Genomic DNA, 54,607 nt, shown 5'->3' on the forward strand with positions numbered 1-54,607 from the left:
CTCTCCGTCGGGCCGCAGGCTCGTTCCGCTTCGCGGCCCGAACCGGCCGGGCGCAGCGCGCCGGGCGTTCGCCAAGGCGCGCGGCAGTGCCGCGCAAGCCGCCTTGGCTCACCCATGGCCTGCTCTCCGCACCCCCCAGCCCGCCGGCCGTCGCCTTTGGGCAGATGACAAATCGCGACTTCGGGAGGCCATTCTTCGAGCGCCGGTCAGATGTCCAGAAGCCGGTGGTCAGGGTATTGCGGGACCGTCCGCGGCATGGATGCCGTGGAAGAGCCTGCATGGGTGAGGCAAGCGCTTGCGAAGCACGGCTTCGCGCGCAGCCGAACGCCCGCCATCTGCGATGGTGGGCCGGCCCCGCATCGCGGGCATTTACGGCGTGCCTCGCACTGCCCTGGCCACCGGCTTCCACATCGACGTTCCCGGCACGAGGGAGAAGAACCAAAAAAGTCGCTTATTCGATTTGATCCGGTCTTATCCGTGTCAAAAAACGCTTCCCGCCCCGACGCTACGGAACCAGATCCACCCAGACCAGATGATGGTCGCTGCCGTCGGCGATGGCCGCGTCCGGGTGGTCGGCGGCCGGCCAGAACACGCCACTGCCCTGCAGGGAAAAGCCGGTGGACGGCAGCACGTAATCCAGCCGCATCGCGCCTGCCTTGGGGCCGAAATCGCCGGTGACGTGCTCCGGGGCGCCGCGCCTGGCGATGCCTTTTTCCGCATAGGCGCGAGCGGTTTGCGCGCCACCCTCGCTGCGCGGAGTGGCCATCCGCATCACCCGCGGGTGCTCCAGCAGTTCGATGATGGCCTCATGGCGGCCGTCGCCATCGACCGGATCGTTGTTCAGATCGCCGGCGATCACGAAGCGCGCCTGGGAGGGCAGACCGCCGCAGCGTCCCTGGTCGTCGCATAGCCAGCTTTGGTCGCCGGGAGATAGGTATTCGTGCCACAGGCGGATTTCATCGGCATTGCGGCGACCGTTGCGGTCCTCCGGGCCATCGAACACCGGCGGGGTCGGGTGCGAGACCAGAAAGTGCACCGTGCCATGCGGCGTGCGCACCGGTACGTCCCAGTGCGACTTGGAAGACAGCCGCAGCTGTTTCCAGACCTCATCCGGATAGAAGGCCCCGCGCGAGGCCGGATCGATGGGATTCTGGGCACCGGGCAGCGCGCTCCAGCGCAACAACTGGAAGGTGCGCACGTCCGCTTCATCGATGGGATACCGCGACAGCACCAGCATGCCGTACTGGCCAGGGTGCAGGCCGTAGCCCCAGGCATCGTTGCCCCGGTCGCGGCCGCTGCCGCCGGCCGTGCCGTTGCGGTCCAGGTCCAGTCCGCTCTGCACGCCGGTGTTGACCGGAGCAAGATAACGGTAGCGGTAGCGCAGCGGTTCTCCGCCACCGGGCTGCGCGACTTCAAGGTAGCGTTGCTGGAACAGATCGGCGGCATGGTGCGCGTGGTCGTAGTCGAATTCATTGAGCAACAGCAGATCCGGCCGCGTTTTCTGCAATACCGCGGCAATCTTGCGCGCATGTCCGCTGTCGCCCTGCAACTGGCGAATCAGTCCGCCGGCTTCATCCGAATACAGCGAGGCGTTGTAGGTGGCGACGCGCAGCGGGCGCTCGCCGGCATGGGCGGCGGGATCGCCGTGCACATTGACGTTCACGCAGGCGGAAAGGGCAGGCAGCATCAGCAGGGCGTACAGGAGTCGGCGCATGCGCGGATTCTGCCATGCGTACGAGCGTCGACGATGACAAAAGGCGTACCGATTTCCCGGCGGATCGCCTTCGGGGCGCAACGGCGGGGCAGGGGCCGCGGCAGACGCGAGGCGCGCCCATGCCGACCGGAGCAGGGATTGCCCCGGCATCCTGCTGCCAGGCACACGATGGTCTCAATAATCCCGGCCAGGACCGCTCAGAAAAGCCTGGCCATCTTGCAGATTGCGCCAATGCTTGCCATCGAACGCCTGCAGCGGCCGGAACCGGCGCTTGTAGTCCATCTTGAGGTGCCCGTCGATCCAGTAGCCCAGATACAGATGCCTGCGCGATTCGCGCCGCGCCCATTCCAGTTGCCGCAATACCGCCAGCGTGCCCAGGCTGCGCGCTTCCAGTTCCGGCTCGTAGAACGTGTAGACCGCCGACAGCGCTTCCGGGACCACGTCGGTGACCGCCACCGCCAGCAGCCGTCCATGCTCGCGCAATTCCAGGAACCGCCCCTGCGACCAACTGCCGATCAGGAACTGGTCGAACTCGCTGGCGCCGTGATCGTCCATGCCGCCCTGGGGGTGGCGGGCGCTGAGGTAGCGCTGGTACAGCGCCAGATGCTCCGGCGTGCGTTCGGCGGCCACGATGCGCGACTCCACCTGCATGTTGCGCGCCGCACAGCGGCGCTGGCTGCGGTCGGGCCGGAAATCCTGCACCGGAATCCGCACCGCCACGCAGGCGCGGCAATGCAGGCAGTGCGGGCGATAGACGATGTCGCCGGAGCGGCGGAAACCCCAGCCCAGCGCATTGGGATAGAACGCAGGCAGGCGCGGATCGCGAGGGTCCAATACCAGATCGCGCGCGCTGCGCTCGGGCCAGTAGCCGCAGGGATGCTCGCCGGTATGGAACAGGCGCAGGTCGTCGGCCGGGAGTATCGAATCGGTGCCCATGGCTCAGTCCGCCATGCCATAGGCGAATCGCCAGAACGCCCACCCCGCCAGTGCGCCGGCCAGCGCGCCTGCCAGCAGATCGCGCGGCACATGCCGTTGCAGGCGCAATCGCGACCAGGCAACGGCCGCTGCAAACGCCAGCGCTGCCAGCGCCCAGGCGGCGCCCTGGTGCGACAGCAGCGCCGCGGCGAACACGACGAACGCCATATGCAGCGACAGCTTGCACCAACGCGCGCTCAGCAGCGCGATGGCGATCAGCGCAGCCGACAGCGCCAGACCCCACGCCAACTCGACAGGCCCGCGCCATGCGGCCAGTGCGGCGGCCGCGAGCAGCGCCATCAGCAGGAACCGGTTGAGCGTGCGGCGTTCGCCGTGTTCGCTGGCATCGACATGGCGCCAGCGACCGCGCCGGACCTGCCAGACCGAGTACGTCATCACCAGCAGCGCGAACAACGTGAAGACCGCCGCCAGCCAGACCGTGTCGCGGCCGTCGCCCCGGCCCGACGCCAGTACCAATGCCGCCAACGGCAGCACCAGCATCGGGTGGCCGAGGATGGAAACCGCGCGGGCCAGGGTCTGGGACATGCTGGCAGCATACTGCGCGCCGCCCATCGCGTGGGCTGCGACTGTCCAGGGGCTGTTGACGTTTCCCGAGCAGGCCGCGTTGGGTCTGGCGGCTTGCCAGGCCCAACCCGCAGAGCCTGCCCCGTACATGATGCGGGGGGCCGGATTTGCGCGCGCTCAGAGCCGTGTCATCGCTCGGGCGTGGACGGACGTCCACTTCCTCGCTCTTCCTTGCCCTGAACGCGCGCAAGTGCGGCGCGACCTGCTCGGGAAACGTCAACAGCCCCTGAACGCGCCGGTCCGCGGGTCAACCGCCGCCGCCGCCGGGCGTTGACAGCAGCAGTGGCGCACGCTGCGCCCCGTATCGAGGAGACCGAATGATGACCCGCAAGACCCTGCTGATGATGGCCGTACTGACCGCGCTGGGCGCCGGCAGCGCGATTGCCGCGACCACCCCGGACACCGCCGGCAAGCGCGCCGAGCGCATCAAACTGGACGCCAATGGCGATGGCTTTATCGACCGCGCCGAGGCGGCCGCGCATCCGCGCCTGGCCGCGATGTTCGACGAACTGGACAAGAACAAGGATGGCAAGCTGTCGGCCGACGAGCGTCCGCAGCGCGATGGCCGTTGGGGGCACAAGGGCCATCGCGGCCACGATGGCCACGCCGGCATGCGCGGGCCGGACTTTACCCGTGGCAATCTGGATACCGACAAGGATGGCCGCATCAGTCGCGCCGAAGCCGCCGCTGACGAGAAGTTCGCAGGCCGCTTCGACGCCATGGATCTCAACAAGGACGGCTTTGTCGACCGCGCCGATCACGAAGCGCGCGCCAAGCAGCGCCACGATCAGTGGTTTGCTGCTGCCGATACCGACAAGGACGGCAAGTTGAGCCGCGCCGAATTCGACGCCGCCCACGGCAAGCGCCGTGACGAGGCGCGCCAGCGCATGCAGGCCGGTGCGGCCGAACGTTTCGCGGCGATGGACAGCAACAAGGACGGCAAGATCAGCCGCGACGAAGCCAAGGGCAGTCCGCGCCTGGCCGAGCGCTTCGAGCAGTTGGACGCCAACAAGGATGGCTTCCTGGGCAAGGAAGAACTGCAAAAGCGCATGCAGCGCTGAGTGCCGATCGCTGCGTGCGCAACATGAGCCCCATGCCGGCAGTGGCATGGGGCTCTCGCCGACGGCAGTTCCGTAGGCGGTTCGGGTGTCAGAGAATCAGGCGGCCGGTGGCTACCAATGCGTACAGGATTGCCGCCATCGCGATCGCGCTTCCCACCAGCGGCCCTGTGACCTTGCAGAGCCGGGTCTTGCGCAGCTTGAGTGCGGTGCCGGCGGGATCGAGCTGCAGGTCGCGATCGCGGCGCCGTTTGAGAATGCGCGGCAGCCAGCGGAGGGAGGACCAGTTGACGCCGATGATGTAAAGCAGGGTCAGCGACACATGCGGAATCCAGCCCGGCAGCGGCTTCAACCCTATCGCAGCAACGATGAACACCACGATCAACGCGCTGTTGAACGCGCCGTAGCGCAGCAGCGCGTCGCGCTCCTGCCGGTCCAGTGGCTCGCGCAGTTGTTTGCGAATACCGAACCAGACCGCACCGATGGCCAGCAGCATGCCGGCTGCGATGGCACCGGCCGACGCCCCGAGCAGCTTCAGAAGGCCCTTGCCGGCCAGTGCCGAGCCGGAGGTCAGCGCCGTTGCCGCTGCCGCCGGTGGCGTGGCGGTCGCCAGCAAGCCGGCAACCGTGGACGCGAATGCGGCCGATGGCGCGCTGGTGCGGGCGAATTCGCCGAAGCGTTCGAGCAGGGCTTCACGGACGAATCGGCGCGCCCGCGACAACCGTTTGCGCACGGCCGCGTCGGTCAACCCCAACAGGCTGGCGACCTGCTGCGAGTTCTGGCTCTCGCGGTAGTACAGCAGCAGCACCTCGCGGCTGTCGGCCGGCAGCGTTGCGATGACTTCGGCCGCGGCCTGCTCCTGTTCGGTCTGCAGCAGCCGCTCGGCCGGCGTGGGGGCGGTGTCGGCGGCCAGACTGATGGCGATCTCCGCGCTTTCGCCCGACAGCGGCTGCCGGCGGCGGGCACGCAGATGATCCCGGGCCAGGTTGCGGGTGATCTGGCGCAGCCATGGCAGGAAGCTGTCCGGATTCTTCAATCCGCCCAATTGTTGCCAGGCACGCAGGAACGCTTCCTGCGCAATGTCCTCGCTGGCCTGGACATCGCGGGTGACGGCCAGGGCAATGGCGGTAACGGTGTTCTGGCAGGCGGCGACAATCCGGGTGTAGGCGCGACCGTCGCCGCCGATGGCGGCGGGGAGGGCATCCTGAAGCATCAGTTCCAAGGCTTGGACGTTCATGGCGGTCGTCGGCGAGTTGGCTATGAATGCAGGGACGACGCGCTGACGCGGTTGTGACCGTGCGTTCTGCTCAGCGCAGGAATACCCAGGCAAACACGGCCACGACGAACACATTGGCGATCAGCACGCCAGTGCGGCCGTACATGGCTTCGTAGGTCCAGTTGACGCCTGCGCGGCCGCGGCGGGCATTGGAGCGGGCCAACAGCGGCGCCATGATCCGTTGCAATGGCACCAGGCATTGGTAGTTGATGACGATCATGCCGGCCAGCGAATATAGCGCTATCGGCAGCCAGTGCTGGGTCAGGCTCACCACCAGCAGCACGCCCAGGCTGAACACTGCGGCAGTGGCGGTGTTGAGAAAGACAAAACCGCGGATCTGCCGGCGTTCGTCGGCGGTTTCGGCAAAGCGCAGCAGGAAAAGACCGCCCAGATAACAGCCGAGCATGCCGCCCAGCAGCGCTGGCAGCACAACCTGAAGATTCATTCCGTCAATCACCGAACCCAACGCGCCCAGCGCGACGCCGCCATTGACGGTGGACGCGCCCAGGCTGCCGGCTCCGAGCTTGCCGGCCGCGCCGGTGCCCACCGCGCCACCGCCGATGATGGCCGCGGCACTGGCCGCAGGCGCCGCCACCATCAACGCGCTGCTGACCATCGTGGCAAAGGCCACGCTTGGCGCACTGGCGCGGGCGAACTCGCCAAAACGCCGCAGCATTTCCTCGCGCACGCTGCCGCGCGCCCGCGACAGCCGCTTGCGCACGGCGGCATCGCTCAACCCCAGCAGGCTGGCGACCTGTTGCGAACTCTGCCCTTCGCGGTAGTACAGCAGCAGCGCTTCGCGGCTGTCCTCGGGCAGCGCGGAAATGATCTCGGTGGCGACGATCTCCTGCTCGGTCCGCAGCAGTTGCTCCGCTGGCGTCGGCGAGGGATCGGCGGCCATGCCGATGGCGATTTCGGCGCCTTCGCCGGTCAACGGCCGGTGGCTGTTGCCGCGCAGATGGTCGCGGGCCAGGTTGCGGGTGATCTGGCGCAGCCAGGGCAGGAAGCTGGTGCTGTTCTTCAGCCGGTCCAGTTGCTGCCAGGCTTTCAGGAAGGCCTCCTGGGCGATGTCCTCGCTGGCCTGCACGTCGCGGGTAATGGCCAGGGCGATGGCGGTGACGGTGTTCTGGCAGGCCATCACGATGCGGCCGTAGGCGTTGCGGTCGCCGCCGGCAGCGGCCGGCAGTTCGGTTTGCAGCATCAGTTCCAGCATTTGCGCGTTCATTGCAGGCTCGTGGCGGCGTGGGTCATGGTGACCAGACGACCGAGCGCGCAGAATGTGACCGCCACGGCGCTCACTCCGAAGGTGGGCGAATCTGGATGCGGACCTCTTCTTCCTCTTCCGCCGGTGGCGCCGGTTCGGCGGGCGTGGCCGCCGGCGCTGCGGGAACCGCAGGCGCGGGCGCTGGCGGCGGGGCTCGGTGGCGGAACACGGTCAGCACCGCGGCGGCGGCGATCAGCGCCAGCAGCATCAGGCGTATCCGCCAGGCCCAGGAACGGCGCGGCGCCGGCTCATCGACGGCTGCGGCAAAGGTCAGCGAAGGGCCGGTGCCGGGACGGGTGGTTTCCAGCAGGCCGGCCGCGCGCAACAGTTCCCGCGCCCGCGGTTGATCCTCGGCATGGCGCACCCACAATGCGGATTGCTGGCTCAACACGACCGGGTCGTTGTAGCTGAACTGGCTGCCGCGCTTGCTCTTGTACGAGCGCGGACGGCTGATATAGACCTCGATACCGGCATCGGACAGCAGCTTGGCGACGCCTTCGACGGTTTCCAGACGCTGGCTGGTAAAGACCTGCCTCATCGGCGTTTACTCCTTGGCCGGAACCAGCAGGGCGGTCTGCGCATCCGGAACCACCCGGATCAGGCCTTCCTGCGCGGTGCTGGCCACCAGTTTGCCGCTGCGGTCGAAAATCTGCCCGCGCGCCAGCCCGCGTGCGTTCTGCGCACTGGGACTGTCGATCGCATACAGCAGCCAGTCGTCGGCACGGAACGGGCGGTGGAACCACAGCGCGTGATCCAGCGAGGCCATCTGCACGTTCGGCTGGTAGTAGCTGATGCCGTGCGGGTAGTTGGCGGTGCCCAGCAACTGGAAATCCGAGGCGTAGGCCAGCAGCGCGCGATGCAGTTCCGGCGAATCGCCGACCGGTTCGCTGAGCCGGAACCACACTTGCTGGAACGGCGGGCGCTTGGGCGGATTGAGTTCGTCGCGGGGGTAGACATGGCGGAATTCGAACGGCCCGCGTCGCGACATCCAGCGCTGCACCTTGGGCGGCAGCGTGGCCATCACCTCGGCCGGCACCGCGGGCGCGGGTTCGATATCTTCCGGCCGCGGCACCTCGGGCATCGACAGCTGATGCTCCACCCCAGGTTCCGGCGCCTGGAACGAGGCCGCGCAGAAGAAGATCACCTTGCCATGCTGGATCGCGGTGACCCGGCGCACCGAAAAACTGCCGCCATCGCGGGTGCGGTCCACGTCGTAGACGATCGGCGCGTCGATGTCGCCTGCGCGCAGGAAATAGGCATGCAGCGAATGCGCGCGGCGGCCGCCGGCGGGATCCACCGTGGCCTGCGCGGCCGACAGCGCCTGGCCCAGCACCTGCCCGCCGAACACGTACTTGGTGCCGATATCGCGGCTCTGGCCGCGGAACAGGTTGTCTTCCAGCCGTTCCAGCGACAGTAGCTCGATCAGTTCGGAGACGACGGGTTCGGGCGTTGGGGACAAGAGACGGAGCCTGGGATGCGGAATGCCCGAAATTATACCGGCGCCCCACCGTGGCCGTAGCCGTGCAGGGCGGGCCCCGGCGCGCCGGACCAGGTGTCGCCATGTCCGTCGCGCCACGTCGCGGCGCCGCCGGGCGCCCCGAACCTGCATACCCGGCTACGGCTGCCAGCGCTCCAGTCCGACCGCCTGCAGCACCCGCGGCCAGGGAAACAGCGGCCCCGGATCCATCTTGCGCGGCACCTGCACGGACGGGTCGTCGCTGGCCGGTTCGCGCGCGGTATCCAGTTCCTCGTGGCCGGCGACGTACTTCAGCGATGGCAGTTCCTGCTGCAGCGTCTGCAGCAGGCCGATCAGCGCGGCGATCTGCGCCTCGGTATAGGGCTCTTCCATCTTCTGGCGGGCCGAATGCAGCCAGTCCGGGTAGCGGCCGGTGTTGACCAGTTCAATGCCGACCGCGCGTTCGTTGAAACTGCGCACATGATGGGCGATGCGCTGTGGGTGCACGTAGACATGGACGCTGCCGTCGCGGTCGATGTAGTAGTGGCCGCTGTTGCCGGTGCCGGAACCGTAGAGCACGCGTTCGCCGGCCACGCGCGCGGCGGCCAGGTCAGGCAGTTCGGTGCAATGGATCACCACCAGGTCGATCTGCTGCAGCGGGCGCTGCGGCAGGCGCTGCTCATAGGGCAGCGGTTCGATGATGACCGGCAGCGGCGGAAGGTCGGGCAACATGGCCGAATCCTAGCAGCCTGTCGGGCTTTGGGGATCGAGGCGAAGATTCGGCTGCGCGAGGACGGTTTTTCGACGATTCGCAGGCCACCAGCGCGCTCCCTGGGTCCAGAATCGGCGGAAAACAGGAGCGCGCAGGCGGCTTTGCGGCCCGGCCAGCCAAAGTCCGACAGGCTGCCAGTATTGGCGCGCAGGCAGGGCGGTGATGCGGACGGTCAAGTAAACTCTGCGCCTGTACCGGCCGCCGGCCGCCGTTGGAACCGCACGATGCCGCTTGCTCCCGATTCGTCCCTGGCCAGGCTGATGGCGCCGTTGCCGCGCACGGGCAGGGGCGCGCTGTGAGCGGTACTTTCGCAGGCCGCGGCCATTGCATCCTTTCGCACGGCTTCGAGAGCGGGCCGGACGCCACCAAGGTCACTGCGCTGGCCGAGGCCGCCGACCGCCTGGGCTGGAGCCACGAGCGGCCGGACTACACCGATCTGGACGCGCGCCGCGAGGTCAGCGAACTGGGCGATGTGGAAGCGCGGCTGGCGCGCCTGCGCGACGTCGCCGCTGCGGCGGCCGCGCGCGGTCCGCTGGTGCTGGCCGGGTCCAGCCTGGGGGCGTATATCTCCGGCCGGGTCTCGCTGCAGGTGCCGGTCCGCGGGCTGTTCCTGATGGCGCCGCCGACCACGATGGGGCGGCTGCCGGATCTGGACGCGGCGGCGGTACCGGTGTCGATCATCCATGGCTGGGACGACGAACTGATTCCGGCGCAGCAGGTCGCCGACTGGGCCTACCCGCGCCGCGCGCGCCTGCTGCTGGTGGACGATTCGCACCGCTTGTCCGACCACGTCCAAGCATCCGCCGACGCGTTCGCGCAGTTGCTGGCTTCGCTGTAGTTTTTTGCCGTCATCCCCGCGTAGGCGGGGACCCAGCGCCTTTCATTGCCGGGGACGACGTCATTGCTCCCCGGTCTGCGCCGGGGTGGCTTCCACCTTCGAGGTTCTCCGTTGAAATTCTTCATCTCCTGCGCCAAAGGACTGGAATACCTGCTCGCCGACGAGCTGCTGGCGCTGGGCATGGCCAAGGCCACCGCCACCATTGCCGGCGTCAATGCCGAAGGCGAACCGGCCGATGCGCAGCGCGCGGTGCTGTGGTCGCGGCTGGCCAGCCGGGTACTGTGGCCGATCGGCGAATTCGACTGCCCCGATGAGCAGGCGCTCTACGATGGCGTGGCGGCGATGCCGTGGACGCAGCACCTGGGTTCGGAGCACACCCTGGCGGTCGACGCGCATGTCTCCGGCGATGCCATCACCCACGCCCGCTACGCGGCGCAGCGGGTCAAGGATGCGGTGGTCGATACGCTGCGCGCGCAGGGCCTGGAGCGGCCGTCGGTGGATGTGGAAAATCCGGATGTGCGCATCAACCTGTCGCTGCGCAAGGGCCGCGCCACGATTTCAATCGACATCGGCGGCGGGCCGATGCACCGGCGCGGCTGGCGCCAGGTGCAGAACGATGCGCCGCTGAAGGAAAACCTGGCCGCAGCGGTGCTGATGCGCGGCGGTTGGCCCAAGGCCTACCACGAGGGCGGTGCGCTGCTGGACCCGATGTGCGGCAGCGGCACCCTGCTGATCGAAGGCGTGCTGATGGCCGCCGATGTGGCGCCGGGCCTGCAGCGCCACGGCAACGTGCTGCCCAGTCGCTGGCTGGGATTCGATGCATCTCTCTGGCGCGAGTTGTATGCCGATGCTATCGAGCGCGAGAGGAAGGGACGCACGGCATTGAAGCCGGTGTTCTTCGGCAGCGATATCGATCCGCACGCCATCCGTGCCGCAGGCGAGAATGCGACCTTGGCCGGTCTGGCCGGCGTAATCCGCTTCGAGCAGCGCGATATCGCGCAACTGGCGCCATTGCCGTTCGAACGCGGCCTGGTGGTCTGCAATCCGCCTTACGACGAACGCCTGGCCGCCGATGCCGCGCTGTACCGGGCGCTGGGCGATGCGTTGAAGCGCGCCGTGCCGCAGTGGCGCGCCAGCCTGCTGTGCGGCACTGCCGAACTGGCCTACGCCACCGGCCTGCGCGCCGGCAAGAAATACCAGTTGTTCAACGGCGCCATCGAGTGCGCGCTGATCGTCTGCGATCCCATCGCCACGCCAGCACGGCAAAGCGCCGAGCCGCGCGCGCTGTCCGAAGGCGCGCAGATGGTCGCCAACCGGCTGCGCAAGAACCTGAAGAAATTCAAGCGCTGGGCCGAACGCGAGGGCGTGAGCTGCTATCGCATCTACGATGCCGATCTGCCCGAGTACGCGGCGGCCATCGATGTCTACCGCGAGCACGGCGGCCAGGAGCGCAGCTTCCTGCATGTGCAGGAATACGCGCCGCCGGCCACGATTCCCGAAGCGGACGTGCGCCGGCGTTTCAGCGAACTGCTGGCCGCCGCACGCGAGGTCTTCGGCATTCCCTCCGAGCAGGTGGCGATCAAGTCGCGCGCCCGCGGCAAGGGCGGCAGCAAATATGGACGTTTCCAGGAACGCGGCGAGTTCATCGTCGTGCGCGAAAGCGGCGCGTTGCTGCGGGTCAACCTGTTCGATTACCTGGACACCGGCTTGTTCCTGGATCACCGGCCGTTGCGCCGGCACATGGCGCAGGAAGCGCGCGGCAAGCGCTTTCTCAATCTCTTCAGCTACACCGGGGCAGCCTCGGTGCAGGCCGGCGTGGCCGGCGCCGATTCCACCACCAGCGTGGATCTGTCGGCCACCTACCTGGAATGGTGCGCGGCCAATCTGGGCCTCAACGGCCTGGGCGGCGCCCAGCACCGGTTGGTGCAGGCCGATGCGCTGGCGTGGCTGGAAGCGGAAAAGAACCGCTATGACGTGATCTTCTGCGACCCGCCGACGTTCTCCAATTCGGCGCGTGCCGACGACTTCGACGTGCAGAAGGAGCACGTGCGGCTGCTGCGTGCGGCGGTGGCGCGGCTGATGCCCGAAGGCGTGCTGTACTTCTCCAACAACTTCCGCCGCTTCAAGCTGGACGAAGCGGTGGTGGCGGAGTTCGCGCATTGCCAGGACATCAGCGCGCAGACCATCCCGCCGGATTTCGAGCGCAATCCACGGATACACCGGTGCTGGCGGTTGGCGCGTAGGTAAACAGGCTCAATCCGCGGTTCTGGCCGCGTAGTTGCTACAGCGCCGGCGGCAGCCCGTGAGGTTCTAATCCCCTGGGGTATTGGTGATCTGCGGGTCATAGGCCACGGTGCGATCCGGAACCTGGCTGTCGCGCACCTGCAGCGATACCGAAATGAGGCTGGCGTGGGTGTTGCTGTGAAGGAACCAGATGGTGTCGTAGCGGTCCTCTCCGGCGGCGCCCGGGGTGCTGCCTTCCAGGTAGGGGCCACGCAGCTGGAACTTGTAGTCGTTGGTGAACGCTGCGGTAAAGCTGAAGCCGCGCGCTATGGCGTCCTTGGTCAGCCGGTAGTTGATACGGGTGGGGACGCCCGGCGCATCGACGTGCACAACGTCGCGATCCAGGATGAACTTGTAGTGGCCCGTAGGGGTATTGCCAACGAGATCGGGCGAGTCCTTCACGCGCCATACGTCCACTTCAACGTTGATGATCGCTTCAAGGCTCCGCGGGTCGGGGTTCTGAGGGTGATTCATGTGGCTGTTCTCCTTGGGTTGCCAAATGTGGGGCCAAATCGTCGCGGCCGCCATAGCGGTAGCCGATGGTATCGAGCACGTCCCGGGTCGATGCCGCAGCGGCATGCTGGCCCAGGCAGGCCTGGCTGCGCATCCATGGGACGAGGATACGATAGTCGCGGCTGCTTTGGGCCGATGGCGCAAGCAGCCCGGCGGCCTCTGCGCAGGCGCCGCGGTCCGCGCCGCTGTCGGGCAGAATCGATGCGGCGGCCAGCCACGCGTTGGCCAGCGCTTCGCGCCCGGCGATGTTGTCCGGATTGTTGGCATACGCGTTCTTCAATATCGACAGCGAGCGGCGAATCTGCTGGCGCGCCGGCGCACGGTGTCCTTCCTGGGCCAAGGTTTGCGCCAACAGCGTGCCGGTGCTCGCCTTGAGGCGCAGCCATTGCGCGTTGCCCGGATCCTTGTCGGCCAGCGCATCCATGCGTTCAAGCAACGCATTGAGCCGCTGGATGGAACGGCTCCGGGGACGATGCGGCGACAGCGCTTCGGTCTGCAACTGCGAATAGAACCAGTCGCGCTGCCAATCCAGGCGGTCGGGATGCTCTTTGACCAGCCGCTCAAGCATGCCCGAGGCGCGGCGCAGATCGGCCGCGGCCTTTTCTTCGTCACCGACGGCCCGACTCAGTTCGGCGCCATGCATAAGCGCGTAGGCGAAACGATGCCGCCAAACCGCATCGGAGGGGTTGTCCTGGAGGTCGCCGATCATCGCAGTCGCCTGCCGATAGGTCGCAATGGCCTCCCGCAAGCGACCGTCGCGTTGCTGCGCCGTCGCCGTCCATGACAGGCTGTCGGCAAGTTCCGCCCGCAGGATCGCGTCGTCGGGACGGTGCCGCAATGCGCGTTGCTTCAGATCCACCGAGTCGGCGAACGCGGCGGCGGCCCGTTGCACCTGGCCGCTCTTCAGCCAAAGCGAGCCCAGGCTGTTGAGCGCATAGGATTCCTCAATCCACGCTTCGACATCGTCGGGGTGATGACGGCGCCATCGCTGGCTGGCCGACAGGTATTCGTTGAAATGCCGTTCGGCCTGGCTCCAGTCGTTGCGGTCGAGGCGGATCTTGCCCAACCAGAACGCGTTGGCGCCCATCAGCTTCAGCGCCATGGCGTCGGAGGGGGCCTGCGACAGCCGGCGCAGCAGCCACTGCCGTGAGGCGCGCAGTGCGGCGGTGGCGCTATCCGGGTCGCCCTGGGCCAGGCGCACTTCGGCAATCACCAGCAACGCTTGCGCCCGTTGGCGTTGTTCGGCGGCGTGGCCAGCATCATGGCCGGCGGTGGCCAGGTAGGCGAATGCCTGGTTGCTGATGCCTTCCAGCAGATCCAGGCGTCCCAATGGCCGGAGTTTGTCGGCGAGGTCGCCGAGCATGTAGCCCATCAACCCTTCGGCTTGAGCGCGCCGCGCCTGGGCGCGCTGATCGGCAAGCGTGGCGAGCAGCGCCAATGCGGCCGAAAGCATGGCCAGCACCATGATGCTGGCCAGCGCTGCGCGACGCAGTCTTCGGGCGCGCGCCGCCCGTTTCGCCGAGGCCCCGATCAGTTCGCGTTCGGCATCGGTCAATGGTATGCCGTCCCGGCCTTCCAGCAGAACGGCTTCTTCGAGCTGCCGCCCGGCCGGCAGCAGCAGATCCGGATTGCGGCCGGCTTCCAGCCAGCGTCCGGCCTGTACGCTGACCCGACTGCGTACGCGCAGTAACGCCCGATGCTGATCGATCCACGCGGTCGCGCGCGTCCAGCGGCGCAGCAGCGCTTCATGGGCCACGCCGAAGGTCGGCGTGCCGGCCACCAGATCGCTGACCAGCAGCCGGGAATCGACAAGCGCCTGCACCAGCGCGCGTTCGGCGTCGCTGCAGAGCGCGCTCCATGGAACGCGCCGCCCGACCACTACGCTGCGTTCTTCGGGAAGATTGACCAGCAGCGCAAGCACGCGTGGCAGGCAGTCCTGCTGGCGTTCATCCAGCCCTGCCAGCAGGGATTCGGCGCGATAGCTGAGCGCGCCTTCGATGCCGCCGAAGCGCCGGTAGGCGGAAAACTCAAGTTCGCCTATCGGGCTGCGCGCCTCATAGAGCAGGTGCAGGGCGTATTGCAGCAGCGGCAGCGCATCAGGACTGGCTGCCGCATCCGCGCACAGCGCATCGTCCAATTGTATGCGCGTGCTGGGGTCGGTTCCGAACGTCAGGCCTGCGGCCCGTGCCGGCAGCCGGACCATCTGCGCGATCTCGCCGGGATTGGGCGCTGGCAGATCGTAGTGGCCGCCGTAGGGTTTGACCGACATCAGCGCAGGTATGCGCGCCAGTTGCGGATAGAAATCGTTGCGGCAGGCGATCACGATCTGCAACCTGCCGCAGCTGGCCAACGTCAGCAAGGTCTCGGCGAAGTCGCTGGCCGCAGCGTCGGCTTTGGCGCCGGGCGACGCCAGCATGAGCTTCTCCCATTGGTCGACGAACAGTCCCAGCGTCATCCCTTGCCGCGTCGCCGCGGCGCCGTCCATGAGCCAGGCCAGCTCGGCCACTACCGAGGCAGGTGATGTCCGGAGCATGCGCGCAAGCGCATCTGTGGAATGCCCGGACAGTATTGCGCGCGTGCCGATACGCAGGCGATGCAATGCCTCGGCCAGCAGGCTCCAGGCTCCGCAGCGTTCCAGCCCTGCCAGATCCAGCCTCGTCGCATCGGCCATCGCCGCGCCTGCGAGCAGCGCGGGCAGCACGCCGGCCTGAACCAGCGAAGTCTTGCCGCTGCCGCTGGGGCCAAGCACGACCGTCAACGCGCAGCCGCGCGCCTGCTGCGCGCGCATGCAGGCCAGCAATCCGGCCTCGGCCTGCGCGCGGCCGAAGAAGACTGCCGCATGGCGGGGCTGGAAAGCTTCCAGGCCGCGGAACGGAGACCCGTCCGACCACGTAGTCCGACCGGCAGGCGCGAAGGCCCGGCCGGCGGCTGGTGTAACTTCGGCGACGGTCCGGTATCCGCGTTTACGTATGGTCTCGACGTAGCGCGCCCGTCCGGGGCTGTCGTGCAGCGCCTTGCGCAACTGGGCGACCGCCTTGTGCACCGGACCATCGCCGTAGACCGTGGAGCCCCAGCACAACCGCAGCAACTCCTCCGCGCTGAGCACCTGGCCTGGATGTCCGCACAGCGCGCAAAGCACCTGCATCAGGCGAGGTTCCAGCGCCTGCGCCTGCCCGGCGCGTTCGATGCGGTTGAACTGCGGCCACACCCGCCACTCGCCGAAGCGGAAATCCCCCCCGTTCATTTCCCTTCCTTCGTCCGTAAAGCCATTGCTATTCAATGACTTGAAGATCGTAAGGTATCCGGAAGGTGTTGCCTGGCCAGCGCGAGTAGAAGTGTGCCGGCGGTCCGCACAGATGTGTGGCGGCAATGCGAATCAGGGAGATGCCAGGTGGCCTCGTTCACGCAATCAAGCGATGCGCCGGATAGCCGGCCGCAACTGTCGGATGCCTCGTTGTCGACGCGGGCCGAAGCGATGGCAGCGTTGCAGCGGGTGCTGAGCAGTCCGCTGTTTTCCAGATCGCCCAGCATGAGCCGGCTGTTGCGCTACGTGGTGGAGAACGGCATGGCCGGCAACGGCAACCGCATCACCCAATACAGCATAGGGCTGGAAGCGCTGGGCAAGAAACCTGATGGCTACAACCCCGGCGACGACCCGACGGTGCGCGTGCAGATGGGGCGGCTGCGCGAAAAGCTGCGGCGCTACTACGACAGCGGCCAAGCGCGTGCGGGAGAACCGCGCTTGGAGATTCCCTCAGGAAGCTATGTGCCGGTGCTGCATCCGTCATCGTCGCCGGAGGGTGCAGGGGCAGGCGGCCATGCGCGGAAACTGTTGCTAAGCCGTTTCCAGCCCATCGGGCTCGACGGGATCGCGGCCGCGATGGCGCAGGGAATGCGCGAGGAACTGCTGCACCGCTTGTTTTGCAGGCTACCGGACGGGATGGAACTGGTGCCTGCTGCGTGCCCCGCTGCGCCGGCCGACATCCGTTTGGAGGGCAGCTTGCGCCAGGGGACAGGCGAGGTCCGCGCGACCTTGCGGCTCATCGAGCAAGCCAGCGGCAGGTTGATGCGCTCCCGGCAGTTCGACGGAGCCTGCACCGGCGCATTGTGCGCGCAGGAGGCGATGGCCGAATCCATCTGCGCATGGCTGCTGCCGGTACTGCGCGCGCTGACGGAGAATCCCGACCCGCAGGCCGGGTAACGGCAACGCAATGCGCGCGGAGGCCGTCGCCGCTACCGAAAGCGGATGATGTGGTTGAGATAGAGATTCACCGGCCGCGTTTCGCTGTCTACGCGCGGCGTGCCGTGGCCGGCATCGTCGGCAACCTGGCCGCTGGTGGCGGCGGTGGTTTCGGCCGGACAGTACACCGGCGCCGCGCCGGCTTCGGCCTCCAGAGTCGCGGCGACGTTGAGGTAGTTGTGCTCATGCCCTTGAAACGCATCGCGTTGGGCCGAGCCGACCTGATCGCCGGTGTTGCCGCCGTCTTCGGATGCGGTGCGCTGGTCCGAGGCGGGATCCCGGCCACTGCCGCTATCCACGCCGCGAACGAAGCGGCCGCGCAGGTCGGGAAGGCGGAAATGGACACCGTCGCCGCCAAAGGCATTGCCGATCACGCCGTACAGCAATCGATACTCATTGCACGCCAGCATCCGGCCGTCGCAGGCCAGCCAGCCGATCGCCGCCAGCCGCGCGCGCACCTGCGCCAGGTCGAGCCCAGCGGGATGTTTGTCGGTATCCGCCAGGGGGCCAGCATAGGGCAGTACCGTGCCGACCGGAATCGCGTTGGGAACGCCCAACTGTCCGGCAAAATACGCCCAATCACGGCCCATGCGTGCCTTCCTGCGGCAGCGACAGCTGCGAACCGGATTGCAGGTACAGCAGCGTGGTGGGCACGCGCAATGTCCATGGCGGCGCCGCCGGTTGGGCATCGCCGGGCACCAGCAGTTCCTCAAGCAGCGCGACTGTGCCCTGGGTCGCCGGCGCATCGGTGAATCCTCCCGCCCACGGCACGGGGAACTGCAGCAGGGACAACAACCACGGCTCCCGGCCGGACAGCACGGGGACCAGCACCCGTGCCGACTGGGCGTGCACGAACGCATGCAGATGGCCGTCTTCGTCGGAGCGCATGCGCTGCGATGGCACCGGTTCGGGCCAGGACTGGGCCGAGCCGGCATGCCGTTGCGAGTAGTGCCAGGTCATGTGCGGCCAGTCGAACAACGGCGCCATATCGGCCGCTTCGTGACCGGGGTCGTCCAGCGAGGACGTCAGCACATCCAGGCATGCCTGCTGCAGCACCTGCCGCTGCAGATCGCCATCGCGCTGCGCGGCGGCGTGGATGCGTTCGCGCAGGGCGGATTCGTAGTCTCCGTTGGCGGCGTACCAGGCTTGCTGCAGGCGCGCATAGATGCGCATCTGCCAGGACAGGACCAGCGGATTGTCGGACGGCGTGCCGTCGAGACCGCATTGCAGTTGCACGGTCACCGCAAACGACGGTGCCGCCGTCATGACCGTGATGGGGATAATGCCGGTGGCGCCCGCGATGCCGGTCAGCGGCGAGGTGGACGACTTGGGAACAGCGTCGGCATCCGGGGCAATCGTCACTGTGCCCACCTGGGTGGAAGAGCTGCAACTGGGAACGCTGACGCTCAACGCGGCGGCCGGGATGGTGGCCGTGTTGGGGAGATCGCTGCTTCCCACCGAGCAGGCGAGCGCATAGCGGCTGTCGGCCACCGCCAGTGTCGCAGTACCCGCACTGACGCTGTAGCCGGCCGGGACTTCCAACAGCGACAGATCGCCCAGCGTAGCCTGCTGCACGCTGGCCACCAGGGTCAGCTGGGATGCCGGCGGCGGTTCCAGGTCCAACAAGCCATAGGCTGCGCCCAGCGACTGGTAGTTGGCCGCGGTGACCACGCTGTACGGCGGCTGCCCAGGTGGCGGCGAAGGAAGTGGGGGCGGCGGCTGCAGCGGTATCGGGCCAAGCCGGCATAGATGCTGCAGCCAGGGTTGCGCCGGTTGCGGCAGATGGAACGCCAGCACCAGGCGCGCGCCCAGCGGTTCCAGCCGTACCCGCACGACGCGATCCACCCAGTGATAGAGCCCAACCAACCGGTCATGGCCGCTGTTGTCGATCTGCTGTGAGCTTCGGCGTTCGCGCAATGCCTGCCATTCCAGGCCGCGCCGATGGCTGACGCGCTCGTGCATGCGGCGGCTGGCAAGTTCGGTTATGCGCTGCGCAAGCGCGGCGCTGCCACCGCGCTGCCAGCCGGCGTTGGCGCCGCCGCCGGACCAGCTTCCGGACAGCGACATGTTGAGATTGTCGTAAGCCGGCGTGACGTTGCTGAGATTGCGCAATACGCCGTCGGCGGCCATCACTTCAGCGATGGCATTGGCCAGGTCGCTGGATTCGGAACGTTGCCGGCGCTGGCTGGATTCGCGCTCGCGATCATGGTGGGAGCGTTCGCTGCCTCCCATGTCCAGCAAGCTGCGCTCGCTGACCTCCTGGCGCTCGCGTGGCATGACGTTGACGACATCGGCCAGTTCGCCGGGGGTATAGCCCAGCAGGCGGTGACGCGCGACCTGCAACTGGCCGATGCCCAATGCCTCCCATCGGCCGCTGTCGTTGCCGCCGCGCAGCGCAGGTACCGGCGGTCGCGTGGCGACGAAGTCGGGAAACACGGGACGGGCGCACAGCGCGAAGTTCCGCGCTTCGGCTGTCGCGAGCATGGGCATGGTGGGAATGCCCTCGCACGCAAGGATCATCAGCAGGCCCAGGCGCACGACCGCAACGAGCTGGTCGGCGAGTCCGGCATCGGCAACGTTGCCGTCCAGGGCAATGGCGAACAGGCTCTGCCACAACCGCGGCACCGCTGCCTGCCACTCGTCGCCGGCCAGATAGTCGGCCAGGGTCAGATGCGGCGGCAGGGCAAGCGCATGCTCCAGCCACTGCACCAACTCGATGTCAGGCATGGGCTGCGCCAGTTCCAGCAATTGCCGACGCACCTGCGGCATCGACGCAACCGTCGTGCCCAGTGGCGGCAATGCATCAACGAACTGCGGCTGCTGGCGGAACGATCCGGCTGCCTGGATCTTGGCCGCGGCAGTTTCGGCACCGGCAAGCGACAGGTACAGAGGCCAGGCAGTCGAACCGGACGGCGGCTGGGGGCAGGCCACGAAGTGCAAACCGAGTTCCCCGGCCTGGCGCCGGGTAAGCGGCTGCATCCAGACGAAGGGAAACAGGTCGCCGGCGTCCTGCGGCGCCTGGATCCGGTCTTCACCAGCGGGGGAGGCGGGGAAATCCGGGGATTGCAGCGACCAATCGCCAATGGGCCAGTTGAAGTATTCCTGATCGGTGATCGGCAGGTTGCAGACCAGGGAAACGATGTCGCCATCGCGTTTCAGATGCAAGGTCACATCGATGGACGCGGGCGACTGCCGGGGCAACGCATGGCGGAGAATGAATGTCTGGCGATGGGTGGCGCCGGGCTGCAGGCCGAGCGCGAACACGGCAGCATCCTTTGACGCCAGATCCCGAAGCTGCCCTGCAACCGCCAGGCCGCTGTCCAGAATCCGCCATTCCACCAGCACGTCGAAGCCGGCGCGTGCCTGCCGGCGCCACCTGTGCGGATAGCCGTCGGCCTCCGTTGTCGCCGGGGGAAAGTCGGGCAAGGGGGACATTGCGGCTACCTGCATCGGTCTGGTGGAACCCCCGCCGCATCGGCAGCGGGGGTCAGGGACGGAGTTCAACCCTCGCTGGCGTCCTCGCCATCGCCATCGGCGCTGAATTGCTTCAGTGCGCGCTGGGCTTCGTGCTGCAGGGCCTTTCGGTACTCGGCTTCCTTGTACACATGCCCCTTCAGCGACGGCCCGCCGGTCAACAGCGGAAAGACCAGGGTTTCCTGCTCGGGAGACGACAGCAACAGCGCCTCCAGATCCAGGCCACGGCAGCGCAGAAGCGACAGTTCGGCACGGTAGTTCGCCGGGTGTTCGTCGAGACGGCGCAGCGCCTGATTGAGGCGATGGATCTGCTCGCCACCGGTGAGGCCGGCAACGCGAGCGGCATCGGTCCCACCCGCGGTCAGGGCCAGATCGATCGCACCTGCCACGCCAAGCGGGCCGCGCAGCAGGTAGCGCATGCCGCTGACCGGCGCTTGATCCAGCGGCGTTGCTCCGGCGGCCATCTCCTGCAGCGTCGTTTCGCGGATGTAGTGGGGCAGGCCCGCCTCGATCGACGACAGCGGGTGTTGCTGCAGTTCCTCATGAGCCAGGCCGCGGCCGTGCAGCTCTTCCAGAAAGCGTGCAACCATGGCCCCGCCGTGCGGGATGCTGGGGTTTGAAATGATGTCCATGTGGTCAACTCCTGGCTCAAAGCGTGGTGTTGGTGCGGCGCCAAAAGCCGGCGCTACCGGGGAAGTCGGCCATGCCGATCCAGCCGGTCATGACCCCAGCGGGGTCTTGCACGTACAGGAACGGTGCGCCGCTGACCGCGGCGTAACCGCTGATCACAACGGCATGCCCACCGCCGCCGTGCCAGCCGATCGCCACGACCACAGGTCGCGCCCCGTCGATTTCCTGCTGCACGGCAGCGAACGAGATCGCACTGGCGACGGTAGCTGCCAGGTGGCCGATGCTCTGCAGCGCCTGATGGGTCTTGTAGGGCTTGTTGCATTGGGCGCTACTGCCGGCACTGCAGCAGGTGCTCTGCTTGAAGGCCGCATTGGCCAACTTGCACTGGGTGGTGGCGGACGAAGCGTCGTTGTAGTACTCGGCGATAGACGAAGTTACGGCCGCCCAGCACCATTGCGTCTGCAACTGCGACTGCTGGTTGTAGGCGAGCGGATTGCCGGCGCCTTCGCCGTCGCCGCCCTGGCTTCCCTCAGGCGGGGGAGCTTCGATGGGAAACCATGCCGGAGGGTCGTCGGCAGCTGGATCCTGATCCGGTGGCGGTGACGGCGACAGGCTCGACAGCGGGTCGGCTGTCATCGCGAATCCAACGGTGAGCTTTGCCATCGCGTCGTAGATGACCTGCTGCCCCTGGGCGAGGGTCTTGCGCGAAGTTGCAGCGTCGATTATCTGATATTGCACCGTCCAGGGTGCCATGCGGGCGTTGGTGGGGCGCTGCAAGGAGGACCCGCAGGTGACGCTGATCGGTGGTGGATTAGGTTTTTCCCGGTCGGAAATCCAATAGGTGACGATACCCACTTCCGCCGGAACCCCGGACTCCAGGGTCAGATAGGGAGGATTCATGGAAGACTCCTGCATCAGGTGAGGCGGCGGCCCGCTTGGCCGCCGCGTTTGCGCTTCGGTGCGCCGGCCTGCGGCGGCAGGCCGGGCGGATGGCGTGTCGGTGGCGTTGGGCCTAGCTCAGAGCAAGCGAGAAATAGCCGGATTCGAGCGTAGCCGTATCGGTGATCGCCACCACGGTTGCGTTGGGGTTGGTGGTGACGGCGGTAGCCGTGGTGACCCCGTTGATGACGGCGTAGATCGAGAAGGTGTCGCCGATGGTGACCGTGCGGAGCTGGAAGGCATCGTTGACCACCACCGTCTGCAGCGGGACGCCATCCTTGGTGATGGTGAAGGTCACCGGCCCGATGGTGGTCTTCTGGAACTGCAGCTGATTGGGGTCGGTGCTGGGGAGTTCCACCACGTTGAACTCATAGGTGCCCTGCGAAGGCACCTGCACCACCTGCGCAAGGAAGTTGGTGGGGCCGGCGACATCGATCGGTGCGGAGATGTAGGTGTTTCCGTTGATGACCGTGGTGGCGATGACCTGGTAGGTGTCGTTGGTCGGCACCAGCAACTGCGCGCCGGGCTGGATGCCCGGAATGCGGGCGACGACCTGCTCTCCATTCAGGACCACATACTGCGCAATGAATTGGGTGTTGTTGCCCAGGGTGATGTTGCTCATGGGTTCGTCCTTTGATTGGGATGGAAGATTGGATGGCCGGGATCCGGCGACATGGCGCGACAGGCAAGGAGCGCACAGCGGGAACCGGCGTCATCGACGATACGGCGGCCTGGTCGGGCGCATAAGTATCGTTACCGTATCGTGTTACGTATCGCTATTTCCGGCGGCGCTCACTACGCGAGGGCCGTTCGATACCCCTGCCAGGGAAATCTTTTCCAAGAGCGTGTCGTGGACTTTGGAGACGAGTACGAAGGCCGGTGTCGTGGTGCGATGTCGCGCCCCGGGATTGTCCTGGATGCCCACAGGATCCGCGCCACAGGCCATGCCGCGATTGCGCTTGCGCCGACGACTTCGACGCGCAGAACGGACATGTGCGTCTGCTGTGCGCGGCTGTGGCGCGACCGATGCCCGCTTGCTCGCAGGATTCGATTCGGCGGCTTCGTTCGACGGACAGCGGGTCGGGCGTTTCTGGCCTAGCTCACAACCAGCGTGAAATGGCCTGATTCGAACATGGAGGTGTCGGTGATAGCCACCACCGTGGCATTCGGATCGGTGGTGACGACCGTAGCCGTGGTGATCCCATTGATGACGGCGTAGATCGAGAAGGTGCGGCCGATGGTGATGGTGCGGATCTGGAAGGGATCGTTGACGACTACCGTCTGCAGGGGAATGCCGTCCTGGGTGATGGTGAAGGTCACCGGCCCGATGGTGGTCTTCTGGAACTGCAACTGGTTGGGGTTGGTGCTGGGGAGCTCCACCACGTTGAATTCGTAGGTGCCCTGCGAAGGCACCTGCACCACCTGCGCAAGGAAGTTGGTGGGGCCGGTAACATCGATGGGAGCGGAAATGTAGGTGTTTCCGTTGATGACCGTGGTGGCGATGACCTGGTAGGTGTCGTTGGTCGGCACCAGCAGCTGTGCGCCGGGCTGGATGCCCGGAATGCGGGCGATGACCTGCTCTCCGTTCAGCACCACGTATTGCGCCATGAACGGAGTGTTGTTGCCCAAGGTGATGTTGCTCATGGTTCGTCCTTTGATTGCCATGGAGGATTGGATTGGACAGGTTTGACGATATGAAGCGAGCAGAAAAAGAAAAACGCGCAACGGGAGCCAGTGTCGTGGATGAGGCGACGGCGCGGTTGGTCGCATAAGTATCCTTACCCATGCTTGCATGGAAAATCGCTAAAAAACTCCGATTGCCTCCGCCAAAGTTCTGGCTTGTCGTATACGAATCAGTAGCGCCATTCGGCGAGACTGGCCAGCCCGATGCAGGCAGCAGTTTTCGCTTCTACTTCATCGTCGGCATCACAAACTCGGCTGCATGCGTATCCGGCCAACGTGCGGTGACGGTCTTCAGCCGCGTGTAGAAGCGCACGCCATCGGGGCCATGCACATGCAGCGGACCGAACAACGAGCGCTTCCAGCCGCCGAAGCTGTGGAATGCCATCGGCACCGGTATCGGCACGTTGATGCCGACCATGCCGGCCTGCACGCGATGGGCGAACTCGCGCGCCGCGCCGCCGTCGCGGGTGAACACCGCGGTGCCGTTGCCGTATTCGTGTTCGTTGACCAGCTTCAGCGCGGTCTCGAAATCGGCCACCCGCAGCACACATAGCACCGGGCCGAAGATCTCCTCGCGGTAGATGCGCATATCGGCGGTGACGCGATCGAACAGGCAGCCGCCGAGGAAGAACCCGTCCTGATGCCCCTCCACCGCACAGGCGCGGCCGTCGACGACCAGTTCGGCGCCTTCGCTGATACCCAGATCGACATAGCCGCGCACCTTGTCGCGATGCGCCGCGGTGACCAGCGGCCCCATTTCAGGATCGTCGCAGCCCGGACCGATCTTCAGCGCGGTCACCTTGGGCGCCAGTTTTTCGATCAGCGCATCGGCGGTGGTATCGCCCACGCAGACGGCCACCGAGATGGCCATGCAGCGCTCGCCGGCCGACCCGTAGCCGGCGCCCAGCAATGCCGACACCGCACCGTCGATGTCGGCATCGGGCAGCACCACCATATGGTTCTTGGCCCCGCCCAGCGCCTGCACCCGCTTGCCGGCAGCCGAACCGCGCGCATAGATGTACTCGGCAATCGGCGTGGAGCCGACGAAGCTGACCGCCTGCACGCGCGGTTCGTCCAGCAGCGCATCCACCGCGGCCTTGTCGCCGTGCACCACGTTGAACACGCCGTCGGGCAGGCCCGCCTGCTTCAACAGGTCGGCCAGAAACAGCGAGGCGGAAGGATCGCGCTCGGAAGGTTTCAGAACGAAGGTGTTGCCGCAGGCGATGGCGACCGGGAACATCCACAGCGGCACCATGGCCGGAAAGTTGAACGGGGTGATGCCGGCGGCCACGCCCAATGGCGCGTACTCGCTCCACGAATCGACATCGCGGCCGACATTCATCGAATGCTCGCCCTTGAGCAGGTGTGGAATGCCGCAGGCAAACTCGACCACTTCCAGGCCGCGGGTCACTTCGCCGCGCGCATCCGACAACACCTTGCCGTGTTCGGCGGTGATGACGCGGGCCAGATCGCCAGCGTGGCGCTCCAGCAGTTCCTTGAAACGGAACATCACCCGCGCGCGGTTCAGCGGCGTGGTCTCGGCCCAGGCGGGGAAGGCCGCGGACGCGGCATCGACCGCAAGCCGAACGTCATCGGGCGATGCCAATGGAACCTGCGCGGAAACCTTGCCGGTGGCGGGGTCGAAGACATCGCCGAAGCGGCCGCTGTCACCACTTGTCTTCTGACCATTGATGTAGTGGTGCAGTGGGTGGGGCATGCGATGTCTCTGATGAAAAATCCCTTGTGGGAGTCGTGCCGGCATGCCGGTACGACTCCCACAAGGATAGGTTTGGACTACGCCAGCGCCTCGTGCGCCGGCACGTAGGCATAGCCAAGATCGGTGGCAACCGCCTGATAGGTGATCTTGCCGGCGTGCACGTTCAAGCCGTTGCGCAGATGCTCGTCGTCCAGCAGCGCCTGCCGCGCGCCCTTGTTGGCCAGTTGCAGCGCGTAGGGCAGGGTGGCGTTGGTCAGCGCAAAGGTGGAAGTGCGGGCCACGCCGCCGGGCATGTTGGCCACGCAGTAGTGGATGATGCCGTCCACCTCATAGGTCGGGTTCTGGTGGGTGGTGGCCCTGCTGGTTTCGAAGCAGCCGCCCTGGTCGATGGCCACGTCCACCAGCACCGAGCCCGGGCGCATCAACGACAACTGTTCGCGCGCGATCAGCTTGGGCGCGGCGGCGCCGGGAATCAGCACCGCGCCAATCACCAGGTCGGTATAAGGCAGCCGCTCTTCGATGGCGTCGCGGGTGGAATAGATGGTGGTCAGGCGGTCGCCATAGACCTCATCCAGATACTTCAGCCGGTCCAGCGAGCGGTCCAGGATGGTGACGTGCGCGTTCATGCCCATCGCCATGCGCGCGGCATTGATGCCGACCACACCGCCGCCGATCACCATCACTTCGGCCGGTTTCACCCCCGGCACGCCGCCCAGCAGGATGCCGGAACCGCCCTGGGCTTTTTCCAGTGCATGCGCGCCGGCCTGGATCGACATGCGTCCGGCCACTTCGGACATCGGCGCCAGCAGCGGCAGGCCGCCCTTGCGGTCGGTGACGGTTTCGTAGGCGATGCAGGTGGCGCCGGAGGCAACCAGCGCCTTGGTCTGCTCGGGGTCGGGCGCCAGGTGCAGGTAGGTGTAGAGCACCTGGCCCGGCCGCAGCATCGCGCATTCGACCGGCTGCGGCTCCTTGACCTTGATGATCATGTCGGCGCGGGCAAAGATCTCGTCCGGAGTGTCGACGATTTCCGCACCGGCCTTGACGTATTGGTCGTCGGTCAGGCCGATGGACTTGCCGCCGTCGCGCTGCACGATGACCTGGTGGCCGAGTGCGCCGAGTTCGCGCGCACCGGCCGGGGTCAGGCCGATGCGGTATTCGTGGTTCTTTATTTCCTTGGGGACGCCTATCAGCATGGGAACTCTCCAGTAGCAAGTCCGGTAACAAGTCGTTGGGGCTCGCGCGTGGGGAGCGCTGGGGCCGGTGCGCGGCGATCTTACGCGCTGGCGCGCAACGCGTCCGCCAGGGCCTCGAAGATGCGGTCGATATGCTTTTTCTCGGCGATCAGCGGCGGCGACAGCGCAATCACGTCGCCGGTCACCCGGGTCAGCAGGCCGCCATGATGGAAGGCATGGACGAAGGCATCGTAGGCGCGGGCGCCGGGCGCACCGGGGCGCGGCGCCAGTTCTATCGCGCCGATCAGCCCGTAGTTGCGGATGTCGATGACGTTGGGCAGGCCGCGCAGCGAATGGATGCCGGATTGCCAGTAGCCTTCCAGGTCGCGCGCGCGCTGGAACAGGTTTTCCTCGGCATAGGTGTCCAGCGTGGCCAGCGCCGCCGCGCAGGCCATCGGGTGGCCGGAATAGGTGTAGCCATGGAACAGATCGATGGCATTGTCCGGGCCTTGCATGAAGGCATCGTGGATGGCGTCGGACAGGAATACCGCACCCATCGGGATGCAGCCGTTGGTGATGCCCTTGGCGGCGGTGATGATGTCCGGCGTGACCCCGAAACGCTGCGCGCCGAAGGCATCGCCGATGCGGCCGAAGCCGGTGATGACCTCGTCGAAGATCAGCACGATGCCGTATTTGTCGCAGATCTCGCGGATGCGCTGCAGGTAGCCCTGCGGCGGGATCACCACGCCGGCCGAACCGGAAATCGGTTCGATGATGACCGCGGCGATGGTGGAGGCGTCGTGCAGCGCGACCATCCGTTCCAGATCCTCGGCCAGCTCGATGCCGTATTCGGGCAGGCCCTTGGAGAAGGCATTGCGGCCGATGTCCAGCGTATGCCGCAGATGATCGACGCCGGGCAGGCCGGGACCGAACCACTTGCGGTTGTTGGGCAGCCCGCCCACGGAAATGCCGCCGAAACCGACGCCGTGGTAGCCCTTCTCGCGGCCGATCAAGCGGGTGCGCTGGCCCTCGCCGCGGGCGCGGTGATAGGCGATGGCGATCTTCAGCGCACTGTCGACCGATTCGGAACCGGAGTTGGTGAAGAACACATGGTTCAGATTGCCCGGAGTCAGTTCGGCCAGCCGCTCGGCCAGCACGAACGGCAGCGGCGAACTCATCTGGAAGTTGGGCGCGAAGTCCAGCGTTTCGATCTGTTTCCTGACCGCCTCGACGATGCGCGGCCGTGCGTGGCCGGCGTTGCAGCACCATAGCCCGGCGGTGGCGTCGAGGATCTCGCGCCCCTCCACATCCTTGTAGTACATGCCCGAGGCGCTGGCCAGCAGCCGCGGCGCGGCCTTGAATTGCCGGTTGGCGCTGAACGGCATCCAGAACGCATCCAGCGAGGTCGGCGCCTGCGTGGCCAACTGGCCATAGTGGTCGGCCAGGGCGCGATGGGAAGACAGGTCGTCGGCGCTCATGGGCGGCTCCGGAGGGGCGGTCAGAGGATGTTGGCGCAGCTTAGCGCGTTGAAAAAACTTTACAACTGCCATTGGCAAGCGGCCCGATTGGCGCATGCGTCCGCCGCGCAAGCCGGCTTGGCAGGCGCCGATGGCGGCGGTACCGGCAAATTGACCCGGCGCCATGGGAGTGTAAAGTATCCCGCAACACCGCTAACCCACGGCAAAGGTGGCAATGGACATCGGCGCGCGCCTGCAACTGGTCCGCAAATCCAAGGATCTCAGCCAGCGCGAGCTGGCCAAGCGGGTGGGCGTGACCAACAGCACCATCTCGCTGATCGAACAGAACAAGGTCAGTCCGTCGGTCAGCTCGCTGAAGAAGGTGCTGGACGGGATTCCGATCTCGCTGGCCGATTTCTTTACCCTGGAACTGGAAACCGGTTCTCCGGATATCCCGTTCTACACCGGCGACGAACTGCCGGATGTGGGCAGCAACGGCATCCACTATTTCCTGGTCGGCCAACACCGTCCGCAAAGGCAGATGTGCATCCTGCGCGAGGTGATGCCGCCGGGCACCGATACCGGCGAGAGCATGCTGGCGCACGACGGCGAGGAAGGCGGCGTGGTGATTGCCGGTCAAGTCGAAGTGACCGTCGGCGATCAGGTACGCGTGCTGCAGGCTGGCGAGGCCTACTATTTCGAGAGTCGGGTGCCGCACCGCTTCCGCAATGTCGGCCAGGTGGATGCGGTGATTGTCAGCGCCAATACGCCGGCGACGTTTTGATGCTGGGTTTCCTTCTCCCTTTGGAATAAGAGCCTGCCCTGCACTTGATACGGGCTGGCGCGAAGCGCCGGATGAGGGAAGAGAAATGACTTGTCCGGGAAGCTCGGCATACCTGCAAGATCGTTCCCTCATCCGCCCGTTGGGCACCTTCTCCCGCGAGGAGAAGGGAACAGCTAGAGGTTTTTCATGAACGCTCCGAATACCTTCGATAGTTGGCTGGCACTGGCGGACAGCCTGACCATCCGCACCCAGGCCTTCATCGACGGCAAGTATGTCGATGCCGTCTCGGGCAGGACCTTCGACTGCATCAGTCCCATCGACGGTCGTTCGCTGGGCGCGGTCGCCGAAGGCGCCGAGGAGGACATCAATCGCGCGGTGGCCGCCGCGCGGCGCAGCTTCGAATCCGGCGCTTGGTCGCAGGCCAAGCCGGGCTACCGCAAGAAGGTATTGCTGAAGTTCGCGCAGCTGATCGAAAAACACGGCGACGAACTGGCGCTGTTGGAATCGCTGGACATGGGCAAGCCGGTCAGCGATGCCCGCAGCGTGGATATCGCCGCGACGATCCGCTGCATGAGCTGGACCGGCGAAGCGCTGGACAAGGTCTATGGCGAAGTGGCGCCGACCGGCCCGGGCGAACTGGGCCTGGTCACCCGCGAACCGCTGGGCGTGATCGGTGCCATCGTTCCATGGAATTTTCCGCTGCTGATGGCGGCCTGGAAGCTGGCCCCGGCGCTGGCGATGGGCAATTCGGTGGTGCTGAAGCCTTCGGAGAAATCGCCGCTGTCGGCGATCCGGCTGGCCGGGATCGCGATGGAAGCCGGCATCCCCGCCGGCGTGTTCAACGTGGTGCCGGGCTTCGGCAAGCAGGCGGGCGAACCGCTGGCGCTGCATATGGACGTGGATGGACTGGTGTTCACCGGTTCCACCGCGGTCGGCAAGCGGCTGCTGCAATGCGCAGGCCTGTCGAACATGAAGCGGGCGTACATGGAATGCGGCGGCAAGAGTCCCAACATCGTCTTCGCCGACGCGCACGACCTGGATGCGGCCGCCAGGGCCGCGGCCAGCGGCATCTTCTACAACCAGGGCGAAGTCTGCACCGCGGCGTCGCGGCTGCTGGTGGAACGTTCGATCAAGGAGGAGTTCGTCGCCCGCGTGGTCGAGGCCGGCCGGGTGATGCAGCCGCGCCATCCGCTGGAGCCGGGCGCGCCGATGGGCGCGATGGTCGACGAGTCGCAGACCGGTCGGGTGCTGGGCTATATCGACAAGGGCGTGGCCGAAGGCGCGCGATTGGTGCTGGGCGGCAAGCGCGCCAGTGTGGTGGAAGGCGGCTGCTATATCGAACCGACCGTGTTCGACGAGGTCGCACACCAGCACACCATCGCCCGCGAGGAGATCTTCGGCCCGGTGCTGTCGGTGATCGCCTTCGATACCGAGGAGCAGGCGCTGCGGATGGCGAACGACAGCGAATACGGGCTGGCCGCCGGCGTGTGGACCGGCGACATCAGCCGCGCGCATCGCGTCGCGCGCAAGCTGCGCGCCGGCAGCGTCTGGGTCAACTACTGGGACGGCGGCGACATGACCGCGCCGTTCGGCGGCTACAAGCAGTCCGGCAACGGTCGCGACAAGTCGTTGCACGCCTTCGACAAGTACACCGAAATGAAGGCCACCTGGATCAACCTGGACGGTTGAGCCTCAGCCGCGCGCGGATACCGGTAGCGGCGGCGCGGATTCGCCGGCGCAGGCCAGCGCCAGCGGACGTCCGGTTGGCGCCGTCGCCTGGCCGTCGCTGTTGACCCGGTTGCGCCCGCCGGCTTTGGCCAGGTACAGCCGGCGGTCGGCCTCGCCGAGCAGCCGGCTCAGGGACGCGCCGGCGTCGTCGCTGCGGTAGACGCCGATGCTGACGGTCATCTGCAGCGTAACCTGGCTGCCGGGGATTTCCACCCGCAGTTCCTGCACCGCCCGGCGCAGGCGTTCGAAGTAGTCGCTGGCGGCCGATTCGCTCAGTCCCGGCACCAGCAGGCAGAATTCCTCGCCGCCGAAGCGCGCCGCCAGATGGTCCTCCTCCACATGGCGGGAAATCACCCCGGCCAGCGCACGCAAGGCATGGTCGCCGGCTTCGTGGCCCCAGGTGTCGTTGATGCGCTTGAAGTGGTCGATATCGATCAGCGCCGCGGTCACCGCGGCGCCCTGCTGCATGGCCGGCAGCAGTTCCTCGCTTTGCTGCAGGAAACAGCGCCGGTTGGGCAGGCCGGTCAGGAAGTCGCGGGTCGCCAGGTCCTGCAGCGTGCCGATCAGTTCCAGTTGGTCGATGTTCTGCGACACCCGGCAGAAGAACTCCTCGCGCGAGAATGGCTTGTGCAGGAAATCGTTGGCGCCGCTCTTGAGGAACTGCGGAATCAGCGAGGCATTCTGGGTGCCGGAAAGCCCGATGATGGCCAGGTGGTCGCGCGCATGGCGCGTGCGCAGGCGGCGGGTGAATTCGACCCCCTTCATGCCGGGCATTTCCTGGTCCACCACCGCCAGCCGGATGGCCGGGTCGGCTTCCAGCGCGGCCAGCCCGGCTTCGCCGTCGGCGGCCTCAACCACGCGGAACCCCCACATGCCCAGCAGGGCCGCCGCATGCGTGCGTGCCGAACGCGAATCGTCCACCACCAGCGCGGCGATGCGGCGGTTGCGTTCGAGCCGCTGCACCAGCCAGACCAGGTAGTCGATGCTGCCCGGGGTGCTTTTCAGCACGTAGTCGACGATGTGCCGGCGCAGCACCTGCTGCCTCAACGCCTCGTCGTAGACGCCGCTGACCACGACGGTCGGCAGCCCACGTGCGAGGAAGAAATCGAGCACGCCATCGCGGTCGGCATCGGCCAGCACCAGGCAGGTCAGCGCCATGAACCAGTCGTCGCGGGCCTGCAGCAGCTCGCGCGCTTCGGCCAGCGTTGCGGCAACGGTGACCGGCAGGCCCAGCTTTTCCCGGATGGCGCCGGCCACCAGTTGCGTGTACGCGCGCGAGTTCTCCACCAGCAGGACGCGCTGGGGGAGCGGTTCGCCGCCGCCGATTGGCGCGGACGGAGCGCGGAACATGGACTGCATCGGATTTACCGTTGGTCCCTGCATCCGGCATCGGGGCAGGGTTCACCCAGCTTCTATCGGCAGGCCGGGCCGGGACTTGAGCCGGACCGCCGGTTTGCCGTTGCCGCGGCTCAACCGAAGAAGCGCTTCAGCGAACGGCTCAGCCAGCCGCCTTGCTGGTGTTCGCGCGCAAACTGGTTCAAGTGCCGTTTGACCGCTTCCGAGTAGGCCTTGTCGTCGCTGCGGATATGGTTGAACAGCCAGCGCGACAGCATGTTCTTCAGCTCGTCGGTGACGTCCTCGCCGGCCTGGAAGCGCATCCGGTACTCGCCCACGCGCTTGCTGAAGATTTCGTGCACGCGCTTGTGCGCATGGCAGAAGGTGTAGCCGGCATCCTCCATCAGCGCTTCCTCGAAGGCGAAATGCGACAGCGTGTAATCCACCAGTTCGTCGATGACTTCGCCGACGACGGCGCGTTCGCTGCCGTGATGGCTCGCATGCAGGTGGTTGATCATTTCGACGATGCGCTGGTGCTGGTGATCGATGACTTCGATGCCAGTGTTCAGATCGTCCTGCCAAATCAGTAGTGCCATGGCGCCGGTTTCCGTGTTCGGATGGCGCATGGTGGGCAATGGCGCTGCAGCCGGCATTGATCGCAATCAATGCCCGGCCTGGGGCCGACGCGGCGTCACTCAGGTGAGCCGCCGCCGCTCACCACAGCGCGTCGCGCAGCTTGTACCAGGCCATGGCCGCCACCAGCAACGGCGTGCGCAAGGCGCGGCCGCCGGGGAACGGCCGGTGCGGGATGCGGCCGAACAGGTCGAAGCGTTCGGCCTGACCGCGTACCGCCTCGGCGATCAGCTTGCCGGCCAGGCCGGTAGCGGCCACGCCGTGGCCGCTGAAACCCTGGGCGAAGTAGACATTGGGCGCCAGCCGGCCCCAGTGCGGCGCGCGATTGAGCGAGATGTCGACATAGCCGCCCCAGACGTACTCGATGCCCACATCGTGAAGTTGCGGAAATACCCGGCGCATCCGCCGCGCCATCGTTCCGCGCAGGTTGGGCGGCGGCAGCGTCGAATAGCTGGCGCGGCCGCCGAACAGCAGCCGGTGATCGCGGCTGAGGCGGAAGTAGTCCAGCGCCCAGTTCACATCGGCCACCGCCATGTCGTTGCGGATCAGGCCGCGCGCGCGTTGCTCGCCCAGCGGCACGGTGGCGCCTATGTAGGTGCCCACCGGCATGATGCGCGACTCCAGTTCCGGCGCAATACCGCGCAGCCAGGCATTGCCGGCCAGCACCGCGAAGTCGCAACGGACTTCGCCCTGCGGGGTCTTGAAGGTCGGGGTTTTCCCGCGGACCAGCTGGACGGCCGGGGAGCGTTCGAAGATGCGTACGCCGGCCGCCAACGCCGCGCGCGCCAGCCCGAACGCGTATTCCAGCGGGTGCAGATGGCCGCTGTGCGGGTCGAAGACCGCACCCAGATAGCGGTCGCTGGCCAACTGGCTCCGCAGGCGTTCGCGGTCCCACCATTCCATCGGATAGTCGTAGCGCTCGGCCATATGCGCCTGCCAGGCGCGCAGCTGGTGCACCTGGCGCGGCTTCAGCGGCACGCTGGCATGGCCGTCGCGCCAGTCGCAGGCGATGCCATGCTTGCGGATGCGCGCATGCAACAGCGCCATGCCTTCCTGCGAGAGTTCGAACAGCTTGCGCGCATCGTCGGCGCCGACCAGGCCTTCCAGCGCGTCCTGCTCGCAACCGAATCCGACGATGGCCTGGCCGCCGTTGCGCCCGGACGCCCCCCAGCCGATGCGTTCGGCTTCCAGCACGATTACCCGGTAGCCGGCCTCGGCCAGTTCCAGCGCCGCCGACAGGCCGGTATAGCCGGCGCCCAGGATGCAGACATCGGCCTCGAGCCGGCCTTGCAGTATCGGTTGCTCCGGCAGCGGTGTTGCGCTGGCGGCGTACCAGGAGGGCGGATAGGAAGCAGTCATTGCCCGGAATGTCGCGAGGATCTTAAAGTTTGCTCTCTCCGTTGCGCAGCGGGGAAGAGGTAACGATCAACGTTCGCCCTCCCTTGCGCAGCAGGGAAGGATTAGCGATCAACGTTTGCCCTCTCCTTTGCCCAGCAGGGGAGGGTTGGGGAGGGGTAGGCTTTTGACTTTCGCGTGTGGTGTGCAGCATGCGGCGAAAAGCACCCCTCCCCAACCATCCCCTTCGCTGCCCGAAAGGGAGGGGGCCAAGCAGGCCGAGCGCATTCGCGGCCGGGTGATCGCCAAGGTGTTTGCTACAGCGCAAGCGGATGTCTACCTTCATGGGCCGCGAAGCCATCAGAGTTTGCCCCCTCCCTTGCGTAGCAGGGGAGGGTTGGGGAGGGGTAGGCTTTTGATTTTCGCGTTCCGCCTGCGGCATGCGGCGAAAAGCACCCCTCCCCAACCCTCCCCTTCGCTGTGCGAAAGGGAGGGGGCGGACCAAGCTGGCTGACGGATTCGCAATCTACCGTCCAGGCGCACATCACACCGCCCGCAAATACCACTCGTATTCCAGGTCGGTGACCTGGGTGTAGAAGGTATGCATTTCCTTGAGCTTCTGCTGGCCGTAGATGTGGCGGAACGATGGACCGAACTGCGCGGCGATGAAGTCGCTGGCCAGGAAATCGTCGATGGCCTGGCGCCAGTACGGCGTGCGCACCTGGGTCTGTTCGTAGGCGTTGCCGACCACCGGCGGACCGGGGTCGAAACCTTTTTCCATCCCATCCAGCATGCCGGCCAGCACCGCCGCGGCGACCAGGTAGATATTGGCGTCGGCGCCGGCGATGCGGTGCTCGATGCGGGTATTGCGCTGGTCGCTGTGCGGGATGCGCATGGCCACGGTACGGTTGTTGTAGCCCCAGCAGTCGTTGAGCGGCACGAAGGCATTGGGCACGAAGCGGCGGTAGCTGTTGGCATGCGGGGCGAACAGCAGCAGGCAATCGCGCGCGCTGCGCTGCAGGCCGCCAATGGCGTGTTTGAGCGCATCGGCCGGCGCCTCGGGCGGCGAGGCGAAGATGTTGCGCCCTTCCGGGTCCAGCACGCTGACATGGATGTGCATGCCGTTGCCGGCCTGTTCGGCCAGCGGCTTGGCCATGAAACTGGCCTGCGCGCCCTGCTGCTGCGCTACCGCCTTGATCGCGCGTTTCAGGTAGACCGCATCGTCGCAGGCGGCCAGCGCATCGTCGCGATGCTTGAGGTTGATTTCGAACTGGCCCGGGGCGTATTCGGCCACCGCGGTATCGGCCGGGATGGCCTGCGCGCGGCAGGCGGCGGCCACCGCGTCGGTGAAGCCGCGGTAGTCGTTGAGGTCTTCCATGTAATAGACCTGGGTGCTGCGGTTGCGCCGGCCGGTGACCGGATTGAGCGCGGCGTGCGGCCTGCCATGGGCATCGGCACGCTGATCGAACAGGTAGAACTCCAGTTCCACCGCCACTACCGGCGTCAGGCCACGGGCGGCATAGCGGGCCAGCACCCGTCGCAGCACTTCGCGCGGGTTGGCTTCGAACATGCCGCCCGCGCTGTCTTCCATCGCCAGCAGCAATTGCGCCATCGGCCGCGGCGCCCACGGCACCGGGCGCAGCGTGCCGGGCACCGGCCGGCAGATACGGTCCTCGTCGCCGATGTCGTAGCCCAGCCCGGTTTCCTCGACGGTATTGCCGGTGATGTCGGTGGCGATCAGCGACATCGGCAGGCATACGCCGTCGCGGTAGACCTTCTCCAGCGCGTCGCGGCTGACCCGCTTGCCGCGCAGCAGGCCGTTCATGTCCGGCAGCAGCAGGTCGATCGATTCGCAGCCATCGATGCCCCGCAGCGTCTCGGCGTCGGCGCCGGCAAGCGGGTTTACGGCGGTGGCAGCGGGGGTCGGAAGGTCGGGCATGGTGGCGTCACCGGCAGTTCGCAGCAGCTTAGCAGAGACCGGCCGGCGTCAAGAATACTCAACGTGTCGGCCGCGCAACCTGGGGTAGGGATGCCAGAATGGGTGACTGGACGCACCATTCTGGCGCCTTGTCCGGCCCGGAACGGTCGCGTGTTGTAAAAATAAAACGGCCGGGTTAAGTTGCCGCAACGCCACTTCGAGCGTTTCGCATGGTCAGCCAGCCGCGGGTCGGTCTGCCTACCGACCACAAGCAAATCGGCGCGCACCCGTTCCTGGCGGTGGGGGAAAAGTATGTGCGCGCCGTGGTCGACGGGGCCGATGCCTTGCCGCTGCTGCTGCCGACGCTGGAGCCTGTGCTGCCGCTGCGGCAGATGCTGGACGCCGTTGATGGCCTGCTGCTGACCGGGTCGGTCAGCAACATCGAACCGCACCGCTACAGCGACGAGTCCAGTTATGAAGGCAATCTGCTGGACCCGCGTCGCGACGCCACCAGCCTGGCGCTGATTCCGCTGGCGGTGGAACTGGGCGTGCCGTTGCTGGCGATCTGCCGCGGCTTCCAGGAGGTCAACGTGGCCTTCGGCGGCAGCCTGTACCAGAAGGTGCACGAGCAACCGGGCCTGATGGACCACCGCGAGAATCCGGACGACCCGCTGGAAAAGCAGTACGGACCCGCACACCCGGTCACGCTGGAACCCGGCGGCGTGCTGGCCGGCATTGCCGGCAACCGCGAGGCGATGGTCAACTCGCTGCACGGGCAGGGAGTAGCGCGGTTGGGCGATGGCCTGATCACGGAGGCGCGCGCGCCGGACGGCCTGATTGAGGCGTTCCGCCACGATGGTCCGGCGTTCGCCGTCGGTGTGCAGTGGCACCCGGAATGGCGGGTGACCGAGAACCCTTTCTACCTGGGCCTGTTCCGGGCCTTCGGCGACGCCTGCCGCGCGCGCGCCGCGCAACGCATCCGGTGAGACGATGGAACAGATCAAAGCAACGCGAAAACGCAGGGCCGCGCCGGATCAACCCGAGAGCGCACTGCGCCGCTGGTTGAAGGACCGCCGCATCACCGAAGTCGAGTGCCTGGTGCCGGACATTACCGGCAACGCGCGCGGCAAGATCATCCCCGCCGACAAGTTCAGCCACGACTATGGCACCCGCCTGCCCGAGGGCATCTTCGCCACCACCGTCACCGGCGACTACCCGGACGACTACTACGAACTGACCTCGCCGTCGGATTCGGACATGTTCCTGCGCCCGGACGCCGACACCGTACGGATGGTGCCGTGGGCGGCGGACCCGACCGCACAGGTGATCCACGACTGCTACACCAAGGACGGCAAACCGCACGATCTGGCGCCGCGCAACGTGCTGCGGCGGGTGCTGGACGCCTATGCCGAAGAAGGCCTGCGGCCTGTGGTGGCGCCGGAGCTGGAATTCTTCCTGGTGCAGAAGAACACCGACCCGGATTTTCCGCTGCTGCCGCCGGCCGGCCGCTCCGGGCGCCCGGAAACCGCGCGCCAGTCGTATTCGATCGACGCGGTCAACGAATTCGATCCCATCCTGGACCTGATGTACGACTACTGCGATGCGATGGAACTGGACGTGGACACGCTGATCCACGAATCCGGTGCGGCGCAGCTGGAGGTCAACTTCACTCATTCCGACCCGCTGTCGCGCGCCGATCAGGTATTCCTGTTCAAGCGCACGATGCGCGAGGCGGCGATGCGCCATGGCATCTACGCCACCTTCCTGGCCAAGCCGATGGAAAACGAGCCCGGCAGCGCCATGCACATCCACCAGAGCGTGCTGGACGCCAAGGGGCGCAACATCTTCGCCGGCAAGTCGCATACGCAGCAGAGCGTCCGTTTCGGGCACTACCTGGCCGGTCTGCAGAAATACGTGCCGATGGCGATGGCGTTCTTCGCCCCCAACGTCAATTCCTACCGCCGGCTGGCACTGGGGCAGGTGGCGCCGATCAATGTGCAATGGGGCTACGATAACCGCACCTGCGGCCTGCGCGTGCCGATGGATACGCTGGAAAACACCCGCGTGGAAAGCCGTTTCGCCGGTTCCGATGCCAATCCCTATCTTGCGCTGGCCGCTACGCTGGCCTGCGGATTGCTGGGCATGCGCGAGAAGCTGAAGCCCACCAAGCCGCTGGCCAGCAGCGCGCAGGATGTGGGTTTCGAGCTGCCGCGCTCGCTGGGCGAGGCGCTGGACGAGCTGGAGGGCTGCGATCCGCTGCGCGAACTGCTGGGGCCGCGTTTCGTACGCGCCTACGTGTCGGTCAAGCGCAAGGAGTACGAAACCTTCTTCCGGGTGATCAGTTCGTGGGAGCGGGAATTCTTGTTGTTGAATGTTTGATGTCGCTTTCGCTGTTGCCTTTGTAGGAGCGACGTAAGTCGCGATGGATCGCCAGTAGAGCTTCATCGCGACTTACGTCGCTCCTACGGGATTTTTTTGGAGCCACCATGGATCATCTCGACACCCGCACCCTGCAGCAGCTCGATGCCGCCCACCACCTGCATCCGTTCAACGACAACGCCGCGCTGGCCAAACGCGGCACCCGCATCCTGACCCGCGGCGAGGGCTGCTATGTCTGGGATGCCGAAGGCAACCAGCTGCTCGATGCCTTCGCCGGACTGTGGTGCGTCAACATAGGCTACGGCCGCAAGGAGCTGGGCGAGGCGGCGTCGAAACAGATGACCCAGCTGGCCTATTACAACAGCTTCTTCCAGTGCACCACCGAGCCGACCATCCAACTGGCGGCCAAGCTGGCCGAACTGACCCCGGGCGATCTGAATCACGCCTTCTTCACCAATTCCGGCTCCGAGGCCAACGACACCATCCTGCGGCTGGTGCGGCATTTCTGGGCGGTGCAGGACCAGCCGCAGAAGAACATCTTCATCGGCCGCCATGACGGCTACCACGGCACCACCATGGCCGGCGCCAGCCTGGGCGGCATGAAGGGCATGCACAAGCAGGGCGGGTTGCCGATTCCGGACATCCACCATATCGATCCGCCATTCTGGTTCATCGACGGCGGCGAGCTGTCCGAAGACGAATACGGCCTGCTCGCGGCCCGGCGGCTGGAAGACAAGATCCTGGAACTCGGTCCGGAGCGGGTGGCCGCCTTCATCGGCGAACCGATCATGGGCGCCATCGGCGTGTATATCCCGCCAAGGACTTATTGGCCGGAAATCGAGCGCATCTGCCGCAAGTACGACGTCCTGCTGGTCGCCGACGAGGTCATCTGCGGTTTCGGCCGCACCGGCGAGTGGTTCGGCTCGCAGTATTTCGGCTTCCAGCCCGACGTGATGACCATCGCCAAGGGCATCACCTCCGGCTATATCCCGCTGGGCGCGGCCATGTTCAACGACCGCGTTGCCGGCGTGCTGAAAGAGCAGGGCGGCGAACTGGCCCATGGTTGCACCTATTCGGGGCATCCGGTCTGCGCGGCGGTGGCGCTGGAGAACATCCGTATCCTGCAGGACGAGCGCATCATCGAAACCTGCAAGGCGCAGACCGCGCCCTACCTGGCCCAGCGCTGGGCCGAACTGGGCGAGCACCGCCTGGTTGGGCAGGCGCGCATCGCCGGCATGGTCGGTGCGCTGGAACTGGTGCCGGACAAGCGCAAGCGGGCGTTCTTCCCCGAGCGCGGTTCGGTTGGCGGGGTCTGCCGCGATAACGCACTCAAACAGGGATTGATCCTGCGCGCCACCTGGGATGCGATGCTGCTGTCGCCGCCGCTGATCATCACCCGCGCGCAGATCGACGAGTTGTTCGAAAAAGCCTGGAAGGCGCTGGAAGCGACCGCCGCGGACTTGGGAATCTAGGCCGTGGCAAGGCTTGGGCCGGGCGCCCAACAGCAGCATACGCGGGCGTATTATGGGGCGGCGCGTCTTTGCCTAGCTGCCGCCGGAGCGGAATGCCAGGCTGGACTCCCGATGGCCACCGGACCGCTGGCGGCAGCGGCCCGGCAATCCTGGAGTTGCGGCCAACGGAATCAATCGCGGCTGGCGCCGGCCGCGACGGGCCCCCGCCCGCAATCGGGAAGCCGGGCATCGCGCCCACCCGCGACGCGCCTTCACCATCCTGCCCTGTAGTCAACCGGAGATACTGATGAAACTGCGAGCCCTAGCGACAGCCATAGCCCTGTGTAGCCTCGTTGCGTGCGGAGACAGGGACGGCGCCGGCGGCGATGCCGCTGCCGAGGCGAAGAAGGTCAACGTCTACAACTGGTCAGATTACATCGCCGACGACACGATTCCCAATTTCGAGCAGGCGACCGGCATCAAGGTCACCTACGACGTGTTCGACAGCAACGAAGTGCTGGAAACCAAGCTGCTGGCCGGTTCCAGCCAGTACGACGTGGTGGTGCCGACGATGAACTTCCTGGGCCGGCAGATCCAGGCGGGGGTGTTCCTGCCGCTGGACAAGACCAAGATCCCCAACTTCGCCAATCTTGACCCGGCCATCATGCAGCGGCTGGAGAACCAGGACCCGGGCAACCAGTACGCGGTTCCCTACATGTGGGGCACCACCGGCATCGGCTACAACATCGACAAGGTCAAGGCCGCATTCGGCAACACCGACATCGCCAACAGCCTGGATATCGTGTTCAAGCCGGAAAACGTCTCCAAGCTCAAGGGCTGCGGCGTAACCCTGCTCGACACGCCGTCGGAACTGATTCCGATTGCGCTGAACTACCTGGGCGAAGACCCCAACAGCACCGATGCCGCGGTCATCGACAAGGCCGCCGCGCTGCTGAAATCGATCCGTCCGTACGTCACCAATTTCCATTCCTCGCAGTACATCGACGCGTTGGCCAATGGCGACACCTGCCTGGTGGTGGGCTGGTCCGGCGACATCATCCAGGCGCGCGACCGTGCGGCCGAGGCCGGCAACGGCGTCAACATCGCCTACGCCATTCCCAAGGAAGGCGCGCCGCAATGGTTCGACATGCTGGCCATTCCCAAGGACGCCAAGAACGTCGACAGCGCCTATGCCTTCATCAATTACCTGCTGGACCCGCAGGTCATGGCCAACAATTCCAACTTCATCAGCTTCCCCAACGCGGTGCCCAAGTCCAAGGAGCTGATGGAGAAGGAAATCGTCGACGATCCGACCATCTACCCGCCGCCGGAAGTCGAAGCCAAGCTGTTCACCTTCGCGATCATTCCGCCGGAAGTCGACCGCCAGTACACCCGCATCTGGACCGAGCTGAAGACCGGCAAGTGAGATAGGCGGTAAAGAGCGAAGCCGCGCCCCGGCGCTGCAACGGGCCAGGAAAGAAGGGGTTCCCTTTGCAGGCGGCACCGCCGCCGGCTTCACGCTTCGCAGCCCGCAGGGCGGGCGGCTTCACCATCTGGGGAACGCTATGGCGGTGGAACATGGCAATGGCGGCAGGGAACCGGCATACGGCGGTTCCGGTACGGAGGACTACCTGCGCATCGTCGATGTGCGCAAGGAATTCGATGGCTTCGTCGCCGTCGACGATACCAACCTGAGCATCCGCAAAGGCGAGATCTTCGCGCTGCTGGGCGGCTCCGGCTGCGGCAAGTCGACCCTGTTGCGCTGCCTGGGCGGTTTCGAAAAACCCACCGCCGGCAAGATTTACCTGGACGGGCAGGTCATGAACGATCTGCCGCCGTACGAGCGTCCGATCAACATGATGTTCCAGTCCTATGCGCTGTTTCCGCACATGACGGTGGAACAGAACATCGCCTTTGGCCTGAAGCAGGATGGCCTGGCCAAGGACGCCATCCGCAGGCGGGTGGAAGAGATGTTGGCGCTGGTGCAACTGGGCAAGCTGGCCAAGCGCAAACCGCACCAGCTTTCCGGCGGCCAGCAACAGCGCGTGGCGCTGGCGCGTTCGCTGGCCAAGGGGCCCAAGCTGCTGTTGCTGGACGAACCGATGGGCGCGCTGGACAAGAAGCTGCGCTCGCAGATGCAGTTGGAACTGGTCGGCATCATCGAAAAATCCGGCGTGACCTGCGTGATGGTCACCCATGACCAGGAAGAAGCGATGACGATGGCCACCCGCATCGCGCTGATGGACCAGGGCTGGATCCGCCAGGTCGGCACGCCCGACGAAATCTACGAGCAACCCACCAGCCGCTTCGCCGCCGAGTTCATCGGTTCGGTCAACCTGATCGACGGCGTCATCGAAGACGACGAGGCCGACTACGTGACCATCCGCTCGCCGCTGTTGCCGGCGCCCATCCACATCGGCCACGGCATTTCCGGCTTCGAAGGCCAGCAGGTGTCGTTTGCGGTGCGCCCGGAAAAAGTCGGCATCGGCAAGGCCGAACCGGAGCAGCCCAACAACAAGGCCCAGGGCATCATCGAGGATATCGCCTATTTCGGCAGCCATTCGGTCTATCACGTACGCCTGCCCAGCGGCTACAAGTTCATGGCCAACTTCGCCAACGTGCAGCGCTGGGCCAGCGAAGGACTGACCTGGAACGATCCGGTCTGGGTGTGGTGGGGCAACAACGACGGCGTGGTGCTGACCTCATGAACCGCGCGCTGCTGAAGAAGCTGTTTCCGCACCCGCGCTGGGCGGTGATTTCGGTCCCGTACCTGTGGCTGCTGATCTTTTTCGCCGTCCCGTTCCTGATTGTGCTGAAGATCTCGTTCTCGCGGCTGGCCATTGCAATGCCGCCATACACGCCGGTCATGGAGTACGTCGACAACGCGCTGACGATGAAGCTCAACCTGGGCAACTACGTGGCGCTGTTCACCGATTCGCAGTACGTGCAGGCGTATCTGAGCTCCATCAAGATCGCCGCCATTTCCACCCTGCTGGCGCTGCTGGTCGGTTATCCGATTGCCTACGCCATTGCGCGGCTGCCGCCGGCCTCGCGCAACATCGCGATGATGCTGGTGGTGCTGCCGTCGTGGACTTCGTTCCTGATCCGCGTCTACGCATGGATCGGCATCCTCAAGAGCAGCGGCCCGGTCGGCAGGCTGCTGGAAAAGATGGGCGTCATCGACCTGCTGCTGTGGCTGGGGCTGATCGACGGGCGCCAGATCCTGTACACGCCGCTGGCGGCCTATGTCGGCATCGTCTACTGCTACCTGCCGTTCATGGTGCTGCCGCTGTACACCAACCTGGTCAAGCATGACAACCGGCTGCTGGAAGCCGCCTACGATCTGGGCGCCAAGCCGTGGAAGGCGTTCTTCAGCATCACCTTGCCGCTCTCGCGCGCCGGCATCATCGCCGGCTGCATGCTGGTGATGATCCCGGCGGTGGGCGAGTTTGTGATTCCCGAACTGCTGGGCGGGCCCGACACGCTGATGATCGGCCGCGTGCTGTGGGGCGAATTCTTCAACAATCGCGACTGGCCCGCGGCTTCGGCGGTGGCCATCGTGATGCTGATCCTGCTGCTGATACCGATCCTGATCTTCAACCGCGTGCAGCAGCGCGAGATCGAGGGGAGGCTGACATGAGCGCCCTGCGCAGCCGCTGGCCGGCCTGGCTGATCCTTGGGCTGGGTTTCGCCTTCCTGTATTTGCCGGTGTTCCTGCTGATGGCGTATTCGTTCAACGAATCGCGGCTGGCGACGGTATGGTCGGGCTTTTCGTTCAAATGGTACGGCGAACTGTTCCGCGACAGGCAGATGCTGGCCGCTGCCTGGATCAGCATCAAGGTGGCGTTCTGGACCGCCACCGCGGCGGTGGTGCTGGGAACGATGGCGGCGCTGGTGATGACCCGGATGCGGCGCTTTCCCAGCAAGACGCTGTTCGGCGCGCTGATTACCGCGCCGCTGGTGATGCCGGAAGTGATCATCGGCCTGTCGCTGCTGCTGATGTTCGTATCGCTGGGCGAGCTGCTGAACATGACACCCAAGGGCATCATGGCGATCTGGATCGCGCATGTGACCTTCACCCTGGCGTTCGTCACCGTGGTGGTGTCCTCGCGGCTGTCGGAACTGGACAAGTCGCTGGAAGAGGCGGCGATGGACCTGGGCGCCAACCGCATCAAGGTGTTCTTCCTGATCACGCTGCCGATCATCGCCCCGGCGCTGGTGTCCGGCTGGCTGCTGGCGTTCACGCTGTCGCTGGACGATGTGGTCATCGCCAGCTTCGTCGCCGGCCCCAGTTCGACCACGCTGCCGATGAAGGTGTTCTCGTCGGTGCGGCTGGGCCTTAGCCCCAAGATCAACGCGCTGGCCACGCTGATGATCGTGGTGGTGTCGCTGGCAGCCTTCCTGGGCTGGTGGCTGATGTACCGCGAAGAAAAGCGCCGCCAGCGCGACATGCAGCTGGCGCTGCAGGACAACGGCTGAGGATTATTTCCCCTGTAGGAGCGACGCGAGTCGCGACGGCGCCCGGATAGCGGCTCAGCGTGCAAGATGAAGAATGCGCCGCAGCGCGCCCGGATGACGAACAGATAGGCTGCAATCGCTCTCGGATCCACAATCGCGACCCACCCGTACCGGCATGCCGGTACGGCGCCTACAACAAAGGAATTCACGCACCGCTGGAACAGACGGTTGCACCATCTGCCGTTCCTAAGCGCCGCTGCCGATGCCATCTTGTCGGCAACCAAGAGGGAATCGCCATGAACGCATCCACCGAATCCGCCCCCGCCCGCATCCAGCGCAAGGTCCGCGGCCGCGCCACGTCCGACGGTGCCGGGGTCAAGCTGACCCGTGTGATCGGCGGCCCCGAACTGCCGGATCTGGACCCTTTCCTGTTGCTGGACGAATTCGGCACCGACCGTGCCGAGGACTATATCGCCGGTTTTCCGGAGCACCCGCACCGGGGCTTCGAGACGGTGACCTATATGCTGGACGGACGCATGCGCCACCGCGACAACCACGGCAACGAAGGCCTGCTGACGCCGGGGTCGGTGCAGTGGATGACCGCCGGGCGCGGCCTGGTGCATTCGGAAATGCCCGAACAGGAATCCGGCCGCATGCGCGGGTTCCAGTTGTGGGTCAATCTGCCGGCCCGCGAAAAGATGACCGAACCGAAATACCAGGAGTTCGCGCCCGATCGCATTCCCGTCGCCACGCCGGCCAGCGGCGTCAGCGTGAAGGTGATCGCCGGTGCCGTCGGCGATGTGCGCGGCCCGATCGCGCAACCTGCAACCGAACCGGTGTACCTGGATATCGCGCTGGACCCCGGCCAGGCCTGGCGGTATCTGCTGCCCGAGGGACACAACGCTTTCGTCTATGCATTCGAAGGCGCCGCCACGGTGGGCGAGGGCGATGACGCCCGGCCGCTGGAAACCCGGGAACTGGCGGTGCTGGGTGGCGGCAATGACTTGGCCTTGCGCGCCGGCAGCCAGCCCACGCGATTGATCCTGGTGGCCGGAAAACCGCTGCGCGAACCGGTGATGCGGCACGGCCCGTTCGTGATGAACACCAAGCAGGAACTGATGCAGGCCTTCGTCGATTTCCAGGAAGGCCGCTTCTGAGGCCTTACTCCCTGCGTGGCCGCCCATGGAATCACTCGCTCATTGGCTGCGTCCCTCCCAGAGGGAGCCTTCCCTGTGGGAGCGACGTGAGTCGCGATGAAGCGTTACCGATCAGCTCTCCGCAACCGCAAATCCGAAAAGCATTGGACGGGGATAAAGGCAAAGAGAACGATCCAAAGCAAACGCTTTATTTCGCTCCTCCGCTATGTTTCGTGTCCAGTGCTTTGGACTTTTCCCAACACAGCCTGGATCGAGATTCAACGCCCAGCAGAGAGCAGCGTGGCGCTGGCGTCATTGACGTCCAGTTGCCGCGTCAACGCCTGCAGCGTGCCCAGTTCCTGCGCGGAACCGGCATTGATCCAGACCTGGGCGTAATGGTCCTTGCCCAACTTGATCACGGTGATGCGCCGGGACTCCATGTCCGGAAGCACGCGGCCGCCAAGATCGAGCCGATACCAGTACAGTTCCCGGCCGGAAAAGCGGCCTTCCTCGGCGCGCAGTTGCCGGGTCAGGGCGATGTTCGGGTCGCGCGAGGTCAGCATCACGTTCAACACCTGGCGCCCGTCGGGATCGACGGCCTTGCAGGCGATGAAACCGTCGCCCAAGCGCTGCTCCCATTGCAATTCGGTGTTTGCGGGCAGGTTGGGGCAATAGAACGGCTGCTGCGCAAGTGCGGCAGCGGGCAATAACAGCAGACTCAAAACAAGAGCGATTTTCATGTGGGGTCCCCCTGGACGAGCGCCGCAATGCGGCGGACAGATGGTTCTGGCACCAATCCGGGCCGTCGTGGCCGGCCGTCATCCGGTCCGGACGTTTCATGTATCCCCAATCCACGGCGCCCCGCCGCCGGCTGTCCTGGCTGGCAGGTGGTACGACCATAGCCCAGCCGTGCACCGATGACAACGTATCGGCGCGCGATTCGCCCTGTTTTCCAGCCGATTGCCGATGGCGCAGGCGCTGCCCGCGCCATCGGCGGGGGCTCAACGCTCGTCGCGGCCCAGCCAGCCGTAGGCCATGCCGCCAATCAGGCCGCCCAGGATGGGGGCCAGCCAGAACAGCCATAGCTGCCCAAGGGCGCCTGAGCCGGCAAACAGCGCCACGCCGGTGGAGCGGGCCGGATTGACCGAGGTGTTGGTGACCGGGATGCTGATCAGGTGGATCAGCGTCAGTGCAAGGCCAATGGCGATGGGGGCAAAGCCGGCCGGCGCGCGCTTGTGGGTGGCGCCCATGATGACCACCAGGAAGAACGCCGTCAGCACCACCTCGGTCAGGAACGCCGCCGCCACCGAATAGCCGCCAGGCGACAGGGCGTCGTAGCCGTTGCTGGCAAACGCTCCGGCCGCACCCGGGTCGATGGCAAAGCCGCTGCTGCCCTTGGCGATCTGCAGCAGGATGAAACCGGCCGCGATGCCGCCAATGACCTGTGCGATGACATACGGGATCAGTTCCCGCGCCGGAAAGCGCCCGCCGGCCCACAGCCCGAAACTGACCGCCGGATTGAAGTGCGCGCCGGAAATATGCCCGAACGCATACGCCCCGGTCAGCACCGTCAAGCCGAACGCCAACGACACGCCCAGCAGACCGATGCCCAAGGGATTGCCGTCGCCGCCGAAATTGGCCGCCAGCACCGCGCTGCCGCAGCCCCCCAGTACCAGCCAGAACGTTCCCAGCAACTCCGCTACCAGTTTCTTTGCCAGACTCATTGGAACCCCCGATTTGAATGAACGCCGCCGTCCAGCGGCGCCAGCAACATAATCGAAAGTTGTGACGGCGATGTTTGCATTGCGTTAGGGCGCGTCCTCAACAGCGCCGCCGGATGACGGCATCGAGCAAGCCGCAACCGAGACCAGGCGCGAATCAGGGTTTGCAAAGAAAGAAGGAAGCAAGGCCGACCCTTCCTCGTTTCTCACTCCTCATTTCTCACTCCTCGCTCCACCCAACCATCACCGCTCCGGCAACGGGATGAACTCGGTTTCGCCGGGAATCTGGCCGAAGCGGCCGTCCAGCCAGTCCTGCTTGGCCTGTTCGATGCGCTCCTTCGAACTGGACACGAAGTTCCACCACATGTGGCGCGGCGCATCCAACGGTTCGCCGCCGACCAGCAGGCCCTTGACCGCGGTTTTGGCGCGCAGCACCGGGCGGGTACCGCGCTCGAACACGACCAGATGCTTTTCCGGAATGTCGGCACCGTCGATCTGGGCATCGCCCTCCAGCACATACAGCGCGCGCTCGGCATGGCTGTCGTCGATGGCCAGTTCGGCATCGGCCTGCAGATCCACCGCCACGTTGAAGGTATCGGCGAACACCCGCACCGGCGACTCTTCGCCGTAGCTACGGCCGGCGATCACGCGCAACAGCACGCCATTGCGCTGCTGCTGCGGCAGCGTGGCGGCGGCATGGTGATGGAATTCCGGGGCGGTTTCCTCATCGGCTTTCGGCAGCGCCACCCAGGTCTGCATGCCATGCAACGGGTGTTGGCCCTGGCGTACATCGGCCGGGCTGCGTTCGGAATGCGCAATGCCGCGGCCGGCCGTCATCCAGTTGACGTCGCCCGGCCGGATGACCTGCTCGGAACCCAAGGTATCTTTGTGGTTGATCGCGCCCGACCACAGGAATGTCACCGTTGCCAGCCCGATATGCGGATGCGGGCGCACGTCCACGCCGTTGCCGGGCTCGAAAACGGCCGGGCCCATGTGATCGACGAATACGAACGGCCCCACGCTGCGGGCCTGCAGGCTGGGCACCGCCCGGCGGACATTGAACCCGCCGCCCAGATCGTGGACGCGCGGTGTGATGATGGTGGTCATGGCTTCCTCCTGAGGTAGTGTCAGCATGGCATGGCGGCCTGGCGTGCGGCATAGCGCGATGGCAACGGACCGTTGCAGAAGCTGGGTTGTATCTGCAAAGGGGTAGTCATGGTCGGGTGCGCAGATGCCCCAGTTTGCCTTGTCGGCAGCGGGGCAAGCGTAATGCCGTGCTTTTTTGGCCGCATTGCGCTATCGGCCGTCCCGTTGCGAGGCCAGCCGGTCCGCCAGCCGCGTCGGCTCGGGCAGGCGGTAGCCGGCCAGGCAGCGCATCACCAGTTCCGCGGCCGACGCCATCGACACTCTGTGGCCAGGCGAGACGAACAACGGATTGCAACGCCGCTTGCTGCGCAGGACCCAGCCGATCTGCGCGCCGCGATGCATCAGCCGGGTGCGGTCGCCGGGTTCGGGGCCGGGCGGGTCGAAACTGCCGCACAGCGGCTTCTTCGCCACGCCAATGCTGGCCAGCCCGGTCGCGATGCCGAAATGGGCCGCAATGCCCAGCCGGCGGGGGTGCGCAATGCCATGGCCGTCGATGAAGGCCAGCTGTGGCGGTTGTGGCAGACCTGCCAGCGCCGCCAGCAGCGCCGGCAATTCGCGGAAACTGAGCAGGCCCGGGATGTACGGCATACAGGTCGGCAATCTCGCGATTCGCTGCGCCGTAGGTTGCAGCGTATCGGCGTCCATCAACAGCGCAGCGGCGTGGGTGACCGTGCCTTCGGCCTCGAAACCGGCGTCGAATCCGCCCAGCGACCGCAGCGGTGTCGGGAAGTCGTCCTCCAGCACCAACTGCATCGCCAGTTGCGCCTGCAAGCGCCTGGCTTTGGCGATATCGCCATCCCAGGGTTCCAGTAGCGCGCTCATCGGCCGGCAGCGCCGTAGCGGCGTATCTCCAATGCTGGCTTGCTTGTCGCGTCGAACCGGATGGTGGACAGGCGGTCGTACTCGCTCTCGTCCATCGCCGGCACTTCGCATCCGCACAGCGCTGCCACCAGTTCCGGCACGGTGTTGCTGTGACCGACAATCAGCACGGTGCCCACGGTATACCGCTGCCGCCACTGCGCCGCCGCTTCGTCGGCCGGCCCCTTGCTGAAGTAGCGCAGGACCGCCAACCCATGCGCCGCGGCGGTTGGTTCGGCGGTCTGCTGGGTGCGGCGGTATTCGGTGGCATAGACCGCCACCACCGGCGCATCGGCCAACAACCGGGCCAGTTCGGCCGCGCGTACCCGGCCGTCCGGACTCAGATTGGGGTCCTCGGCATCGTCGCTGCTTTTCTCGCCATGGCGCACCACCGCAAACGTCAGCGCGGTGTCGTTGGCGGGTGGTCTGGGTGTCGAAGCGCACCCGGCGGCCGACAGCAGCATCAACAGCAGAGCGGCACGAAACAGCAACGGAAAAATGCAGAGATTCATCGTATTCCCTGTAACTGATGGCTACTGCGGGTGGCCCCAGTCTACGCCGGGGCGCTATAGGGCTGGGTCAGGGAAAGGAAGTTTCTCCTGCGAGGTGCTCGGTTGAGCTTCCCAGGTAGTACCGTTGCGGTAAAAGTCCGCCTGCGTCTCGGATGTGCCAGCGCCGATTCGTACCGCGATGGTGCAAGCGATCTGCCCAGCATGCTTCGCATCCATAGCGGGTATGCAGGTCCCCAGCTTGGTGGTGATCTCAGTTTGCATGTCGCCCATGTCAAGCATTTTTATTATGGCGTCAGTCGCTTCTTTCTCGTTGGGTAGCGCCGGCGTGTCGCTGCTGGCGGCTTGCGTGGATGCCGTGCTGAGCGGCGCCGTACATGCTGCGCTGGAGGCGACGAGAAGTAGGATAACAATCGAATTGAGCCGCATGAACGCACCTCCGGGGTCAAACGCTTTAGTAAGCCGCATCACGAAGCGGCATTGGCTTGAACGAACTGCCAGGTGGTGCAGGTTAACAAAAGCAATGCGGACAGAAATAACCCTGCCTAGATTGCGAAAGGTCCAAACGGGGGGAAGCAAGTAGCCTGAGTAAGGCCAACGGCCGCACCCGGGGGGAATGGAAGGTTCGCGTGTAGAACACCCCGGGTACGGCCTTTGGGCTTATCATGGCTACACCGGCTATTCAATAGATATCGTCGACCCACCTTCCGGGACCCGCCCCGGAAGCCCCCGGATCAAGTCTGGGGTTACCTGGGCTACGCTGACTTTAGCCAAGCGTCGGCCCGGGGAAATCCGGGCCGACGAAACAACACCGCAGGGGCCTTACTGCAGCGTCCGGCTCAGGCCATCACCAAAGCCGGGCTGCGACCCCGGCCTTGCGGCCGGACGTGCAAACCCCGCGTCGTACACAGCCCGCGTTTCGCCCACGCGGTTTAGCGGACGCCGCGACGGCCCGAGCGGCTGGTCTTTTACTTTGCCCAGGATGGCGCGCACGGCTTCCACCCCGTCATAGATGGCCTGTCCTATCAGCGGCAGCGTATGGTCAGCGAATTCGGCCTCGTGGCTGCCTGCCACCACATCGCCGTGCGCCGAGATGGTCTGAGTCAAAAGGTCCAGCGAATCAATCTGGCCCAGGGTGACGCCAAAGGAATAACGCTCGGCGACCGCGATGGAAATCTCCTGCATCTTCTCGGACGCATCATCTTCGTCTTCGCCCTCGTCCTCGTCCGCATCCGCATCCGTTGCTGTCGCTGCCGCTTTCCGCTGCATAGGCTGCGGCAGTTCTTCCAACACCAATTCGACCTGCTCTGACAGCAACTGCAAGCAGACCGCCAGCTCGCCTATGCGTACCTCGGGCGTGCCTTCTTTCGCCTCATCCGACGTGCGCGGCTGCGCCAGCCGGGACAGGAACTCCGTGTAATCGCGCAGCTTCTTCAGCCGGAACTGGCTGTCCTCCGGCAGGAAATAGCCGGGCATGTCCATCTCATCCGAATCGAATTTCGACATCGTTGCGTCCTCTTTCCATGAAGTGACCCGCAGCCGACCGGCGACGGGAAGTCGGGAGGTTAGAAACCGCGTACAGACGGCGGGCGTATTTCCCTTGCGGGTGTTGTATTAGCCGCCCTCCCGACGCAGGCATCGCGTCGGTTGCGCCTATGGAAAACAGGCACAAAAAACCCACCGGTTTGACGGAGGTGGGTACCGCTGTACGAGGAGTTTCTACGCTCCTTGGGCCGAGTCTGCTACTACACAAGAATGATGTCAACCGTTGGGCTTTGGCCGCAGTCGTGGGCGACTGACGGCTGGCAGCCGCACCAAGCCTGCCGCCGTCCAACGCCTGAGCCGGAACATTACAACAACCTGGCTACTCCGGAAGATTCGAACGAATCAGGTTCGCGGTTTCAGTCAGTTGCTTGGCAGAAAATTGAACTCGCTTGAGACGCTGCGCATCCCCGCTTGGATCGTGCGAGGTACCTCTTTTGCGTCCGGCGCCATCGAATGTCGCGAGCTGAGGCGGACCTATCCCCCAATCACTGCCCTTCTGCCGGGGCACAACATGGAAATGGAAGTGCGGCGTTTCCTGCCCGCTAAAGACCCCGTTGTTTTGGAACGTAAGTATTCCGAGGGGCTGATAAGTCTTGACGAGCGCCTCTGCGACTCTCTTGGCCGAAGCCATTATGGCTCCGCACTCCTGGTCGGAAAGATCGAGCAGCGTCGCGACATGCCGACGAGTGATGACGCAGCACTGGCCAACTTCGAACTGCCACGGATTGATCACGGTTAACGTATGTTCGTTTTCGTTTATGATCTTCCAACTTTCTTCACGGCTTGCCACACAAAGGTCGCAAGGATCTCTTATGGGAAGTTCGATCATTTTCCATCTCCGAATTAATCTGGTTTGTCCCCAGGCGGCCTAGCGCCTGAATTAAGCCGACCCGCGAAGCGGCTTCGGCTTGAATGAACTGTTAGGCGGCACAGCGATCACAGGGTCAGCTCTCCGCTGTTTGAAGTATCACGCCCGTACTTGAAGTTTCGACTTGCCACAACGGTGCCGTTGCAACTCAAGGTGGCGACATGGCCATGGCGCGACGGACCAATAACAAAGCTCTCACGAAACTCACCGGATACAGGACGGCTGCGGAGCGACGGATCGTAGCCCTCTGCCACAACGCTTAGGAGACAAGGGCTGTTCTCAGGAGTCGCTCCGACGACAACGAGTGAGAGGTCCCTGGGACCGAGGAAGATACATCCGGTAAGCAGGGTGACGGTGGACAAAAGAAAGGTTGGCAGAAGTAATAGTTTCATGTGCCGCCTAACACCTGAGTTAAGCCGGCCCGCCCTGGCCAACCGTCAGATCAAAGCCGTAACGATGCGGGCTCGGCTTGAACGAATTGTTAGACTGCACCGCGACCAACCCCACGACCAACCGCATAGAAGCCACCAACGCTGGCTGCTACGGCCAGCCAAAATGACCAGGCGCGGTAAAACGGAATGAATGGATGATTCTGCGAGAAGTCGCATCTATCTCCAATGTAATCATAGCTCCCGCCAGAGCTGACACAGGTGCCAGAAGCGAAGAATCCTGAAACAAGCGGCCAGAACAGCACAGCACCGCCAACCAGGAGAAGTGCCCCGAGTACCACCAGTACGCGACTCTTGGTCATGCGGTCTAACGCCTGAGTTAAGCCGCGCCGCGAAGCGGCATCGGCTTGAATGAATTGTCAGGCCTCAATCTAGCACTAGTCAGAAGAGGGCTGGTAGATGTCCAGTACAAGCTCAATGCGCCGCTCTGCCAGTGCGCCAAGAGTTGCTGGAGGTAGCGCGACCACCTCATTTCCCTCAGACATGAAGAATCCACAGAAAATATCCAACTCAAAAGTGGGGTCTAGGTTGGTCCAGATTGCTAGGTCCGCCGTTAGCTGACCAAGGATTGCGCAGATCTGTGAATCTAGATCAGCAGGCTCGCTTCTCTCTGCCTCAATCCGCCACATTCCTCGCTTTGCAATTCTCGGCCCTCCATCCTTGCCGCGGCCTGGAAGAGCATCGCCTTTTTTATAGGAGTCTGTCGCAGCGACACCTAACAAAGCACTTATGTCGGAAGGAACCAAGGATTCTCCGAAAATGCGAAAGGTTGCGGTTGACTCGCTTTGATGTGTCATTGAGGCCTAACGCTGAACTAAGCCGACCCGCGAAGCGGCTTCGGCTTGAATGAATTGTTAGGTACCCGGCTCAGAACGATTGAGGGGAGACTCAAGTACGAGCCGGGACGCCTTGACGGAGGTGTAGGTGACGGTGATAGCCGCCGGGAATCCAAGTGCAAGGATCTTGCATCGCTTGCCTTTGGGAAGGCGCTCCAGCACGAGCTCCCGAACATCCATGCTAAGTGATGGGCCAAACCCGGATAGTTCAATCCCGGTAACCCCGAAGAACTCGAGCCGAAAGACGCGGTCCCAGACGGGGCCAAGAATGCTGACTACTAGTTCACCGCCGTCGGCTAGCAGTGGTTGGCGAAAAGAAAGTTCGACCAGCGAACCGTCATATACACAGTCGGGATTAGGGCTGGCGCCAGAATATGCAGGAAGCGCGGCAAGCTCCTCTAGTGAGAGCTGAGACTCAGTAGTGACTGCTGCAAGAGCTTCCAGTTCCAATTCGCGTGGAGCTTTCATGGGTGCCTAACGCCTGAGTTAAGCCGAGCCGCGAAGCGGCGTCGGCTTGGACGAATTGTTAGGTGGCGCCTTCGCCGTAGTATACGGCGATGGACCAGTGATAGTCACGCCCCCTGGCCGCACACCATTCGGGAAAGCTACCGATCGGCCGAGCCTTGTATGCCTGCCAGTCGAAAAGCATTTGACCATATTGCTGCGCCTCTCGGTCGAGGTCAGACAGAAGCTCGCGATCCGCCGCTCCCCCAATTAGGTCGGTTGCTCGCGCTAAGTCTTCGAGGGCTTCGTCTAACTCGCCGATGAAGAGGCCTTCGTTCAAGTGATGGGTCGCGTAGTCAACCGAAGATAGGTGGCGCTCAATTACCATGCGTCGGATCGCCACGTCAGTTGGATCTGCAACTAGCACTCTGCCGAGGAGCTCTGGATCGCGGCGCAGGATCGCTAGCCATCGAACCGGCGCGATGGACTCAGGATTATCTTCGGACCATCGCTGAAGAGCGGGATAGACAAAGCGATTCAGTAGCGGCTGTGTAAGAAACTGGTGGCAACCCGGGGTGCGGTAATAGAGCGTCAGGACGGCATTTACAGCGTCCTGAGACTTCTTGCTCTCCCACGTGTCAGCACAAGCCAAGAACGTATTGAGGGCAGCAAACGCTTCGCGGCGCAGCCCCGCCTCGCGAAGGCGGCAATACTCGGCGAGATGGGCAAAGTCCTTCCGTGCGGCCAGGCCAGCCGCAAGCGATGCAAGGCCCTCAAAGTTGTCTTTGTTCCAGTAGTACATGAGCCTTCCAGCGCCACCTAGCACCTGAATTAAGCCGACCCGTAGCGGGGCGGCGACTGGGTGCTAGCGTAGCGGAAAAGCACCCAGGCGGTGCCCCGATGCGGGTTCGGCTTGAACGAATTGTTAGGCCTCGCAGGTTAACAAAGTAAGTGCAACACCCGCGGCGCCCGAAGAAGGGGTGAGCTGGCAGACTGTAGGGGATCCCTCCGGCAAGAGAAGATCCCGC

The 54,607-nt window shown here is 65.4% G+C and carries 47 protein-coding genes and 1 pseudogene; 14 read left to right on the plus strand and 34 right to left on the minus strand.

Translation table 11 applies throughout. The features are described from left to right. Window positions 1-505 precede the first annotated feature (505 nt). From CRO39_RS19375 to CRO39_RS19385, 3 genes and pseudogenes are all read right to left on the minus strand, one after another. Window positions 506-1,612: pseudogene (locus CRO39_RS19375) on the minus strand (endonuclease/exonuclease/phosphatase family protein); the annotation flags it as partial. Window positions 1,613-1,888: 276 nt separating this feature from the next. Continuing rightward, complete coding sequence (locus tag CRO39_RS19380) at window positions 1,889-2,650, minus strand: arginyltransferase (RefSeq protein WP_097123629.1); 762 nt, start codon at window positions 2,648-2,650, stop codon at window positions 1,889-1,891. Window positions 2,651-2,653: 3 nt separating this feature from the next. Beyond that, window positions 2,654-3,235: a phosphatase PAP2 family protein gene (locus CRO39_RS19385; RefSeq protein ID WP_176520238.1), complete on the minus strand. Its 582-nt coding sequence runs from the start codon at window positions 3,233-3,235 to the stop codon at window positions 2,654-2,656. 356 nt (window positions 3,236-3,591) lie between these two features. Between CRO39_RS19385 and CRO39_RS19395 the strand changes: the two genes are divergently transcribed. Further along, complete coding sequence (locus tag CRO39_RS19395; protein WP_097123632.1) at window positions 3,592-4,335, plus strand: EF-hand domain-containing protein; 744 nt, start codon at window positions 3,592-3,594, stop codon at window positions 4,333-4,335. Window positions 4,336-4,423: 88 nt separating this feature from the next. Here the strand turns inward: CRO39_RS19395 and CRO39_RS19400 are convergent, their stop codons facing one another. The 5 genes from CRO39_RS19400 to CRO39_RS19420 form a co-directional block, all read right to left on the minus strand. After that, a complete protein-coding gene (locus CRO39_RS19400; RefSeq protein WP_097123633.1) occupies window positions 4,424-5,569 on the minus strand; it encodes an RNA polymerase sigma factor in 1,146 nt (381 codons plus the stop codon). A 70-nt stretch (window positions 5,570-5,639) separates the two neighbouring features. Beyond that, entirely contained in the window at window positions 5,640-6,833 is a 1,194-nt protein-coding gene (locus CRO39_RS19405) for an RNA polymerase sigma factor (protein ID WP_097123634.1), read from the minus strand. Between the two features lie 70 nt (window positions 6,834-6,903). Beyond that, window positions 6,904-7,410 (minus strand): pathogenicity-like protein, encoded by a 507-nt coding sequence (locus CRO39_RS19410; RefSeq protein ID WP_097123635.1) that lies wholly within the window; start codon window positions 7,408-7,410, stop codon window positions 6,904-6,906. A gap of 6 nt (window positions 7,411-7,416) precedes the next feature. Beyond that, complete coding sequence (tesB, locus tag CRO39_RS19415; protein ID WP_238394667.1) at window positions 7,417-8,331, minus strand: acyl-CoA thioesterase II; 915 nt, start codon at window positions 8,329-8,331, stop codon at window positions 7,417-7,419. Window positions 8,332-8,487: 156 nt separating this feature from the next. Beyond that, window positions 8,488-9,060, minus strand: a complete 573-nt coding sequence (locus CRO39_RS19420; protein WP_097123637.1) for an N-acetylmuramoyl-L-alanine amidase — start codon at window positions 9,058-9,060, stop codon at window positions 8,488-8,490. A gap of 335 nt (window positions 9,061-9,395) precedes the next feature. On the opposite strand from CRO39_RS19420, the gene CRO39_RS19425 reads away from it, so the two are divergent. Next, window positions 9,396-9,938, plus strand: a complete 543-nt coding sequence (locus tag CRO39_RS19425) for an alpha/beta family hydrolase (protein ID WP_097123638.1) — start codon at window positions 9,396-9,398, stop codon at window positions 9,936-9,938. 111 nt (window positions 9,939-10,049) lie between these two features. Continuing rightward, window positions 10,050-12,185: a bifunctional 23S rRNA (guanine(2069)-N(7))-methyltransferase RlmK/23S rRNA (guanine(2445)-N(2))-methyltransferase RlmL gene (rlmKL, locus tag CRO39_RS19430; protein WP_097123639.1), complete on the plus strand. Its 2,136-nt coding sequence runs from the start codon at window positions 10,050-10,052 to the stop codon at window positions 12,183-12,185. 63 nt (window positions 12,186-12,248) lie between these two features. Here the strand turns inward: rlmKL and CRO39_RS19435 are convergent, their stop codons facing one another. Further along, a complete protein-coding gene (locus CRO39_RS19435) occupies window positions 12,249-12,695 on the minus strand; it encodes a hypothetical protein (protein WP_097123640.1) in 447 nt (148 codons plus the stop codon). Further along, window positions 12,658-15,978, minus strand: a complete 3,321-nt coding sequence (locus CRO39_RS19440) for an nSTAND1 domain-containing NTPase (RefSeq protein WP_097123641.1) — start codon at window positions 15,976-15,978, stop codon at window positions 12,658-12,660. Before CRO39_RS19440 ends, CRO39_RS19435 begins: the two co-directional genes overlap by 38 nt. 147 nt (window positions 15,979-16,125) lie before the next feature. Here CRO39_RS19440 and CRO39_RS19445 point away from each other — a divergent pair, with 147 nt between their 5' ends. Beyond that, complete coding sequence (locus CRO39_RS19445) at window positions 16,126-16,935, plus strand: hypothetical protein (protein WP_097123642.1); 810 nt, start codon at window positions 16,126-16,128, stop codon at window positions 16,933-16,935. 32 nt (window positions 16,936-16,967) lie between these two features. Here the strand turns inward: CRO39_RS19445 and CRO39_RS21030 are convergent, their stop codons facing one another. The 9 genes from CRO39_RS21030 to aptA all read right to left on the minus strand — a co-directional run bounded on the left by CRO39_RS21030 (window position 16,968) and on the right by aptA (window position 28,067). Then, window positions 16,968-17,564, minus strand: coding sequence for a phage tail protein (locus CRO39_RS21030; RefSeq protein WP_162125867.1), 597 nt, complete (start codon window positions 17,562-17,564; stop codon window positions 16,968-16,970). Further along, the gene (locus CRO39_RS21035) at window positions 17,554-20,409 is read right to left on the minus strand and encodes a hypothetical protein (RefSeq protein WP_162125868.1); all 2,856 of its coding nucleotides are present in this window, start codon (window positions 20,407-20,409) and stop codon (window positions 17,554-17,556) included. Before CRO39_RS21035 ends, CRO39_RS21030 begins: the two co-directional genes overlap by 11 nt. Window positions 20,410-20,474: 65 nt before the next feature. After that, a complete protein-coding gene (locus CRO39_RS19455) occupies window positions 20,475-21,080 on the minus strand; it encodes a hypothetical protein (protein WP_097123644.1) in 606 nt (201 codons plus the stop codon). Window positions 21,081-21,096: 16 nt separating this feature from the next. Further along, window positions 21,097-21,978, minus strand: coding sequence for a papain-like cysteine protease family protein (locus CRO39_RS19460; protein ID WP_162125869.1), 882 nt, complete (start codon window positions 21,976-21,978; stop codon window positions 21,097-21,099). A 112-nt stretch (window positions 21,979-22,090) separates the two neighbouring features. Beyond that, window positions 22,091-22,639, minus strand: coding sequence for a hypothetical protein (locus tag CRO39_RS19465; protein ID WP_097123646.1), 549 nt, complete (start codon window positions 22,637-22,639; stop codon window positions 22,091-22,093). A gap of 473 nt (window positions 22,640-23,112) precedes the next feature. Next, complete coding sequence (locus CRO39_RS19470) at window positions 23,113-23,661, minus strand: hypothetical protein (protein WP_097123647.1); 549 nt, start codon at window positions 23,659-23,661, stop codon at window positions 23,113-23,115. Between the two features lie 265 nt (window positions 23,662-23,926). Beyond that, window positions 23,927-25,417 carry a CoA-acylating methylmalonate-semialdehyde dehydrogenase gene (locus CRO39_RS19475; protein ID WP_097123648.1) on the minus strand — a complete coding sequence of 497 codons (1,491 nt, stop codon included), beginning with the start codon at window positions 25,415-25,417 and terminating at the stop codon, window positions 23,927-23,929. A 77-nt stretch (window positions 25,418-25,494) separates the two neighbouring features. Continuing rightward, the gene (gene ald, locus CRO39_RS19480; protein WP_097123649.1) at window positions 25,495-26,610 is read right to left on the minus strand and encodes an alanine dehydrogenase; all 1,116 of its coding nucleotides are present in this window, start codon (window positions 26,608-26,610) and stop codon (window positions 25,495-25,497) included. Between the two features lie 80 nt (window positions 26,611-26,690). Continuing rightward, window positions 26,691-28,067: an omega-aminotransferase AptA gene (gene aptA, locus CRO39_RS19485; protein ID WP_097123650.1), complete on the minus strand. Its 1,377-nt coding sequence runs from the start codon at window positions 28,065-28,067 to the stop codon at window positions 26,691-26,693. 214 nt (window positions 28,068-28,281) lie between these two features. On the opposite strand from aptA, the gene CRO39_RS19490 reads away from it, so the two are divergent. Beyond that, window positions 28,282-28,830 carry a cupin domain-containing protein gene (locus CRO39_RS19490; RefSeq protein WP_097123651.1) on the plus strand — a complete coding sequence of 183 codons (549 nt, stop codon included), beginning with the start codon at window positions 28,282-28,284 and terminating at the stop codon, window positions 28,828-28,830. A gap of 186 nt (window positions 28,831-29,016) precedes the next feature. Continuing rightward, window positions 29,017-30,519, plus strand: coding sequence for an aldehyde dehydrogenase (locus CRO39_RS19495; RefSeq protein WP_097123652.1), 1,503 nt, complete (start codon window positions 29,017-29,019; stop codon window positions 30,517-30,519). 3 nt (window positions 30,520-30,522) lie between these two features. On the opposite strand, the gene CRO39_RS19500 is transcribed toward CRO39_RS19495, so the two are convergent. The 4 genes from CRO39_RS19500 to CRO39_RS19515 form a co-directional block, all read right to left on the minus strand. Next, window positions 30,523-31,908: a diguanylate cyclase gene (locus CRO39_RS19500; RefSeq protein WP_097123671.1), complete on the minus strand. Its 1,386-nt coding sequence runs from the start codon at window positions 31,906-31,908 to the stop codon at window positions 30,523-30,525. Window positions 31,909-32,027: 119 nt separating this feature from the next. Beyond that, complete coding sequence (locus CRO39_RS19505; RefSeq protein WP_097123672.1) at window positions 32,028-32,489, minus strand: bacteriohemerythrin; 462 nt, start codon at window positions 32,487-32,489, stop codon at window positions 32,028-32,030. Between the two features lie 118 nt (window positions 32,490-32,607). Continuing rightward, window positions 32,608-33,885, minus strand: coding sequence for an NAD(P)/FAD-dependent oxidoreductase (locus tag CRO39_RS19510; RefSeq protein ID WP_097123653.1), 1,278 nt, complete (start codon window positions 33,883-33,885; stop codon window positions 32,608-32,610). Window positions 33,886-34,405: 520 nt separating this feature from the next. After that, complete coding sequence (locus tag CRO39_RS19515) at window positions 34,406-35,800, minus strand: glutamine synthetase family protein (protein WP_097123654.1); 1,395 nt, start codon at window positions 35,798-35,800, stop codon at window positions 34,406-34,408. 209 nt (window positions 35,801-36,009) lie between these two features. On the opposite strand from CRO39_RS19515, the gene CRO39_RS19520 reads away from it, so the two are divergent. The 8 genes from CRO39_RS19520 (at window position 36,010) to CRO39_RS19555 (ending at window position 45,224) form a co-directional block, all read left to right on the plus strand. Then, on the plus strand, window positions 36,010-36,765 hold the full coding sequence (locus tag CRO39_RS19520) for a gamma-glutamyl-gamma-aminobutyrate hydrolase family protein (protein ID WP_097123655.1): 756 nt from the start codon (window positions 36,010-36,012) through the stop codon (window positions 36,763-36,765). A 4-nt stretch (window positions 36,766-36,769) separates the two neighbouring features. Then, on the plus strand, window positions 36,770-38,158 hold the full coding sequence (locus CRO39_RS19525; RefSeq protein WP_097123656.1) for a glutamine synthetase family protein: 1,389 nt from the start codon (window positions 36,770-36,772) through the stop codon (window positions 38,156-38,158). A gap of 107 nt (window positions 38,159-38,265) precedes the next feature. Beyond that, window positions 38,266-39,630 (plus strand): aspartate aminotransferase family protein, encoded by a 1,365-nt coding sequence (locus tag CRO39_RS19530; RefSeq protein ID WP_097123657.1) that lies wholly within the window; start codon window positions 38,266-38,268, stop codon window positions 39,628-39,630. A gap of 286 nt (window positions 39,631-39,916) precedes the next feature. Beyond that, window positions 39,917-41,035, plus strand: coding sequence for a polyamine ABC transporter substrate-binding protein (locus CRO39_RS19535; protein WP_097123658.1), 1,119 nt, complete (start codon window positions 39,917-39,919; stop codon window positions 41,033-41,035). Between the two features lie 139 nt (window positions 41,036-41,174). Continuing rightward, window positions 41,175-42,317 (plus strand): ABC transporter ATP-binding protein, encoded by a 1,143-nt coding sequence (locus tag CRO39_RS19540; protein WP_097123659.1) that lies wholly within the window; start codon window positions 41,175-41,177, stop codon window positions 42,315-42,317. After that, the gene (locus CRO39_RS19545) at window positions 42,314-43,249 is read left to right on the plus strand and encodes an ABC transporter permease subunit (RefSeq protein WP_097123660.1); all 936 of its coding nucleotides are present in this window, start codon (window positions 42,314-42,316) and stop codon (window positions 43,247-43,249) included. The genes CRO39_RS19540 and CRO39_RS19545 overlap by 4 nt, the downstream gene beginning before the upstream one ends. Then, on the plus strand, window positions 43,246-44,088 hold the full coding sequence (locus CRO39_RS19550; RefSeq protein ID WP_097123661.1) for an ABC transporter permease subunit: 843 nt from the start codon (window positions 43,246-43,248) through the stop codon (window positions 44,086-44,088). Before CRO39_RS19545 ends, CRO39_RS19550 begins: the two co-directional genes overlap by 4 nt. A gap of 275 nt (window positions 44,089-44,363) precedes the next feature. Continuing rightward, window positions 44,364-45,224: a pirin family protein gene (locus CRO39_RS19555; RefSeq protein ID WP_097123662.1), complete on the plus strand. Its 861-nt coding sequence runs from the start codon at window positions 44,364-44,366 to the stop codon at window positions 45,222-45,224. Window positions 45,225-45,481: 257 nt separating this feature from the next. Here CRO39_RS19555 and CRO39_RS19560 read toward each other — a convergent pair whose 3' ends face one another. The 11 genes from CRO39_RS19560 to CRO39_RS19610 all read right to left on the minus strand — a co-directional run bounded on the left by CRO39_RS19560 (window position 45,482) and on the right by CRO39_RS19610 (window position 54,381). Beyond that, entirely contained in the window at window positions 45,482-45,943 is a 462-nt protein-coding gene (locus CRO39_RS19560; protein WP_097123663.1) for a hypothetical protein, read from the minus strand. 261 nt (window positions 45,944-46,204) lie between these two features. Further along, window positions 46,205-46,927: an aquaporin Z gene (aqpZ, locus tag CRO39_RS19565; RefSeq protein WP_097123664.1), complete on the minus strand. Its 723-nt coding sequence runs from the start codon at window positions 46,925-46,927 to the stop codon at window positions 46,205-46,207. Between the two features lie 240 nt (window positions 46,928-47,167). After that, window positions 47,168-48,031, minus strand: coding sequence for a pirin family protein (locus CRO39_RS19570; RefSeq protein WP_097123665.1), 864 nt, complete (start codon window positions 48,029-48,031; stop codon window positions 47,168-47,170). 189 nt (window positions 48,032-48,220) lie between these two features. Further along, window positions 48,221-48,892 (minus strand): deoxyribonuclease V, encoded by a 672-nt coding sequence (gene nfi / locus CRO39_RS19575; RefSeq protein ID WP_097123666.1) that lies wholly within the window; start codon window positions 48,890-48,892, stop codon window positions 48,221-48,223. Next, window positions 48,889-49,440 (minus strand): SixA phosphatase family protein, encoded by a 552-nt coding sequence (locus CRO39_RS19580; RefSeq protein ID WP_097123667.1) that lies wholly within the window; start codon window positions 49,438-49,440, stop codon window positions 48,889-48,891. The genes nfi and CRO39_RS19580 overlap by 4 nt, the downstream gene beginning before the upstream one ends. Window positions 49,441-49,494: 54 nt before the next feature. Then, complete coding sequence (locus CRO39_RS19585) at window positions 49,495-49,866, minus strand: hypothetical protein (RefSeq protein WP_202926334.1); 372 nt, start codon at window positions 49,864-49,866, stop codon at window positions 49,495-49,497. A 393-nt stretch (window positions 49,867-50,259) separates the two neighbouring features. Next, window positions 50,260-50,943: an XAC0095 family protein gene (locus CRO39_RS19590; RefSeq protein WP_176520239.1), complete on the minus strand. Its 684-nt coding sequence runs from the start codon at window positions 50,941-50,943 to the stop codon at window positions 50,260-50,262. Window positions 50,944-51,301: 358 nt separating this feature from the next. After that, window positions 51,302-51,811, minus strand: a complete 510-nt coding sequence (locus CRO39_RS19600) for an HIT family protein (protein WP_097123668.1) — start codon at window positions 51,809-51,811, stop codon at window positions 51,302-51,304. An 865-nt stretch (window positions 51,812-52,676) separates the two neighbouring features. Further along, a complete protein-coding gene (locus tag CRO39_RS19605) occupies window positions 52,677-53,045 on the minus strand; it encodes a DUF4279 domain-containing protein (protein ID WP_238394668.1) in 369 nt (122 codons plus the stop codon). A gap of 108 nt (window positions 53,046-53,153) precedes the next feature. Then, window positions 53,154-53,603, minus strand: a complete 450-nt coding sequence (locus CRO39_RS20655; RefSeq protein WP_141400872.1) for a hypothetical protein — start codon at window positions 53,601-53,603, stop codon at window positions 53,154-53,156. A 58-nt stretch (window positions 53,604-53,661) separates the two neighbouring features. Beyond that, complete coding sequence (locus CRO39_RS19610; protein ID WP_097123670.1) at window positions 53,662-54,381, minus strand: hypothetical protein; 720 nt, start codon at window positions 54,379-54,381, stop codon at window positions 53,662-53,664. Window positions 54,382-54,607 lie beyond the last annotated feature (226 nt).

The organism is Pseudoxanthomonas wuyuanensis, from assembly GCF_900215535.1.
Taxonomy (GTDB): Bacteria; Pseudomonadota; Gammaproteobacteria; order Xanthomonadales; family Xanthomonadaceae; genus Pseudoxanthomonas_A; species Pseudoxanthomonas_A wuyuanensis.

Coding starts and splice junctions, on each gene's coding strand:
- CRO39_RS19580 (WP_097123667.1), bottom strand. CDS start 49,440: ATGAATCTCTGCATTTTTCCGTTGCTGTTTCGTGCCGCTCTGCTGTTG.
- nfi (WP_097123666.1), bottom strand. CDS start 48,892: ATGAGCGCGCTACTGGAACCCTGGGATGGCGATATCGCCAAAGCCAGG.
- CRO39_RS19600 (WP_097123668.1), bottom strand. CDS start 51,811: ATGATCGAACTTCCCATAAGAGATCCTTGCGACCTTTGTGTGGCAAGC.
- CRO39_RS19610 (WP_097123670.1), bottom strand. CDS start 54,381: ATGTACTACTGGAACAAAGACAACTTTGAGGGCCTTGCATCGCTTGCG.
- ald (WP_097123649.1), bottom strand. CDS start 26,610: ATGCTGATAGGCGTCCCCAAGGAAATAAAGAACCACGAATACCGCATC.
- CRO39_RS19490 (WP_097123651.1), top strand. CDS start 28,282: ATGGACATCGGCGCGCGCCTGCAACTGGTCCGCAAATCCAAGGATCTC.
- CRO39_RS19380 (WP_097123629.1), bottom strand. CDS start 2,650: ATGGGCACCGATTCGATACTCCCGGCCGACGACCTGCGCCTGTTCCAT.
- CRO39_RS20655 (WP_141400872.1), bottom strand. CDS start 53,603: ATGAAAGCTCCACGCGAATTGGAACTGGAAGCTCTTGCAGCAGTCACT.
- CRO39_RS19405 (WP_097123634.1), bottom strand. CDS start 6,833: ATGAACGCGCAAATGCTGGAACTGATGCTGCAAACCGAACTGCCGGCC.
- CRO39_RS21035 (WP_162125868.1), bottom strand. CDS start 20,409: ATGTCCCCCTTGCCCGACTTTCCCCCGGCGACAACGGAGGCCGACGGC.
- CRO39_RS19395 (WP_097123632.1), top strand. CDS start 3,592: ATGATGACCCGCAAGACCCTGCTGATGATGGCCGTACTGACCGCGCTG.
- CRO39_RS19540 (WP_097123659.1), top strand. CDS start 41,175: ATGGCGGTGGAACATGGCAATGGCGGCAGGGAACCGGCATACGGCGGT.
- CRO39_RS19440 (WP_097123641.1), bottom strand. CDS start 15,978: ATGAACGGGGGGGATTTCCGCTTCGGCGAGTGGCGGGTGTGGCCGCAG.
- CRO39_RS21030 (WP_162125867.1), bottom strand. CDS start 17,564: ATGGGCCGTGATTGGGCGTATTTTGCCGGACAGTTGGGCGTTCCCAAC.
- aptA (WP_097123650.1), bottom strand. CDS start 28,067: ATGAGCGCCGACGACCTGTCTTCCCATCGCGCCCTGGCCGACCACTAT.
- CRO39_RS19460 (WP_162125869.1), bottom strand. CDS start 21,978: ATGAATCCTCCCTATCTGACCCTGGAGTCCGGGGTTCCGGCGGAAGTG.
- CRO39_RS19545 (WP_097123660.1), top strand. CDS start 42,314: ATGAACCGCGCGCTGCTGAAGAAGCTGTTTCCGCACCCGCGCTGGGCG.
- CRO39_RS19385 (WP_176520238.1), bottom strand. CDS start 3,235: ATGTCCCAGACCCTGGCCCGCGCGGTTTCCATCCTCGGCCACCCGATG.
- CRO39_RS19560 (WP_097123663.1), bottom strand. CDS start 45,943: ATGAAAATCGCTCTTGTTTTGAGTCTGCTGTTATTGCCCGCTGCCGCA.
- CRO39_RS19470 (WP_097123647.1), bottom strand. CDS start 23,661: ATGAGCAACATCACCTTGGGCAACAACACTCCGTTCATGGCGCAATAC.
- CRO39_RS19570 (WP_097123665.1), bottom strand. CDS start 48,031: ATGACCACCATCATCACACCGCGCGTCCACGATCTGGGCGGCGGGTTC.
- CRO39_RS19455 (WP_097123644.1), bottom strand. CDS start 21,080: ATGGACATCATTTCAAACCCCAGCATCCCGCACGGCGGGGCCATGGTT.
- CRO39_RS19465 (WP_097123646.1), bottom strand. CDS start 22,639: ATGAGCAACATCACCCTGGGCAACAACACCCAATTCATTGCGCAGTAT.
- CRO39_RS19515 (WP_097123654.1), bottom strand. CDS start 35,800: ATGCCCGACCTTCCGACCCCCGCTGCCACCGCCGTAAACCCGCTTGCC.
- CRO39_RS19555 (WP_097123662.1), top strand. CDS start 44,364: ATGAACGCATCCACCGAATCCGCCCCCGCCCGCATCCAGCGCAAGGTC.
- CRO39_RS19400 (WP_097123633.1), bottom strand. CDS start 5,569: ATGAACGTCCAAGCCTTGGAACTGATGCTTCAGGATGCCCTCCCCGCC.
- CRO39_RS19530 (WP_097123657.1), top strand. CDS start 38,266: ATGGATCATCTCGACACCCGCACCCTGCAGCAGCTCGATGCCGCCCAC.
- CRO39_RS19550 (WP_097123661.1), top strand. CDS start 43,246: ATGAGCGCCCTGCGCAGCCGCTGGCCGGCCTGGCTGATCCTTGGGCTG.
- CRO39_RS19410 (WP_097123635.1), bottom strand. CDS start 7,410: ATGAGGCAGGTCTTTACCAGCCAGCGTCTGGAAACCGTCGAAGGCGTC.
- CRO39_RS19435 (WP_097123640.1), bottom strand. CDS start 12,695: ATGAATCACCCTCAGAACCCCGACCCGCGGAGCCTTGAAGCGATCATC.
- CRO39_RS19475 (WP_097123648.1), bottom strand. CDS start 25,417: ATGCCCCACCCACTGCACCACTACATCAATGGTCAGAAGACAAGTGGT.
- CRO39_RS19510 (WP_097123653.1), bottom strand. CDS start 33,885: ATGACTGCTTCCTATCCGCCCTCCTGGTACGCCGCCAGCGCAACACCG.
- CRO39_RS19585 (WP_202926334.1), bottom strand. CDS start 49,866: ATGCGGCTCAATTCGATTGTTATCCTACTTCTCGTCGCCTCCAGCGCA.
- CRO39_RS19520 (WP_097123655.1), top strand. CDS start 36,010: ATGGTCAGCCAGCCGCGGGTCGGTCTGCCTACCGACCACAAGCAAATC.
- CRO39_RS19535 (WP_097123658.1), top strand. CDS start 39,917: ATGAAACTGCGAGCCCTAGCGACAGCCATAGCCCTGTGTAGCCTCGTT.
- CRO39_RS19525 (WP_097123656.1), top strand. CDS start 36,770: ATGGAACAGATCAAAGCAACGCGAAAACGCAGGGCCGCGCCGGATCAA.
- CRO39_RS19505 (WP_097123672.1), bottom strand. CDS start 32,489: ATGGCACTACTGATTTGGCAGGACGATCTGAACACTGGCATCGAAGTC.
- CRO39_RS19500 (WP_097123671.1), bottom strand. CDS start 31,908: ATGTTCCGCGCTCCGTCCGCGCCAATCGGCGGCGGCGAACCGCTCCCC.
- aqpZ (WP_097123664.1), bottom strand. CDS start 46,927: ATGAGTCTGGCAAAGAAACTGGTAGCGGAGTTGCTGGGAACGTTCTGG.
- CRO39_RS19590 (WP_176520239.1), bottom strand. CDS start 50,943: ATGTCGAAATTCGATTCGGATGAGATGGACATGCCCGGCTATTTCCTG.
- CRO39_RS19420 (WP_097123637.1), bottom strand. CDS start 9,060: ATGTTGCCCGACCTTCCGCCGCTGCCGGTCATCATCGAACCGCTGCCC.
- CRO39_RS19495 (WP_097123652.1), top strand. CDS start 29,017: ATGAACGCTCCGAATACCTTCGATAGTTGGCTGGCACTGGCGGACAGC.